Annotated in this window: 51 protein-coding genes and 1 tRNA gene (2 of these 52 only partly in view); 24 read left to right on the top strand and 28 right to left on the bottom strand. The window is 54.3% G+C overall.

The genetic code is table 11. The features are described from left to right. The 3 genes from NK214_RS02375 to NK214_RS02385 form a co-directional block, all read left to right on the top strand. Window positions 1–137 carry the end of an MBOAT family protein gene (locus NK214_RS02375; RefSeq protein ID WP_253313689.1) on the top strand. It extends 1,069 nt beyond the left edge of the window, so 137 of the gene's 1,206 nt are visible here — the last part of the coding sequence; its start codon lies off the left edge, out of view; it ends in the stop codon at window positions 135–137. Between the two features lie 79 nt (window positions 138–216). Then, a complete protein-coding gene (locus NK214_RS02380) occupies window positions 217–1,254 on the top strand; it encodes an SGNH family hydrolase (RefSeq protein ID WP_253313690.1) in 1,038 nt (345 codons plus the stop codon). Then, entirely contained in the window at window positions 1,251–2,405 is a 1,155-nt protein-coding gene (locus tag NK214_RS02385; RefSeq protein WP_253313691.1) for an SGNH/GDSL hydrolase family protein, read from the top strand. Before NK214_RS02380 ends, NK214_RS02385 begins: the two co-directional genes overlap by 4 nt. A gap of 74 nt (window positions 2,406–2,479) precedes the next feature. On the opposite strand, the gene NK214_RS02390 is transcribed toward NK214_RS02385, so the two are convergent. Together NK214_RS02390 and mutM are read right to left on the bottom strand one after the other, a co-directional pair. Continuing rightward, on the bottom strand, window positions 2,480–3,295 hold the full coding sequence (locus tag NK214_RS02390; RefSeq protein ID WP_107800633.1) for a 1-acyl-sn-glycerol-3-phosphate acyltransferase: 816 nt from the start codon (window positions 3,293–3,295) through the stop codon (window positions 2,480–2,482). A gap of 40 nt (window positions 3,296–3,335) precedes the next feature. Beyond that, complete coding sequence (gene mutM / locus NK214_RS02395) at window positions 3,336–4,151, bottom strand: bifunctional DNA-formamidopyrimidine glycosylase/DNA-(apurinic or apyrimidinic site) lyase (RefSeq protein ID WP_107801968.1); 816 nt, start codon at window positions 4,149–4,151, stop codon at window positions 3,336–3,338. A gap of 78 nt (window positions 4,152–4,229) precedes the next feature. On the opposite strand from mutM, the gene NK214_RS02400 reads away from it, so the two are divergent. From NK214_RS02400 to NK214_RS02450, 11 genes are all read left to right on the top strand, one after another. Next, window positions 4,230–5,987 (top strand): tetratricopeptide repeat protein, encoded by a 1,758-nt coding sequence (locus NK214_RS02400; protein ID WP_253313692.1) that lies wholly within the window; start codon window positions 4,230–4,232, stop codon window positions 5,985–5,987. Next, window positions 5,987–6,526 carry a lipoprotein insertase outer membrane protein LolB gene (gene lolB / locus NK214_RS02405; protein ID WP_253313693.1) on the top strand — a complete coding sequence of 180 codons (540 nt, stop codon included), beginning with the start codon at window positions 5,987–5,989 and terminating at the stop codon, window positions 6,524–6,526. Before NK214_RS02400 ends, lolB begins: the two co-directional genes overlap by 1 nt. 52 nt (window positions 6,527–6,578) lie before the next feature. Beyond that, complete coding sequence (ispE, locus tag NK214_RS02410; protein ID WP_253313694.1) at window positions 6,579–7,436, top strand: 4-(cytidine 5'-diphospho)-2-C-methyl-D-erythritol kinase; 858 nt, start codon at window positions 6,579–6,581, stop codon at window positions 7,434–7,436. A 7-nt stretch (window positions 7,437–7,443) separates the two neighbouring features. Further along, a tRNA-Gln gene (locus NK214_RS02415) sits at window positions 7,444–7,518 on the top strand. Window positions 7,519–7,606: 88 nt separating this feature from the next. Then, window positions 7,607–8,590 (top strand): ribose-phosphate pyrophosphokinase, encoded by a 984-nt coding sequence (locus NK214_RS02420; RefSeq protein ID WP_043589892.1) that lies wholly within the window; start codon window positions 7,607–7,609, stop codon window positions 8,588–8,590. A gap of 60 nt (window positions 8,591–8,650) precedes the next feature. After that, on the top strand, window positions 8,651–8,938 hold the full coding sequence (gene rplY / locus NK214_RS02425) for a 50S ribosomal protein L25 (RefSeq protein WP_043589895.1): 288 nt from the start codon (window positions 8,651–8,653) through the stop codon (window positions 8,936–8,938). Between the two features lie 90 nt (window positions 8,939–9,028). After that, a complete protein-coding gene (gene pth / locus NK214_RS02430) occupies window positions 9,029–9,610 on the top strand; it encodes an aminoacyl-tRNA hydrolase (protein ID WP_227105019.1) in 582 nt (193 codons plus the stop codon). A 76-nt stretch (window positions 9,611–9,686) separates the two neighbouring features. Further along, window positions 9,687–10,778, top strand: a complete 1,092-nt coding sequence (gene ychF, locus NK214_RS02435) for a redox-regulated ATPase YchF (protein WP_107800628.1) — start codon at window positions 9,687–9,689, stop codon at window positions 10,776–10,778. Between the two features lie 113 nt (window positions 10,779–10,891). After that, window positions 10,892–11,866, top strand: coding sequence for a hypothetical protein (locus NK214_RS02440; RefSeq protein ID WP_253313695.1), 975 nt, complete (start codon window positions 10,892–10,894; stop codon window positions 11,864–11,866). A gap of 139 nt (window positions 11,867–12,005) precedes the next feature. Continuing rightward, on the top strand, window positions 12,006–12,779 hold the full coding sequence (locus NK214_RS02445) for a transporter substrate-binding domain-containing protein (protein WP_231580992.1): 774 nt from the start codon (window positions 12,006–12,008) through the stop codon (window positions 12,777–12,779). Between the two features lie 79 nt (window positions 12,780–12,858). Next, window positions 12,859–13,521, top strand: a complete 663-nt coding sequence (locus NK214_RS02450) for an amino acid ABC transporter permease (RefSeq protein ID WP_118268338.1) — start codon at window positions 12,859–12,861, stop codon at window positions 13,519–13,521. 52 nt (window positions 13,522–13,573) lie between these two features. On the opposite strand, the gene NK214_RS02455 is transcribed toward NK214_RS02450, so the two are convergent. Next, window positions 13,574–15,328: a long-chain fatty acid--CoA ligase gene (locus NK214_RS02455; RefSeq protein ID WP_107800625.1), complete on the bottom strand. Its 1,755-nt coding sequence runs from the start codon at window positions 15,326–15,328 to the stop codon at window positions 13,574–13,576. Window positions 15,329–15,562: 234 nt separating this feature from the next. Here NK214_RS02455 and NK214_RS02460 point away from each other — a divergent pair, with 234 nt between their 5' ends. From NK214_RS02460 to NK214_RS02470, 3 genes are all read left to right on the top strand, one after another. After that, window positions 15,563–16,708 (top strand): aminotransferase class I/II-fold pyridoxal phosphate-dependent enzyme, encoded by a 1,146-nt coding sequence (locus NK214_RS02460; protein ID WP_253313696.1) that lies wholly within the window; start codon window positions 15,563–15,565, stop codon window positions 16,706–16,708. 55 nt (window positions 16,709–16,763) lie between these two features. Further along, entirely contained in the window at window positions 16,764–17,819 is a 1,056-nt protein-coding gene (locus tag NK214_RS02465) for a nitronate monooxygenase family protein (protein ID WP_235086395.1), read from the top strand. An 80-nt stretch (window positions 17,820–17,899) separates the two neighbouring features. Continuing rightward, window positions 17,900–18,682 (top strand): ferredoxin--NADP reductase, encoded by a 783-nt coding sequence (locus NK214_RS02470; protein WP_253313697.1) that lies wholly within the window; start codon window positions 17,900–17,902, stop codon window positions 18,680–18,682. A gap of 19 nt (window positions 18,683–18,701) precedes the next feature. Here NK214_RS02470 and NK214_RS02475 read toward each other — a convergent pair whose 3' ends face one another. Both NK214_RS02475 and NK214_RS02480 read right to left on the bottom strand, forming a co-directional pair. Next, the gene (locus tag NK214_RS02475) at window positions 18,702–19,151 is read right to left on the bottom strand and encodes a GNAT family N-acetyltransferase (RefSeq protein WP_253313698.1); all 450 of its coding nucleotides are present in this window, start codon (window positions 19,149–19,151) and stop codon (window positions 18,702–18,704) included. 5 nt (window positions 19,152–19,156) lie between these two features. Continuing rightward, window positions 19,157–19,768: a LysE family translocator gene (locus tag NK214_RS02480; protein WP_107800620.1), complete on the bottom strand. Its 612-nt coding sequence runs from the start codon at window positions 19,766–19,768 to the stop codon at window positions 19,157–19,159. A gap of 107 nt (window positions 19,769–19,875) precedes the next feature. Here NK214_RS02480 and NK214_RS02485 point away from each other — a divergent pair, with 107 nt between their 5' ends. Continuing rightward, complete coding sequence (locus tag NK214_RS02485) at window positions 19,876–20,265, top strand: DUF488 domain-containing protein (protein ID WP_253313699.1); 390 nt, start codon at window positions 19,876–19,878, stop codon at window positions 20,263–20,265. Window positions 20,266–20,327: 62 nt separating this feature from the next. Next, on the top strand, window positions 20,328–20,957 hold the full coding sequence (locus NK214_RS02490) for a LysE family translocator (RefSeq protein ID WP_235086407.1): 630 nt from the start codon (window positions 20,328–20,330) through the stop codon (window positions 20,955–20,957). Between the two features lie 156 nt (window positions 20,958–21,113). On the opposite strand, the gene NK214_RS02495 is transcribed toward NK214_RS02490, so the two are convergent. The 3 genes from NK214_RS02495 to NK214_RS02505 all read right to left on the bottom strand — a co-directional run bounded on the left by NK214_RS02495 (window position 21,114) and on the right by NK214_RS02505 (window position 26,862). Then, complete coding sequence (locus tag NK214_RS02495) at window positions 21,114–22,547, bottom strand: ATP-binding protein (RefSeq protein ID WP_253313700.1); 1,434 nt, start codon at window positions 22,545–22,547, stop codon at window positions 21,114–21,116. Between the two features lie 105 nt (window positions 22,548–22,652). Then, window positions 22,653–24,908, bottom strand: a complete 2,256-nt coding sequence (locus NK214_RS02500) for an arginine/lysine/ornithine decarboxylase (protein ID WP_107800617.1) — start codon at window positions 24,906–24,908, stop codon at window positions 22,653–22,655. Window positions 24,909–25,341: 433 nt separating this feature from the next. Then, a complete protein-coding gene (locus NK214_RS02505; RefSeq protein ID WP_107800616.1) occupies window positions 25,342–26,862 on the bottom strand; it encodes a phosphatidylserine/phosphatidylglycerophosphate/cardiolipin synthase family protein in 1,521 nt (506 codons plus the stop codon). A gap of 282 nt (window positions 26,863–27,144) precedes the next feature. Here NK214_RS02505 and gltB point away from each other — a divergent pair, with 282 nt between their 5' ends. Next, window positions 27,145–31,593, top strand: coding sequence for a glutamate synthase large subunit (gltB, locus tag NK214_RS02510; protein ID WP_253313701.1), 4,449 nt, complete (start codon window positions 27,145–27,147; stop codon window positions 31,591–31,593). A 97-nt stretch (window positions 31,594–31,690) separates the two neighbouring features. After that, the gene (locus tag NK214_RS02515) at window positions 31,691–33,103 is read left to right on the top strand and encodes an FAD-dependent oxidoreductase (RefSeq protein WP_305883539.1); all 1,413 of its coding nucleotides are present in this window, start codon (window positions 31,691–31,693) and stop codon (window positions 33,101–33,103) included. Between the two features lie 49 nt (window positions 33,104–33,152). Here the strand turns inward: NK214_RS02515 and NK214_RS02520 are convergent, their stop codons facing one another. The 20 genes from NK214_RS02520 to galE all read right to left on the bottom strand — a co-directional run bounded on the left by NK214_RS02520 (window position 33,153) and on the right by galE (window position 54,954). Continuing rightward, a complete protein-coding gene (locus tag NK214_RS02520; protein WP_253313702.1) occupies window positions 33,153–33,644 on the bottom strand; it encodes a GDP-mannose mannosyl hydrolase in 492 nt (163 codons plus the stop codon). Further along, the gene (locus tag NK214_RS02525; protein ID WP_253313703.1) at window positions 33,631–35,064 is read right to left on the bottom strand and encodes a mannose-1-phosphate guanylyltransferase/mannose-6-phosphate isomerase; all 1,434 of its coding nucleotides are present in this window, start codon (window positions 35,062–35,064) and stop codon (window positions 33,631–33,633) included. The genes NK214_RS02520 and NK214_RS02525 overlap by 14 nt, the downstream gene beginning before the upstream one ends. A 39-nt stretch (window positions 35,065–35,103) precedes the next feature. Continuing rightward, window positions 35,104–36,216 carry a glycosyltransferase family 4 protein gene (locus tag NK214_RS02530; protein WP_253313704.1) on the bottom strand — a complete coding sequence of 371 codons (1,113 nt, stop codon included), beginning with the start codon at window positions 36,214–36,216 and terminating at the stop codon, window positions 35,104–35,106. Window positions 36,217–36,300: 84 nt separating this feature from the next. Next, window positions 36,301–37,083: a glycosyltransferase family 2 protein gene (locus NK214_RS02535; protein ID WP_227104992.1), complete on the bottom strand. Its 783-nt coding sequence runs from the start codon at window positions 37,081–37,083 to the stop codon at window positions 36,301–36,303. Continuing rightward, window positions 37,080–38,075, bottom strand: coding sequence for an EpsG family protein (locus tag NK214_RS02540; RefSeq protein WP_227104990.1), 996 nt, complete (start codon window positions 38,073–38,075; stop codon window positions 37,080–37,082). The genes NK214_RS02535 and NK214_RS02540 overlap by 4 nt, the downstream gene beginning before the upstream one ends. Then, a complete protein-coding gene (locus NK214_RS02545; RefSeq protein ID WP_253313705.1) occupies window positions 38,065–39,516 on the bottom strand; it encodes a lipopolysaccharide biosynthesis protein in 1,452 nt (483 codons plus the stop codon). The genes NK214_RS02540 and NK214_RS02545 overlap by 11 nt, the downstream gene beginning before the upstream one ends. A gap of 4 nt (window positions 39,517–39,520) precedes the next feature. Continuing rightward, the gene (locus NK214_RS02550; RefSeq protein ID WP_253313706.1) at window positions 39,521–40,543 is read right to left on the bottom strand and encodes a glycosyltransferase family 10 domain-containing protein; all 1,023 of its coding nucleotides are present in this window, start codon (window positions 40,541–40,543) and stop codon (window positions 39,521–39,523) included. Continuing rightward, a complete protein-coding gene (locus NK214_RS02555; RefSeq protein WP_253313707.1) occupies window positions 40,540–41,703 on the bottom strand; it encodes a DegT/DnrJ/EryC1/StrS aminotransferase family protein in 1,164 nt (387 codons plus the stop codon). The genes NK214_RS02550 and NK214_RS02555 overlap by 4 nt, the downstream gene beginning before the upstream one ends. Beyond that, window positions 41,704–42,633 carry a GDP-L-fucose synthase gene (locus NK214_RS02560; RefSeq protein ID WP_227104982.1) on the bottom strand — a complete coding sequence of 310 codons (930 nt, stop codon included), beginning with the start codon at window positions 42,631–42,633 and terminating at the stop codon, window positions 41,704–41,706. It abuts the gene before it with no gap. Window positions 42,634–42,649: 16 nt separating this feature from the next. Further along, a complete protein-coding gene (gmd, locus tag NK214_RS02565) occupies window positions 42,650–43,774 on the bottom strand; it encodes a GDP-mannose 4,6-dehydratase (RefSeq protein ID WP_253313708.1) in 1,125 nt (374 codons plus the stop codon). After that, window positions 43,771–44,796: a glycosyltransferase gene (locus tag NK214_RS02570; RefSeq protein WP_253313709.1), complete on the bottom strand. Its 1,026-nt coding sequence runs from the start codon at window positions 44,794–44,796 to the stop codon at window positions 43,771–43,773. Before NK214_RS02570 ends, gmd begins: the two co-directional genes overlap by 4 nt. Continuing rightward, a complete protein-coding gene (locus tag NK214_RS02575; RefSeq protein ID WP_253313710.1) occupies window positions 44,793–45,770 on the bottom strand; it encodes a glycosyltransferase family 2 protein in 978 nt (325 codons plus the stop codon). The genes NK214_RS02570 and NK214_RS02575 overlap by 4 nt, the downstream gene beginning before the upstream one ends. 165 nt (window positions 45,771–45,935) lie before the next feature. Beyond that, entirely contained in the window at window positions 45,936–46,907 is a 972-nt protein-coding gene (locus tag NK214_RS02580) for an NAD(P)-dependent oxidoreductase (protein WP_227104974.1), read from the bottom strand. Beyond that, window positions 46,904–47,827, bottom strand: a complete 924-nt coding sequence (locus tag NK214_RS02585) for a transketolase family protein (protein WP_253313711.1) — start codon at window positions 47,825–47,827, stop codon at window positions 46,904–46,906. Before NK214_RS02585 ends, NK214_RS02580 begins: the two co-directional genes overlap by 4 nt. After that, complete coding sequence (locus tag NK214_RS02590; protein ID WP_227104971.1) at window positions 47,827–48,648, bottom strand: transketolase; 822 nt, start codon at window positions 48,646–48,648, stop codon at window positions 47,827–47,829. Before NK214_RS02590 ends, NK214_RS02585 begins: the two co-directional genes overlap by 1 nt. Before the next feature lie 9 nt (window positions 48,649–48,657). Further along, window positions 48,658–49,983 carry a lipopolysaccharide biosynthesis protein RfbH gene (gene rfbH, locus NK214_RS02595; RefSeq protein WP_227104969.1) on the bottom strand — a complete coding sequence of 442 codons (1,326 nt, stop codon included), beginning with the start codon at window positions 49,981–49,983 and terminating at the stop codon, window positions 48,658–48,660. A 5-nt stretch (window positions 49,984–49,988) separates the two neighbouring features. Beyond that, entirely contained in the window at window positions 49,989–51,056 is a 1,068-nt protein-coding gene (gene rfbG, locus NK214_RS02600) for a CDP-glucose 4,6-dehydratase (protein WP_227104967.1), read from the bottom strand. A 1-nt stretch (window position 51,057) separates the two neighbouring features. Beyond that, window positions 51,058–51,828, bottom strand: coding sequence for a glucose-1-phosphate cytidylyltransferase (gene rfbF / locus NK214_RS02605; protein ID WP_227104965.1), 771 nt, complete (start codon window positions 51,826–51,828; stop codon window positions 51,058–51,060). Between the two features lie 15 nt (window positions 51,829–51,843). Beyond that, on the bottom strand, window positions 51,844–52,839 hold the full coding sequence (locus NK214_RS02610; protein ID WP_227104962.1) for a 2Fe-2S iron-sulfur cluster-binding protein: 996 nt from the start codon (window positions 52,837–52,839) through the stop codon (window positions 51,844–51,846). 1,110 nt (window positions 52,840–53,949) lie between these two features. Continuing rightward, on the bottom strand, window positions 53,950–54,954 hold the full coding sequence (galE, locus tag NK214_RS02615; RefSeq protein ID WP_227104960.1) for a UDP-glucose 4-epimerase GalE: 1,005 nt from the start codon (window positions 54,952–54,954) through the stop codon (window positions 53,950–53,952). A gap of 186 nt (window positions 54,955–55,140) precedes the next feature. Here galE and NK214_RS02620 point away from each other — a divergent pair, with 186 nt between their 5' ends. From NK214_RS02620 to groL, 3 genes are all read left to right on the top strand, one after another. Beyond that, window positions 55,141–56,244, top strand: a complete 1,104-nt coding sequence (locus NK214_RS02620) for a glycosyltransferase (RefSeq protein ID WP_253313712.1) — start codon at window positions 55,141–55,143, stop codon at window positions 56,242–56,244. A 153-nt stretch (window positions 56,245–56,397) separates the two neighbouring features. Beyond that, window positions 56,398–56,685, top strand: a complete 288-nt coding sequence (groES, locus tag NK214_RS02625) for a co-chaperone GroES (RefSeq protein ID WP_048409518.1) — start codon at window positions 56,398–56,400, stop codon at window positions 56,683–56,685. Window positions 56,686–56,735: 50 nt separating this feature from the next. Next, window positions 56,736–57,671 carry the 5' portion of a chaperonin GroEL gene (groL, locus tag NK214_RS02630; protein ID WP_048414165.1) on the top strand. 705 nt of this gene lie beyond the right edge of the window, so the window shows 936 of its 1,641 coding nt (coding positions 1–936); the start codon lies at window positions 56,736–56,738; its stop codon lies beyond the right edge, outside the window.

The raw sequence follows: 57,671 nt of genomic DNA on the forward strand, positions 1-57,671 counted from the left end.
CGGTTTGCGAACGCGGGATCGCCCAACTGGGTCGCCTGCCGTGGTGGGGCAAGCCCAGCTTGCTGGCCGGCTGCGCCTTGCTGATCATCGTGGTGTCGCCGCCGGGCATTCCGGGTTTTATCTATTACCAGTTTTAACCGTGTTTTAGTCGTGCCGGCGCGGCTGCGCATCCGCCGCCGCGCGTTTCATTCCTTACCGCATTGAGGCAAGCGTCAAATGATCGCCCGTTCCGCCATCCGCCAGGCCCTGGCCATCCTAGGCAGCAGCATGCTGCTGCTGTGCTGGATCGAGCAGAGCTCGATCAACGCCTATTGGCGGCAGACCTTTCACCGTCCCAGCCAGCTGGAAGCCTTGTCCGAGCTGAGCGTCTGGCGTTTGGGCGCGGAACTGGGGCGGGAGTTTCGCGATCAGAGCCGAGGGCTGCTGAGCCGGCTGGATCGTTGGGACGACGAGATGATCGCCTATTTCAACGCCTGCTGCCTGAGGCCGGCATTGCCGCCGGCAAGCGCGCTGGCGGAGCCGGCGGCGGCGCAGACAACGGCAACGGCGGCCTTGCCGAACGCGGCCCCGATGCCGCGGCCGCCGTCGGCCCCGCCGCAGCAAGCGGCGCCCAAGGACGCCCGCATCTTGCTGCGTCCGGGACAGAAGGTGTTGCTGGCCGGGGACTCCATGATGCAGGGCGTGGCGCCGCATTTGCTGCGCCCCTTGTTCAAGCTGCACCAGATCAAGGCGCTGGATCTCAGCAAGCAGAGCACCGGTCTGACCTATCCGGATTTCTTCAACTGGCCGGACACGATAGAACGGCAGTTGGCGGCCAATCCCGACACCGGTCTGGTGGTGGTCTTCCTGGGCGCCAACGATACTTGGGACATGGTGGGCGGCAGCCGCTACATCCGTTTCGCCTCCGAGGAGTGGGAACAGCGCTACCGCGAACGCATCCGCGCCATCCTGGCTTCGGCCCGCAAGCATGGGACGCAATTGCTGTGGCTGGGCGCGCCGAATATGGGCAAGGACAAGCTCAATCGCGGCGTGCAGTACATTAACGGCGTCTTCCGCGAGGAAGTGGAAGGCGCGGGTCAGCGCTATCTGTCCACCCGCGAGGCCTTGGGCAGCGAGGACGAGACGTTCACCAAGTTCATGACCTTGCCCGATCAGGGCGAAGTGGCGGTGCGCACCGCCGATGGTATTCATTTCACCCGTCAGGGCCAGGTCTTGCTGGCGCGGCGCGTGTTGGCAGAATTGAGGTTTGAATGAAGTTGAGAATCAGCGGGGCATTGGCCTGCTGGCTGGTGGCGGCATCGGCGCTGGCCGCGCCGGTGCAGGATTTCGGCGAGATCAATCTGGCGAGGCTGGCGTCGCGGCTGAAGGCGATTTCCACCGCCGTGCAGCCGGTGCGCGTCACCCAGCTGGGGGATTCGCATACCGCGGCAGACTATCTGACCGGCACGCTGCGGGAGCGCTTCCAGGCCAAGTTCGGCGACGCCGGCATCGGCTGGACGCCGCCGATGGCGGTGCCGGGCCAGCGTCATGCGCTGGTGATGGCGCGCAGCGAGGGCTGGACGCTGATCAATAGCCGCAAAGACGGCGATCCGGACTTCCCGCTGGGCGGTTATATCGCTCAGGCGCAGCGGCCGGGCGCCGCCATCAGCGTACTGCCGCGCAATCCGCTGGATGGCCTGTGGCGCGCGCGCTTCCGTGTGCGGGCGGCTCAGGACGGCGCCGGCGCGCTGGAAGTGGATGACGGCCACGGCAGCCGCAAACTGAATCCGCCGGAGGCGGGCAGGGGCTGGCAGACGGTGGAGCAGAAGCTGTACTTCCCCTTTGTGGTGCGCGCCGGCGCGCTGCCGGCGGTGGAGCTGGGCGGCGTCGAGCTGGAGCGGCTGGCGCCCGGCGTGGTGCTGGACAGCATAGGCAGCAACGGCGCCCAGCTGTCGATCTGGCAGCGCTGGGGCAAGAGCTGGAGCGCTCAGCTGGCGGAGCGCAACAGCGACCTGGTGATCCTGGCCTACGGCGTCAACGAGGCCTTTGACGATAGGTTGGACCTGATCGAGTACCAGCTCAATCTGCAGGCGGCGATCAACACCGTGCGCCGCGATCTGCCGCAGGCGGCCATCCTGATGCTGGGCGCGCAGGACGCCGCGCGCAAGCGCGGCGCGGCCAGCAAGGAGTGCTCGCCGGGCCGTCCGCTGCAATTGGCGGCGGTCAAGCGCATCCAGCAGAAAGTCGCGCGCGACAGCCATGTGCTGTATTGGGATTGGGAGCAGGCGATGGGCGGGCCTTGCAGCATGAAGCGCTGGCAGGCTCAGCAGCTGGCGCGGCCGGACATGGTGCATTTCTCGCAGCAGGGCTATGCCAAGCTGGCCGACGATTTGTTCGATAATCTGATGGCGCGGCTCAGCCTGTGAGCGTAGTCGGCGCTGGATGAGAAAAGCCCCCGGTATCGGGGGCTTTTGCATTGGCGAGGCTTCGCAGCAGGTGCTCAGTGTTGCCGAGCCGGTTCCTGCGCCGCTTCCGCGGCCGGAGGCGGGCTCAGGCGCAGCGCGCGCGCCACTTCCTGCTGCGCCTGCTGCGCCAGCGCGAAGCGGGTATCCAGGCCGTTTTCCCAGGCTTTCAGCGGTTGGCCGTAGCTGACCTCCACCTCCATCGCCGGCATCGCCAGCACTTTGCGCACGCTTTGCAAAAAGGTCAGGTCGCCGATGAAGGCCGGCTCCAGCGTCTGTTCGCCGTCTGCGCCGTAATAGCGCAGGCCCACCGGCTGAACGGTGCCGCGCGAAAGCAGGGCGGCTTCGAACAGCGAGGCCTTGAACGGCAGCAGGGCCAGGCCGTCCGAGGTGGTGGACTCGGGGAAGACCGCCATGCAGGCTCCGTTTTCCATGGCGTGGGCCAGCGCCTTGTAAACGCGGCTGGCGTCCTTGCGTTTGCTGCGGTCGATGAACAGGGTGCCGCCCAGATGCGCCAGCCAGCCCAGCACCGGCCAGGAGCGGAGCTCGCGCTTGGCGACGAAGCGGGACACCGTGCAGCTATTGAGCACGAAGATGTCCAGCCAGGAAATGTGGTTGGCCACCAGCAGGGTGTTGGGCGGGTAAAAGCCGGGGTTGACGCCGTGGATCCGCACGCTGATGCCGAGGATCTTCAGCGCGTGAGCGGCCCAGCGCCGGGTGACGACGGCGCGCTCGGCGTGGGCCAGCCGAGAATAACGGGTGGCCAGGATGAAAACACCGACGGCCAGGTGGCCGAACAGGCGCGCGACGCGTCCTATCCGGGTGAGCAAAGAGGTTGTGGCGATTGACTTCAAGATGCTTTGAGGCTCGGTGCGCAAGGTTGAGGCCGTAACTCTAGCATGGCTGGCATAGCGGACAATAGTAGGAACTGCGCTGGCCCTGGCGCAAATGCCGGATCGGCGTGCCGCATTGGCGGCAGGGCTGGTCCTGACGGCCGTACACCATATAAGTCTGTTGGAAATAACCCGGCTTGCCGTCGCTGTGCACAAAGTCGCGCAAGGTGCTGCCGCCAGCCTGGATGGCGCGGTTCAGCACGCTGCGGATTTCCTCGGCCAGCCGGCGGTATTCTCCGTCGCGCACCGCGTTGGCGGCGCGGGCGGGATGGATGCCTGCGTGGAACAGCGCCTCGTTGGCGTAGATATTGCCGACGCCCACCACCACGTGATTGTCCATCAGCATCAGCTTGACCGCGCTGCCGCGGCGTTGCGCGGCCCGGATCAGGGTGTCGCCGTCGAAGCCGTCGGACAGCGGTTCGGGTCCCAGCGCTTGCAGCAGGGGGTGGTGCTCGATGGCGCCGACATGCCACAACACCGCGCCGAAGCGGCGGGGATCGCGGTAACGCAGCACATTGGGGCCCAGCAGCAGATCGATGTGGTCGTGCTTCTCCGGCGGGGTGTCGGCCGGCAAGAAACGCAGGCTGCCGGACATGCCCAGGTGGATGATCAGGGTGCCGGCGTCGGTGCCCAGCAGCAGATATTTGGCGCGGCGATCGACGGAACGTATCGTCAGGCCGCGCAAGGCAGCGTGCAGTTCCGGCGGCACCGGCCAGCGCAGGCCGGCGTGGCGGACCACGGCGCCCTCCAGCGTGGCGTTCAATAAATGGGGCAGAATCCCGCGACGGGTGGTTTCGACTTCTGGCAGTTCAGGCATGGGTAGAATGGCGCGAAGATAAAAACAGGTCATGCTATTCTACGCATTCAACAGGTTTATAAGCAGGTCTCTGACTCCATGCGAATGCAACGGCTGAAAAAAACACTCCCTTTGCTGATGGTCGCGCTGCTGTCGGCATGCGCCAATTTCAAGCACCCGGGCGCGGCGAAGTCGGTCGATGCCGGCAAACCGGCCGGCGACGAGGCCGCGATTACGCAGAAAGAAGACGAAACCCTACTGCCCAAGGCGGAGCTGACGCCGGAAATCCTCTATGGCGTGGTGGCCGGCGAAATCGCCGCCCAGCGCGGCTCGGTGGGCGCCTCCGCCGTGACCTATCTGGAACTGGCGCGTCAGACGCGGGATCCGCGGCTGGCGCAGCGCGCGGCCGAATTCTCCATGTTCGCCGGCCTGCTGAAGGAAACCTCGGAAGCCCTGACCCTGTGGATGGAGCTGGCGCCGGACTCGGTGCCGGCGAGAGAACAGCTGTTCATCACTCTGCTGCGCGCCGGCAAGCTGGCGGAAAGCAAGCCGCTGATCGAGGCGCTGCTGCAAAAAGAGCCGGAGCGGGCGCCGGCCATCTTCGTTCAACTGGCGCGGCTGACCTCGCGCCAGAGCGACAAACAAGCCGCTTACGAGCTGGTGAAGCAATTCGCCGTCCGCTATCCGGACCTGGCCGAGGCGCGTTTCGCGCTCCTGGCCGTGGCCGCCGAGGCCGGCGATCAGGCCACGATGAACCGCGAATTCGACAGGCTGGCGCAGATCGCGCCGGCCTGGGACTTGCCGGTGGCCTGGCAGGTGGACCGGCTTCGCCGCGAGCAGCCGGAGCAGGCTATCGATTTTCTGCAGCGTGAACTGGCGCGGCGGCCGAACGCCGGCCTGGAACTGAAGCTAGCCAAGCCGCGGCTGCTGGTGGGCGCCAAGCGCTTCGCCGAGGCGCGCCTGGCTTTCGACCAGCTGCTGCCTAGCAATCCCAATAACCCCGATTTGCTCTACGCGTCCGGTCTGATGGCTTATCAGATGCGCGACCTGCCGGCGGCGGAGCGGCATCTGCGCCAGGCGCTGGCGGCCGGCCATCCGGAGGCCAATTTCATTCGCTACACCCTGGGCCAGATCGCCGAGGAGCGTCAGGACGCCGCCGGGGCCAGGGGCTGGTACGAAATGGTGGGCGCCGGGCCGCAATTCCTGCCGGCGCAAGGCCGGCTGGCAATCATGGACGCCGGCGACGGCAAGCTGGATCTGGCTCTGACGCGTCTGGCGCCCTTGGGCGGTAACGACCAGGAGAAGATCACCCTGGTTTTGCTGCAGTCCCAGTTGGCGCGAGAGGGCAAGCAGCCCGGCAAGGCCCATGACTTGTTGAGCAAGGCGCTGCTGCGCATGCCCAAGGCGCCGGAGTTGTTGTACGAGCGGGCGCTGGTGTCGGACAGCCTGGGCAATGTCGGCAACGCCGAACGCGATCTCAAGCAAGTGCTGAAGGAAAAGCCCGGCGACGCTCAGGCGCTTAACGCGCTGGGCTACACCCTGACCAATCGCACCAGCCGCCATCAGGAAGCGCTCGGCTATATCGAAAAGGCGCTGAAGAGCGAGCCGGACAATCCCACCATTCTGGACAGCCTGGGCTGGGCGCAATACAAGCTGGGCCGCCTGGACGCCGCCTTGAAAACGCTGCAGAAGGCCTATGCGCTGTTGCCGGACGCGGAACTGGCCGCGCATCTGGGCGAGGTGTTGTGGAAGCTGGGCAAGAAGGACGAGGCGTTGGCGGTGTGGAACAAGGCGCTGGAGGCGAGTCCGGAACATGATGTGCTGCGCGAAACCATGCGCCGTCTGGGGGCCCATTGATGAAGTGGAGCGCTCTGATCCTGGCCCTGTCTCTTGCGCTCACCGGCTGCGCGACGCGCGAGGCGGTGTTCATGCCTGCCGCGACGCAGTCCGCGGACCAGCCCTTCGCGGTCAGCGGGCGTTTGTCGGTGAATCTGGACGGCAAGGGGCATGTCGCCAACTTCGATTGGCGGCACCAGCCTGAGCGCGATCAGTTGGCGATCAACTCGCCGCTGGGCAATACCGTGGCCGAAGTGATCCGCGACGCCGGCGGCGTCACCCTGCTGGCGGACGGCAAGGCCTGGCAGGCTGCGGACGTGGAAAGCCTGACCGAGAAAACCCTGGGCTGGCCGCTGCCGTTGTCCGGCCTGGCCTGGTGGATCCGCGGCATGCCCGTGCCGGGCGAGGCGAGCGAAGTCCGTCCCGACGGCGAATTGCTGCAGCAGGGTTGGCGCATCCGCTTCGTGCGCGAGGCCGAGTCCGGCGAGCGCTATCCCAAGCGCGTGGATCTGGCCCGAGACGGTTTGACGGTCAGAGTGGTGACCCGCGACTGGCGCTGACGCGCGTCGCGTCCTCCGTATTATTTCTAATGATTGCCATGGTGTTCTGTTGATGAGTTCCCCCGTATTCCAAGACTTTCCGGCCCCGGCCAAGCTCAATCTCTTATTGCACGTCGTCGGCAAGCGCCCGGACGGCTATCATTTGCTGGAGACGGTGTTCCGCTTCGTCGACTTCAGCGACACCGTGTCGCTGGCCTTGCGCGACGACGGCCGCATCGTGCTGGAGACGCCGATCGCCGGCGTGGACCCGGAGCAGGACCTGACGGTGCGCGCGGCGCGTCTATTGCAGGCCTATGCCCAGTCCGGGCTGGGCGTGGTCATTCGTCTGGACAAAAAGATACCGATGGGCGGCGGTTTGGGCGGCGGAAGCTCCGACGCCGCCACCGTTTTGCTGGCCTTGAACCGTATGTGGGGACTGAATCTGCCGCGGGCGACTTTGCAGGAACTGGGCTTGAAGCTGGGCGCGGACGTTCCGGTGTTTATTTTCGGGCGCAGCGCGCTGGCCACCGGCGTTGGCGAAAAACTGAATGAAATCAAATTGAAGCCGGCATGGTATGTGGTAATTCACCCTCAGGTGCAGGTGCCCACCGGCAAAGTATTTCAAAATTTTTCGCAAGAGGTGTTGACAGAGGTAGGGGTCGTCGGCATAATGCGAATCCTCGAAACAACGCAGCAGCGACGAAACGATCTGCAAAACGTTGTTTCGAATATGTACCCAGCGGTGAATGAAGTGCTGACCGAATTAAGAAAATATGGTTCGCCGCTGATGACTGGTTCCGGTTCCTGCGTGTTTCTGGAGTGCCAGTCTAAAGACGAAGCCGATAAAGTTTATCAGGCGGTGTCGATAAAATATAAGGGGTTTTTAGCAAAAGGACTCGATGTCCATCCCTTGATCGACAGCGCTGAATAAAGGTTACTGGGGAGTCGCCAAGTGGTAAGGCACCGGATTTTGATTCCGGCATTCGTAGGTTCGATCCCTACCTCCCCAGCCAAGACTTTCTCTCAATAAGAGAGAGCATGAAAAAAGCGTGTAAGAATCCCTTACACGCTTTTTCTTTATCTAGCTAAGGCACACGAATCATGGCGGCATACGACAGTTTGATGGTATTCACCGGGACCGCGAACCCGGAACTGGCCCAAAACGTAGTCAAACATCTGGATATCTCGTTGGGACGCGCCGACGTCGGCAAGTTCAGCGACGGCGAAGTGGCGGTGGAGCTGCTGGAAAACGTACGCGGACGCGACGTGTTCATTCTGCAGTCGACCTGTGCGCCGACCAATGACAATCTGATGGAAATCCTGACTATGGCCGACGCGCTCAAACGCGCTTCGGCCGGTCGTATTACCGCGGCGATTCCATACTTCGGCTATGCGCGCCAGGACCGCCGTCCGCGTTCCGCCCGCGTGCCGATCTCCGCCAAGCTGGTGGCCAATATGCTGACCAGCGCCGGCATCGACCGGGTGCTGACCGTCGATCTGCACGCCGACCAGATTCAGGGCTTCTTCGACATTCCGGTGGACAACGTCTACGCGACGCCGGTGCTGCTGAAGGACATCCGCTCGCAGCGCATCGAAGATCTGATCGTAGTCAGCCCCGACGTGGGCGGCGTGGTGCGCGCCCGCGCGATGGCCAAGGCCTTGAACACCGATCTGGCTATTATCGACAAGCGTCGTCCCAAGGCCAATGTGGCCGAGGTGATGAACATCATCGGCGACGTGTCCGGCCGTACCTGCCTGATCGTCGACGATATGATCGACACCGCCAACACCCTGTGCAAGGCGGCCAGCGCTCTGAAAGAGCGCGGCGCCCAGCGCGTGCTGGCCTATGCGACTCACCCGATCTTCTCCGGTCAGGCGATCGATCGCATCAAGAATTCCGACATCGATATGGTGGTGGTGACCGACACCATCCCGTTGACCGCCGAGGCCAAAGCCTGCCCGAACATCCGGGTGGCCTCCATCGCCGGCCTGCTGGCCGAGACGCTGCGCCGGATCAACAACGAAGAATCGGTGTCCTACCTCTTCAATGAGGAACTGGTTGCGGCGGGCGCCTGCCTGCCGTGAACATCGGGCCCGCTGGTCGCGGCGGGCCGGGTGCTTTTAATCTGAAACTGGAGTTTTGCCATGTCTTTTGAATATACCGCCAGCAAGCGTGAAGAGTCGGGTACGAGTGCGAGCCGCCGCCTGCGTCACGCCGGCCAGGTTCCGGCCGTTGTTTACGGCGCTTCCAAAGAAGCCGTATCCATCGTTCTGGACCACAACACCATGTACTACGCGCTGAAGAACGAAGCGTTCCACACTTCCGTTCTGGATCTGGTGATCGACGGCCAGAAAGAACAAGTTAAAGTGGCTGCGTTCCAAATGCACCCGTACAAACAGCAAGTAATGCACATCGACTTCGCTCGCGTGTAATCTAGCTGCCGTGCCGTCTGACGGTAACGGTTGAAAAGCTCGTTGCTAGCCGTCGGCCCGCAACGAGCTTTTTCATTTGGAACAGAGAATATGTCCGGCATTCGCCTGATAGTCGGCCTGGGCAACCCCGGCGCCGAATACGATAGAACGCGCCATAACGCCGGTTTCTGGCTGGTGGACGAGTTGTGCTGGCGCTATAAGGGCAGCTGGCGCACGGAAGGCAAGTTTCAAGGCGACGTCGCCCGCGTGGACATCGAGGGACAGGACGTCTGGCTGCTCAAGCCGATGACCTATATGAATCTGTCCGGACAGGCGGTGTTGGCGCTGGCCCATTTTTACAAGATTCTGCCGGACCAGATCCTCGTGGTGCACGATGAGCTGGACCTGCCGCCCGGCGCGGCCCGCTTCAAGCAGGGCGGCGGCCACGGCGGCCACAATGGTTTGAAGGACATCGCCGCGCGGCTGAGCTCGCCGGCCTTCTGGCGTTTGCGCCTGGGGATCGGCCATCCGGGAGACCGCAACGAAGTCGCCAATTTCGTGCTGAAGAAGCCGCGCGCCGAGGAGCAGCAGGCGCTGGACGAGGCGATCGAGCAGGCGTTGCGGCAATTGCCGGCGGCTATCGGCGGCAAGATGGCGGCGGCGATGAAGGAATTGCACACCGCGGCCAAATGAGCCGCTGGGCAAATCGCCGGCTTGCCGCTATGCTGCGGCAGAACAAGATTTTTCAAGAATTCGAAGGAATGCGGACATGAGTCTGAAATGCGGTATCGTCGGCCTGCCCAATGTGGGCAAGTCCACCCTGTTCAATGCGCTGACCAAGGCCGGCATCGAAGCCGCCAACTATCCCTTCTGCACCATCGAGCCCAATGTCGGCATCGTGGAAGTGCCGGATCAGCGCCTGGCCGAACTGGCCAAGATCATCAATCCGCAACGCATCCAGCCGGCCATCGTCGAATTCGTCGACATCGCCGGCCTGGTGGCGGGCGCCTCCAAGGGCGAGGGCCTGGGCAACCAGTTCCTGGCCAATATCCGGGAGACCGACGCCATCGTTAACGTGGTGCGTTGCTTCGAAGACGAGAACATCGTTCACGTCGCCGGCAAGGTAGATCCGATCGCCGACATCGAAACCATCGGTACCGAGCTGGCGCTGGCCGACCTGTCCGCGGTGGAAAAGGCGATGACGCGCGAAGGTAAGAAGGCCAAGTCCGGCGACAAGGACGCGCGTGCGCTGATCGCGGTGCTGGAGAAGCTGGTGCCGCATCTGGATCAGGGCCTGCCGGCGCGCTCGCTGGACTTGAGCCCGGAAGAAATGGTCTTGGTCAAGCCGCTGTGTCTGCTGACGATCAAGCCGGCGATGTATGTGGCCAACGTGGCTGAAGACGGCTTCAGCAACAACCCCTTGCTGGAGCGGGTGCAACAACTGGCCGACAAGGAAGGCGCGCCGGTGGTGGCCTTGTGCGCGGCGATCGAGTCCGAAATCGCTGAGCTGGACGACGCCGACAAGGCCGAATTCCTGGAGACGCTGGGTCTGGAAGAGCCTGGCCTGGATCGTCTGATCCGCGCGGGTTACAAGTTGCTGGGCTTGCAGACCTACTTCACCGCCGGCGTTAAGGAAGTGCGAGCCTGGACGATTCATATCGGCGACACCGCGCCGCAGGCGGCCGGCGTGATCCACACCGATTTCGAACGCGGCTTCATCCGCGCGCAGACCATCGCCTATACTGACTTCATCGCGCTGGGGGGCGAGTCCAAGGCCAAGGAGGCCGGCAAGATGCGGGCCGAGGGCAAGGACTACGTGGTCCAGGACGGCGATGTGATGAACTTCTTATTTAATGTGTGATCTTATCGGATCGAAATAAAGGCATGCAGCTCTGGCTCATGCCTTTATTTTTGTAAGTCTACTGAGATGCGGCAAAATAGTGCCGACTGGATGTAAATAAAAGGGAACACGTTTTGGAACGTCAAGCTGAAGTCGCTGATGAGATTAGTCTGATTGATATTATTCGTTTCTGTAAAGAACAATGGCGTTTGATGGTTTTCCTCCCCTTCATCGCCGCGCTGGCGGCGGTGGCTGTAGTGTTGAATATGGAAGACAGGTATGCGGCGACATCTCTGCTCCTCGTGCCCGCGCCGCTGGGTCCTCAGGGCGGCGCCAGCGTGTTGAAGGATAATGTGATGCTGGGCGAGGCGGCGGCTCATTTTGAGCTGGCCAAGCATTACGGCGTGACTGGCGCGGACAAGGCCAAGCTCAGCTTGTTGGACAATCTCAAAGTTTCTGCGGGCAAAGACGGTTTGCTTGAAGTCTCGGTCCAGGATGTGGACGCGGCATTTGCCGCCCGGCTCGCCAACTACCTGGTAGAGCAGACCCGGCAGCGGATTCTGGGCTTGCACGTGACGGAACAGAGCAAGAAATACCTGGTGTTGCAGGAGCGGATCAAGGTGGTGCAAGGTCAGGTGTCGGGGGCGAAGCGCGAGCAGAAGCAGCTGGGCGCGGTAGCCGAGACCTTCCTGAACAGCGAATCGGCGCGTGTGATCGAGAGTTTCGCGCGCTTGGAAGCGCAAATGAACGCTCAGCAAATGGAAGGGAATAGCCCGGTACAGTCGTCTTTATTGCAACTGCGCGCGGAATTGGAGCGCAGCAATCCGCAGGTCAAGTCCATCTCTCCGAGGCAGTTGGCTACGATGCGTGATTTGTTCTTCTATCAGGCCACGTTGGAGGAGCTGCAGAAGCAGGCTTCGGTGGCCAGAGCGTTGATGTCGCAGGATGTGCAGGTGGTGTTGCCGGCAAGCCCCCCTTTGGAAAAGGCGGGACCGAAACGGACTATGATCGTGTTGCTGGCCGGTCTGGGGGGCTTTGTCTTGGCGGTCTTGATTGGCTTGGGGCGTAAGTTGGGGGCAACGCTGCGCCAGCGCCTGCACGCCGAGTAGGGGTGAATTGACATCATGGCCGCTTTTCGCGGCCATTGTTCTATCTAGAACTTGGCAGCGCCAACGGCTAGTGATATTCTCGCTTTTGACTATTTTGTTTTTCAAAATTACCAAAGGTTATATTGATATGCGCAAGCTGATGACGCTTCTCGTAATGGCGGGCCTGGCTGGCCAGGTGTTCGCGGCGGACTTGCTGGATACGGTCAAGCAGCGCGGCAGCCTGAAAATCGCGTTGGAGGGCACTTACCCGCCGTTCAACTTCAAGGACGCCAAACAGCAGCTGACGGGTTTCGATGTCGAGATCGCCACTGAAATCGCCAAGCGTCTGAAAGTGAAGCCGGAATTCACCACGGCGGAGTGGAGCGGCCTGCTGGCGGGCTTGCAGGCCGGCAAGTTCGACATCGTGGTCAATCAGGTGGGCGTGACCGACAAACGCAAGGACGTGTTCGACTTTTCCCAGCCCTACACCTACTCCAGCGCGCAGTTGATCGTGCGCAAGAACGAGAGCCGCGTTTTCAAGAGCCTGGCGGACCTGAAAGGCAAGAAGCTGGGCGTGGGCCAGGGCAGCAATTACGCCGATATGGCCAAGGCCGTGGCCGGCATCGAGGTGAAAACCTATCCCGGCGCACCCGAATACCTACAGGATCTGGCCAGCGGCCGCGTGGACGCGGCGCTGAACGACAGCTTGCTTATTCCCTTCGCCATCAAGCAGGCCAAGTTGCCCTTGAAGGCCGGCGCACCGGTGGGCGAGGTGGCGACGATGGCTATCCCGTTCGCCAAGAACAATCCGCAGTTCAAGGCGGCGATAGACAAGGCGCTGGGTGATATGAAGGCCGACGGCAGCTTCAAGAAGATCTCGGTCAAATGGTTCGGCATCGACGTGTCGAAAGCGCCGGCGGCGGCCAAGAAATAAGCGGCAGTTGATTTCAGAGTGGATAGGGCTAGACGCCCCTGCTTGCGCGGGGGCGTCGGTTTTTTTTGGAAAAACGTGAATGACTGACTGGATCGTCCTGTTCGAATCGGCGCTGCCGGTGCTATTGCAAGGCGCGGGCTATACCTTGATGTTCGCGGTGGTTTCCATGATCCTGGGGCTGGCGCTGGGCTTCGTCGTGGCCTTGCTGCGAGTGGCGCAAGTGCCGGTCCTGGCGCAACTGGCCGCCTTCTATGTCAGCGCGATGCGCGGCACTCCGCTCTTGGTGCAGATTTTCGTCATCTATTACGGCTTGCCCGGCGCGGGCATCGAGTTGGGGCCGGTGACGGCGGGCATTCTGGCCTTGACGCTGAATGTGGCCGCCTATTTGTCGGAAAGCCTGCGCGGCGGCATCGCCGGCGTGCACCGCGGCCAGTGGGACGCCGGCCTGTCCTTGGGCTTGAGCTGGTGGCAGACCATGCGCCACATCATCGCTCCGCAGGCTTTGCGCTTGTCGGTGCCCAGCCTGTCCAATTCGCTGATCAGCCTGATCAAGGATACTTCGCTGGTATCGGTGATTACCGTGACCGAATTGATGCTGGCGACCAAGGAAGTGATCGCCCAGACCTTTCAGCCCTTGCCGCTCTATCTGGCGGCGGCGGCGATCTACTGGGTGCTGAGCGCCAGCTTCGAGCGGGTGCAGGGTTATGTGGAGCGGCGGCTGGAATTGGCCCACAAGCGTTGACCGCCGTCTTCAAGCAAAAAGCCCCGCGTTGCGGGGCTTTGTCGCATCCGGCTCAGGCCGGGGCGTAGAGGTTTTCTATCATTGCGCGGCAGCGTTCGGCGATCACCTTGCGACGCAGCTTCAGCGTGGGCGCCAATTCGCCGGCGTCGACGCACCAGGGCTTGTCGATCAGGGTGAATTTCTTGATGTGTTCCCAGTTGCCGAAGTAGCGGTTGAAGCGCTTGATCTCGCGGTCAATCAACTCGACGATCTTGGGGTGGCTGCTCATCTCGCTGTCGGTGGTGTAGGCGATGCCGTGTTCGGCGCACCATTCCTTCAGTTTCTCGAAGAGCGGGACAATCAGCGCCGCCGCGTACTTCTGACCGTCGCCCACCACCATGATCTGGTCGATGAAGGCGGATTCCTTCAGCTTGTTCTCCAGCGCTTGCGGCGCAATGTATTTGCCGTTGCTGGTCTTGAACATTTCCTTCTTGCGGTCGGTGATGCGCAGATAGCCGTGTTCCAGCACGCCGATGTCGCCGGTGTGCAGCCAGCCGTTGTTCAGCGCTTCGGCGGTGAGTCCCGGCTCCTTGTAATAGCCGAGCATCACATTGTCGCCGCGCACCAGGATTTCGCCGTCGTCGGCCAGGCGCACTTCCACGCCGGGCAAGGGCAGGCCCACGCTGCCGATCCGAGTGTCCCGGGCGTTGAACGGGTTGGCGGAGATCACCGGCGCGGATTCGGTCATGCCGTAGCCCTCCGCCACCGACACGCCGCAGGCCCAGAACAGGCGCGCCAGCCGCGGCTGCAGCGCGGCGGAACCGACATTGATCCATTTGAGCTCGCCGCCCATCGCGGCGCGCCACTTGCGGTAAACGAGCTTGTCGGCCAGCGCGTGCTTGGCGGCTTCCAGCGGCGAGCGGCGGGCGTTGGGGTCGAAGCGCTCGGCGCGCTCCACGGCCCACAGATAAAGACGGCGTTTGAAGCCGCTGAGTTCGCGCGCCTTGCCCACCAGTTTGTCGTGCACTTTCTCCAGCACGCGCGGCACCGCGCTGAAGGTGTGCGGACGGATGTCGGCGAGCGCGGAAGACAGGCATTCCACGCTGGAGAAGTAAACGCCGGCGCTGCTGTACATATAGTAGAAGACCCCGGCGCGCTCGAAGATGTGCGACAGCGGCAAAAAGCTCAGCGCGCGGCATTCTCCGTGCGGCAGGCGGGTGAATTCCGCGGTGGCGACCACGGTGCTGAGCACGTTGCGGTGCGACAGCATCACGCCTTTGGAGCGTCCGGTGGTGCCGGAGGTGTAAATGATGGTGTAGACATCGTCCGGCTGGATCGCGTCGCGGCGGCGTTCCAGCTCGGCCTGCCGCTCCGGTTTGGCCAGGGCCAGGATTTCGGTCCAGGACGGGCAGCCGTCGATCTGGCTCAGGCCGTAGATCGGGCAGCTGAATTTGCCCAGCGCCTCATGCAATTTGCGTTGCAATGCGGCATTGCCGACGAAAGCGAGCTTGACCTCGGCATGAGTCAGGATATAGCGTGCATCATCAAGGGTCATGGTGGGATAGAGCGGCACGCTGACGGCGCCGATTTGCTGCAGCGCCAGATCGGCCAGCACCCATTCTATGGAGTTGTCGGCGGCGAGGGCGACTTTGTCGCCGCTGGCGATGCCCAACTCCAGCAGACCCAGGCTGAAGCGGTTGACGCTGTCCGCGACTTCCTCGGTGGACAACCTGCGCCATTCCTTGCCGGTTTTGGCGGCGAGGCAGTCGGTGCGCGGGTGGCGTTCGAGTTGGCGGGGCAGGATGTCAAATACGCGTTCTAGCTTCATTCGTACAATTGTTTGAATGCGAAACGCTGCAAAATAGTCCTAAAGAGCGTGGATGTAAAGCCAAAGCTGCTAAAAATTTAGTCAAGATCAAGGGAGTAGTCGCCGTTTTAACGGCGGTTTCCTTGAAGTTTTCGAAAAATGATGAAAGAGTCATGGCTGCGGCGCGCTAGAAGCTTGATTGCGGTCGGTTTGTCCGACAAAGCGGACAAGTGAATGATTTTTTGAGGAAAAGTCGTGAAATTTGCAACCAGATCCATTCATGCCGGCTATGACAACGCAGAGCATGGCAAGGCGGTGATGCCGCCGGTGTACCAGACTTCGGTGTTCGAATACGGCCATGTCGGCGAATCCATGCCCTTTGTGTACGCCCGTACCGGCAATCCCACGCGGGCGGCGCTGGAGGCCTGCCTGGCCAGCCTGGAGAACGCTCACCACGGCCTGGCCTTCGCCAGCGGCATGGCGGCCATCGACGCGGTGCTGCGCGCCTGCCTGAAGCCGGGCGACGAGGTGATCGCGGTGGCGGACCTTTATGGCGGCGCTTACCGGCTGCTGAGCAAGGTGATGGAGCCGGCGGGCGTCAAGGTCACTTTCGCGGATTTGAGCGATAGCCGGAACCTGACGGCGCTGATCAGCGCGCGGACCAAGCTGCTGTGGCTGGAGTCGCCCACCAACCCCTTGCTGGGCATGGTGGACATCGCGGAACTGGCTCGGATCGCGCACGCGCACGGCGCCAGAGTGGCGGTGGACAGCACTTTCGCCACGCCTTATCTGCAGAACCCGCTGGACTTGGGGGCCGACGTCGTCGTGCATTCCGCCACCAAGTATCTGGCTGGCCACTCCGACGTGTTGCTGGGCCTGGCGGCTGTCAACGACGAGGCGCTGCACCGCGAGATCAAATTCATTCAGAACGCGGCGGGAGCGGTGCCGGGGCCTCAGGATTGCTTCCTGACCCTGCGCGGCATCAAGACCCTGCATCTGCGCATGGATCGCCATTGCGACAACGCGGAGCGGGTGGCGGATTATCTGCGATCTCATCCCAAGGTGGAGCGGGTGTTCTTTCCGGGGCTGCCGGAGCATCCGGGCCATGAACTGGCCCGCCGGCAGATGCGTCGCTTCGGGGGCATCGTCAGCATCTGGCTGAAGGACGACAGCCGTGCGGCGGCCAGCCGCTTGGCCGAGCGGTTGAGGCTGTTCGCGCTGGCCGAATCGCTGGGTGGGGTCGAATCGCTGATCAACCACAGCTACACCATGTCGCACGGCGGAATGCCGCCGGAGCAGAAGGCTCAATTGGGCATTCGCGAAGGCGGGGTGAGGCTGTCGATAGGCATAGAGGATATCGACGATATCCTGGCCGATCTGGAGCAGGCTCTGGCGGACTGAGCTGACTGCGCTATTCTTTCAACCGACGCCCGCGCGGGCGTAATCGAGGAAATATATGGCTTCCGCTTTGTGCCGTCGCTGGCAGTTGCGCACCCCTTTGATTCAGGCGCCGATGGCGGGCGGCGCCACCTCTCCGGCCTTGGTGGCCGCGGTCAGCCAGGCCGGCGGCCTGGGGTTTCTGGCGGCGGCGCTGCTGCCGCCCGAACGCCTGCTCAGCGAAGCCGCCGCGGTGCGGCGCCTCACCGACAAGCCCTTCGGCATCAATCTATTCGTGCAGGATGATCCCGCTCCCAGCGAGGAGGCCTTGCGGCAGGCGCTGGAATGGCTGGCGCCGCTGCACCGGGAGCTGGGGCTGCCGGCGCCGCAGGTCCCTGAGCGCTTCTGCGAGCCGTTCGCGCGCCAGTTCGAAGCGCTGCTGGAGGCCAAGCCGGCGGCGGCCAGCTTCACCTTCGGCATTCTCAATCGCCATCAGCTCAAGCTCTTGAAGCAGGCCAAGATAGACGTGATCGGCACCGCCACCAATATGGCGGAAGGGCTGGCCTGGGCCGAACTGGGCGCGGACGCGATCTGCGCCCAAGGTCGGGAAGCCGGCGGCCATCGCGGTACCTTCATCGGACGGCCCCAGGACAGCCTGCGGCCCACTTTGTCGCTGGTCTATGAGTTGGCGCAGAACCAGCCGCTGCCGGTGATCGCTGCCGGCGGCATCATGCATGGACGCGATATCGCCGCAGCGATGCGCCACGGCGCCCAAGCCTGCCAGTTGGGCACCGCGTTTTTGCGTTGCCCGGAGTCCGGCATTTCCGCCTTGTGGAAAAGCGAGCTGGCCAAGGCCGCGCCCGGCGGCACCCGTTTGACTCGAGCGTTTTCCGGCCGTTACGCGCGCGGCCTGAACAACCGTTATATGCAGTTGATGGCCGACAAGGAAGACCTGGTGCCGGCGTATCCGGTGATGAACGCCTTGACCGGGCCCTTGCGCGCCGCGGCGGCCAAGGCCGGGCTGAGTGATTTTCTGTCCTTGTGGGCCGGGGAAAACGTGGCGGCCGGCCGCGAGCTGGCGGCGGGGCAACTGGTCGCCACGCTGCACGAGGAATGGCTGGCCGCCTATCGTTGAGCGCCGCTGCGGCGCAGGCTTGAAGCCGGCGTCGATCTGGAGCACAATACTTGAGTAATTTACTTGGGTATTGGCGAGCAATGGATACAGCGATCGAAGAAAAGTACACGGTTCAACCCATCTTGTGGCTGCGGCGCTGGGCGGACAATCTGCTCAGCTTCCGCTTGCGGCGGCCGGACGCCTATCGTTTTGAGCCGGGGCAGTTCGCGAGGCTGGGCCTGCCGTTGGGCGAACACGGCGGTCAGGTGTGGCGGGCGTATTCGATGTGTTCGGCAGTGACCGACGAGTATCTGGAGTTCTATTCCATCGTGGTGCCGGACGGCCAGTTCAGTTCGCGTCTGGCGCAGCTGCAGGTGGGCGCGGAAGTGATGCTGGACAAGAAGGCGATGGGCTTCTTCCTGGCGGACCGCTTGCCGGCGGGCAAGGATTTGTGGTTGTTGGCCACCGGCACCGGTTTGGCGCCGTATTTGTCGATTCTGCAAGACCCCGCTCAGTGGCAACGTTTTGATCGCATCGTGCTGGCGCACTGCGTGCGGCACGCCGCTGAGCTCAGTTATCAGGATTTCATCGCCGAGCTGAGCGAACACCCCTTGTGGGACGAGCATGGCCACAAGTTGCAATACTTGCCCATCGTCACGCGCGACGCGCCGGAGGGCGTGTTGAACGAGCGCATACCGGCCTTGCTGGCCAATGGCGGTTTGGAGCGGGCGGCGGGGCTGGCGATGTCGCCGGAAAACTCGCGCTTCATGATTTGCGGCAACCCGGCCATGGTGGAGGATACCCACCGGCAATTGATGAAGATGGGCTACCGGATGAGCCGGCAGAGCGCGCCGGGTCATCTGGTGTTGGAAAACGGTTGGTAGCCGACGCGCCCAGGGCGGCCTATAAAACCTTGCTCATGAACAGGCTGAGCGGGTCGGGCTGGTAGGCGCCGAAGGGCGGGCAGGGCTTGAAACCGGCGCGCTGGTACAGGCCGATCGCCTCAGGCTGGGACACGCCGGTCTCCAGTTTCAGCGCGGACAGGCCGGCGGAGCGCGCTTCCCGCTCCAGGCGTGCCAGCAGCGCCTGGGCCACGCCCTTGCCGCGTTGGGACGGGGCCACGAACATGCGCTTGATCTCGCCGTAATCCTCATGAGGCACCAGCGCGGCGCAGCCGACCGCCGCGAGCTTCTCGTCGCGAGCGACGATGAAATGCGCCCGTGGCGGTTCCAGCGCCGCCGGGTCCATCAGATGATTGCTTTCCGCCGGATAGAGCGCGGCCTGGTATGCGTCCAGCTGGCTTATCAAGGCCAGCACATCGGCTTGTCGCGGCGACTCCAGCTGCAGACGCATGGCATTTACCTGTTGGAGTTGGCGAGCAGGGCGCCGAACAGCAGGAAGGTCGCGCCGCCGGCCTTGTTCACCCATTTGCCGCCGCGGTCGCTGGCCAGCCAACGGCGCGCGCGTTGCGCGGTGAGCGCGTACACGGTGTGGATCAGGATGATCAGGCCGCTGAAGGTGCCGACCAACAGCAGGAATTGCGGCGCGTAGGCCCCCTGAGTGTCGATGAACTGCGGAAAGATGGACAGAAAGAAGAAGATGGACTTGGGGTTGGTCAGCTGCACCGCCATGCCTTCTCCAAAGCGCCGGGCAAAGCCGCGCGGCTGGCTTGGGATTTCATCGAAGCGAAAAGCCGGCGCGCGCAGCAGTTTGACGCCCAGATAAAACAGGTAAGCGGCGCCTATCCATTTCATCACAGTGAAGGCCAGCGCCGACGCGGCCAGCAACAGGCCGAGGCTGGTGGCCGACACGCCGGCGACGATGAAGGAACCGCAGGCGGTGCCGAGAATGCCGCCAAGGGTGCCGCGCAGGCCGAAGCGCAGCGAATTGGTCAGGGTCATCAAAATGCCGGGGCCGGGGCTGAGCACGGTGGCCGCGGCCATCAGCAGATAAAGCGAATAGTGTTGCATGAGGATTGTTCGCGTAGGGGGCGGGCCCTTAGTCTACGCAGGCTTGGCCATCGATGACAATGTTGTTGCGCGCGGCGCATGGGCCGCGCCGTTTTGGAGAACGAGCGATGACGATACGCGTGGTGCAATTGGGCAGTTCGCGTCACCCGCAGGAGGGCACGCGCATCGGCACGGTGCGGCGGCCGCCGCGCGGCGTGCCCAAGGAGGCCTTCGCCAGCGGCGATTGGTACGATGTGTGGTTTCCCAACCTGGCGCCCAGCGCGGAACTGGTGAAACAGGCGCAGGCGGCGCAGAGCGCAGCCGAATGGCAGACGTTCGAGCGGGCGTATCGCGCGGAGATGAAGGCGCCGGAGCAAAGCCGCGAGCTGGACTTGCTGGCGGCTTTGTCGCACGGCAGCCACTTTTCTATAGGCTGTTACTGCCAGGACGAGGCGCGCTGTCACCGCTCGGTGTTGCGGGCCTTGTTGCGGGAGCGCGGCGCGGCGCTGGTGGAGTGAGGCTTTGATTCCGTCGGGCCGGCTTGTATCATATCGCTTTGTATTCGTCCGGAATGTCCGCCATGCCTGATTTGTCCACGCTTTTACTGTTCAGTCTCGCCTGCGTCGCGCTGGCGGCGACGCCGGGGCCGGATATGTTGCTGATCGCCAGCCGCAGCGCCAGCCAGGGACGCAAGGCCGGCTTCGCCACCCTGGCGGGCATTCAACTGGGCACGTATTGCCACGCGCTGGCGGCGGCCTTCGGTTTGGCGCAGTTGTTCGTGCACGCGCCGCTGGCCTACGACGCGGTCCGCATCGCCGGCGCCGCCTATCTGTTCTATCTGGCCTGGACGACGCTGCGCAGCCGCAGCGTGTTGAGCGTGCCGGGCGCCGCGGGAGCGCAGTCTATGCCGCGCATCGTGGCCCAGGGCCTGCTCACCAATCTGCTCAATCCCAAGATGGCGCTCTTCGTGCTGGCTTTGTTTCCCCAGTTCGTGCATCCGTCCGCGGGGCCGGTCTCGCTGCAGATCATGGTGTTGGCGACCTTGTTGAACGCGATTGGCCTGCTGATCAATGGGGCGATCATCCTGGCGGCCAGCCGTTTCGGACGCGCGCTTGGCGACAGGCTGGGGAACAGCCGGCTGCCGCAATGGCTGCTGGCTTCGGTGTTCGGCGGACTGGCTTTGCGGCTGGCGCTGGCGAGCAAGAGCTGAGAGTCTGTTCAAAACCTTGCGGGCAGGGGCGAGGCGAAGAGAACACAAGCGAAATGTGTGAGTGCTCGTGAGCATTGTGAGCTTGTTTTTAACGGCCTGCTCCATCCATCTCGCCGAAGCGCAGCAGATTTTTGAACGGGTTTGACGCGCGCCGCCTCAGGCGCCGCGCTTGGCCCAGGGCAGTATCAGTTGGGCGATGACGCCGCCGTTGGCGGCGTTTTGTACATGCAGCTTGCCGCCTTGGGCCCGCGCCAAGGTCTCGCAGAGCGGCAGCCCCAGGCCCATGCCGCGCGAGCGGGTGGTGAAGAAGGGCAGGAAGATCTTGGGCAGGATGGCTTCGGGAATGCCCGGACCGTTGTCTATGACCTTGAAACGGTAGTTGTGGCCGTCGCTTTCGCCGCTGATCACAATGCGGCCGCCTTGTTCCTGCAGCGCGTCGCAGGCGTTCTGCACCAGGTTGTGCAGAATCTGTTCCAGCGCGGTGCGTTCCGCGCGCGGCCACTCGTCTGGGCTTAAATTATTCCATTCCAGGGTGATGTTCTGGTTCGCCAATTCCGCCTGGCGCAGAAACAGCAATGAGTTCACCAGCGCGTCGGGATCCAGCGGCGTGGTGTCCGTCGCTTTGGGATGGGCCAGCAGGCGGCTGAGCCGGCTGATCAGGGCCGCGGCGCGGCGCGCTTGCGCGCCGGTGGCGAGCAGGGTGTCGCGCGCGGCTTCGCGTTGCGAGGGCTCGTCCAGCGTCCGTTCCAGCTGGCGGGTATTGGCGATGATGGCGGTCAGCGGCGGATTCAATTCCTGCGCCAGCCCGGCCATCATTTCATTCAGGGTATTGAGCCGGGCTTGAGCGGCCAGACGGTCCTGCTGTTGCTGGCGCTGTTGAGAGGCGCGTTGCCTATGCCTGGCGTAGAGGGCGACGGCGACGGCGGCGAGCAGCGCGTTCCACAGCAGGATTTCCATCCAGGGCAAGCTGTCCCAACTCAAGGCGGTGCGGCTGGACAGGCGGAAGGGTTGGCTGGCGCTGGGCAGCTTGCGGTCCAGGCTCAGATCCCAATCATTGGCAGACGCGCCGGCCTTGCGTTGCAGCAGTTCGATGCGGTGGCCGCGCAATTGCAGCGAGATGTTTTCCAGCGGCTCGGGCAGTTCGGCCTGGACCAGCATGCGCAACGGGTCGATCAACAGCGCCCAGCCGTCCGGGCTTTGCAGCCAGTAGCGTTGTTGCGCGTCGAAGCCGAGCAGGGTCTGGCCTTGTTGCTGGGCTTGCCACAGCAAGGCCAGCGGCGGACGCAGGCCGCTGGGATCGCCATGCCATTGCTGTTGTCGCCAAAAACCGATGGCGCTCAGCTGAGGCATGGCGGTTTGCAGGCGCTTGAGCATGTCGGCGGGCAAACGGTTTTGTTCCGAGGCGGCCAGGGTGGCCAGCACCGCATCGTGTTGCGAAGCTTTCTGGCTCAGCAGGCGCAGGGTAATGAAGGATTCCTGGCGGAAGCGCTGTTCCAATGCGCCAAACTGGCGCCAGCCCAGCCATAGGCAACCCGCCAGGCTGAGCAAGAGCCAGGCGGTGAGGGCGTAGCGGCGGTCCAATGACATCATGGCGGCGATTATCGCACGCCGCCGCGAGCGCGCCAGCCTGGTGTGTTAAGGATTATTGTGTAGAAATTGTGCGGCGGCGCGCCGGCGGAGCGCCGCCGCCCTTTCTCATTTCACGCAGTCGACGCAGTAGACCCTGCGGCCGTCCAGTTCCGTCGCCACCAGCCCGTGCACATCGGTTTCGAAGCCGGGCAGCTCGCGGTTGAAGTCTTGGGCGAAGCGCAGGTAGTCGACGATGGTCTTGTTGAAGCGCTCGCCGGGAATCAGCAGTGGGATGCCCGGCGGGTAGGGCGTCAACAGCACCGCGGTGACGCGGCCTTCCAGTTGCTCCACCGGCACGCGTTCGATCTCGCGGTGGGCCATCTTGGCGAAGGCGTCGGCCGGACGCATCGCCGGCTCCATTTCCGACAGATAGATCTCGGTGGTGATGCGGGCCACATCGTGTTTGCTGTAGAGCTGATGGATGCGCTGGCACAGATCGCGCAGGCCGACGCGCTCGTATTGCGGGTGCTGGGCGATGAATTCCGGCATCACCCGCCACATCGGCTGGTTTTTGTCGAAGTCGTCCTTGAATTGCTGCAGCAGGGAGATCAGCGTGTTCCAGCGGCCCTTGGTGATGCCGATGGTGAACATGATGAAGAAGCTGTACAGCCCGGTCTTTTCCACCACCACGCCGTGTTCGGTCAGATACTTGGTGACGATGGCGGCGGGAATGCCCATCTCTTCGAAACTGCCGTCCACATCCAGGCCCGGAGTCAGCACCGTGGCCTTGATCGGGTCCAGCATATTGAAGCCGTCCTCAATGCCGACGAAGCCGTGCCAGCGCTCGTTCGGGCGCAGTTGCCACTCGGCCGGGTCGCAGATGCCGTCGTCGGACAGATCGTCCGGTCCCCAGACGCTGAACCACCAGTCGCGGCCGTATTCCTCGTCCACTTTGCGCATGGCGCGGCGGAAGTCCAGCGCCTCCACCAGCGATTCTTCCACCAGCGCCTGTCCGCCCGGCTGTTCCATCATCGCCGCCGCCACATCGCAGCTGGCGATGATGGAGTACTGCGGGCTGGTGGACGTGTGCATCAGATAGGCTTCGTTGAACCAAGCGGTGTCCAACTGGCGTTGCTCCGGGTCCTGCACCAGGATCTGCGAGGCCTGGCTGATGCCGGCCAGCAGTTTGTGGGTGGACTGGGTGGAGAAGATCAGGCTGTCCTTGCAGCGCGGCCGGCCTTCGCCGATGGCGTGGAAGTCGCCGTAGAAGTCATGGAAGCCGGCGTGCGGCAGCCAGGCTTCGTCGAAGTGCAGGGTATCGACCTCGCCGTCCAGCAGATGCTTGATGTCCTCCACGTTGTAGATAATGCCGTCGTAGGTGGACTGGGTCAGGGTCAGGATGCGCGGCTTGGCTTGCGGGTTTTTGGCCAGCGCTTCGCGGGCGAAGGGGTTGGCCTGAATTTTCTTCTTGATGTTGTCGAGCTGGAATTCGGACTTAGGAATCGGGCCGATGATGCCGTAATGGTTGCGCGTCGGCATCAGGAACACCGGGATGGCGCCGGTCATCATGATGGCGTGCAGATTGGATTTGTGGCAGTTGCGGTCCACCAGCACGATGTCGCCGGCCGCCACGCAGCTGTGCCAGACGATTTTGTTGGAAGTGGAGGTGCCGTTGGTGACGAAGAACAGGTGGTCGGCGTTGAAGATGCGCGCGGCATTGCGTTCCGAAGCGGCGATGGGGCCGGTGTGGTCCAGCAGCTGGCCCAGTTCGTCCACCGCGTTGCAGACGTCGGCGCGCAGCATGTTTTCGCCGAAGAACTGGTGGAACATCTGGCCCACCGGGCTCTTCAGGAAGGCGACGCCGCCGGAATGGCCGGGGCAGTGCCAGGAGTAGGAACCGTCGTGGGCGTAATCCACCAGCGCGCGGAAAAACGGCGGCGCCAGGCTGTCCAGATAGCTCTTGGCCTCGCGGATGATGTGGCGGGCGACGAACTCCGGCGTGTCCTCGTGCATGTGAATGAAGCCGTGCAACTCGCGCAGGATGTCGTTGGGAATGTGGCGCGCGGTGCGGGTTTCGCCGTATAGATAGACCGGGATGTCCGGATTGCGGCGGCGGATTTCCGCGACGAAGCCGTAGAGCTTGCCCAGCGCTTCCTGCGCCGCGTCCTCGGTGTGGAATTCCTCGTCGTCTATCGACAGGATGAAGCCGGCGGCGCGGCTTTGCTGCTGGGCGAAGGAAGTCAGGTCGCCGTAGCTGGTGTAGCCGATCACGCTCATGCCTTCCGCCTCCATGGCGGCGGCGAGTTCGCGGATGCCGGAGCCGCTGGTGTTTTCCGAGCGGAAGTCCTCGTCGATGATCACGATGGGGAAATGAAAACGCATACCTGAGTCCTTGTTGCTGTTAACTCGGACACGCGCGGGGGCGGGACGCGGATGGGCCGTCGGCTCGCCGTGGGCGAGGGCCGAAGCCGCGGGCACCTGTAACCCTTTGCGGTGTCACTCGGTGCGCGTTGGGGCGCAGTTCTGTACGCACGGGCAGACCGGGGTCCGCCGCCGCCATGGAGGCTGGCCTTGAGGCGCGAATAAAAACAGGGCGCTTTGCGCCGCGGTCCGTCGTCGGCTCGCGCTGTGCTGTCTGCGCGGGCGGCACGTCTGCCGGCCTGGAGAACATCCCAAGAAAGCGCGCATTTTAGACCTTTTGCTTGTCATGTTGTTGCGCAGCAAAATTTTTTCCGCGAAAAAAACGCCTGACGGCGGCCAGGCGCGATGCGGCGGCGATGTCTTGGGGACATCAGCCCAAGTCAACGGATTGTTTTTAATCGCATTTGTCCTGGGGCGAGCCATCTTGCTCGCCAGCCGGCGCGGCCGGCGGCGGCTGTTGTTTTTTGCCACGCCTGGCCCAGTACAAGCCCAGAGCCTTGGCGACGATGGCGCCGCCGCTGAGCAGCAGCAAAAAGAGCAAGGGCGCGGCCACCAGCCAGGGGAAGAAGGCGATCAGTCCGGCGAAGATCAGCAGCGCCATGCCTATGGTCAGGAAGGCGGACGCCTCGCTGGCGTCGACATTGCGGGTGCCGCGCACCACCACGCCCAGCGCGTCGCCGATCCGCGCCGCTTGCCGCGCGGCGGCGCTGGCGCCGCTGAGGGCGGCGGTATGCGGCGGCAGCAGCAGGCCGTGATAGTCCTTGGGCCGCGGCTTGGTCAGCGTCGGGCGGCGGCGCTGGCCGGCCAGGATCACTTCGGTGGCGTGGTCCAGATCCTGAAGGAACCGCTCGGCCAGCTTTTCCGCCAAGGCCTGGTCCTCCACCGCCACGTCCAGTTCGCGGTTGGCCAGCCAGCTGGACAGATTGAGGTTGGTGGAGCCTATGCGCGCCCAGCGGCCGTCCGCCACCGCGGTTTTGGCGTGGATCATCGGGCCGTCCCATTCGAAGACGCGCACGCCGGCCTCCAGCAGCGGGCGGTACTGGGTGCGCGACACCGTGGCGATCCAGCCGATGTCGCTGGAGCGCGGCACCAGCAAGCGGACGTCGACGCCGTCTCGCGCGGCCTGTTTCAGCGCGGTCAGATACATGCTGGTGCCCATGAAGTAGGCGTCGGTCAGCCACAGGGTGCGTCGGGCGAAGCAGGCGATCAGCAAGTCCAGCCGCATCATTTGCGCGGTGGCGGGCGTGGTGGCGATCAGGCGCGCCGCCACCGCGCCGCAGTTTTCCAATGGCGGCGGCGTCAGCCATTCCGCGGACAGCGGGCCGCCGCAGCTGGCCCAGCTATCGGCGAAGGCCGCCAGCGCGTCGGCCGCCAGCGGTCCGCTGAATTTGACGCCGGTATCGCGCCAGGGCTCTTGGCCGCGCTCCGGACGGCCTTCCCAGCTGGAGCTGATGCACAGGCCGGACACGAAGACGGTCCGGCGGTCGATCACGATCAGCTTGCGATGATTGCGCCCCAGCATGCTGAGGCCGGCGGTCAGAGACGGCGGGTTGTAGGCGCGCAATTCCGCTCCCGCGGCTTGCAAGGGCTTGAAGAAACTGCCCAGATGCGTTTTCCAGCTGCCCAGCCAATCGTAAAGCAGGCAGACCTTCACTCCGGCGCGTGCGCGTTCAATCAGCAGATCCCGTATGCGCAGGCCAAACGCGTCCTTGGCGAAGATATACATCTCGATGAAGATCGATTCCCGGCTGTCGGCGATGGCCTGTTCCCAAGCCGGGAAGTTCTCCACGCTGTCGTAGAGCAGTTCCAGCTGATTGCCGCCCACCAGCGGGGCGCCGGCGGAGCGGGAAAACGCCTGCTCGGCCAGGTGACGGATCAGCTCCTGATTGGCGGGGTGGGGGGACAGAATGGGCATTATATTTGGCTATTGTTTGACAATATACTGAATTTGGTTGAAATCGCCATTTTGGATGTCCTTGACAAGGCGGCTTGACAGTCGTTTTATTGAACGTTCGCGTCACAAAATCACAATTAATCCGCCGTGAAAACACGATTTTTCGACATCGAAAAATCAAAAAAATCACTGTAACATGATGATTTTTATCGTCTAATGCGGTGCACAAAAACCGGTTGCAGGGTCAAGCTCCTTGCCCTTAGAATCGAAACATTCGTTTCACATTATAAGCAGGACAAAGCTATGGACAGACAACGCTGGCTACAGGGCACCCTGTACCATCCGGACTTCGAGCAGGATAGCTGCGGTTTTGGCTTGATCGCCCAGCTTGACGACAAACCCAGTCACTGGCTGGTGGAAACCGCCATCTCCTCGCTGGCCAAATTGACCCACCGCGGCGCGGTGGCCGCCGACGGCAAATCCGGCGACGGCTGCGGCCTGTTGTTTCGCAAGCCGGACGGTTTTTTGCGCGAAGTCGCCGCTGAGGCCGGCTTGACGCTGAAGCCAGTGTACGCCTCCGGGCTGGTGTTCCACCATCCCGATCCGGAACAGGGAGAGCGCAGCTTGCGCCGCCTGCGCGAGTTTCTGGAGTCCCAGGGTTTGGAGGTGTCCGGTTTCCGACAGGTTCCCACCGACGACAGCGCCTGTGGGGAGGCGGCCTTGGCCTCGCTTCCCGCCATGGTCCAGGTCTTTGTTAACTGTCCATTCGGCATGGATGAATTAATGTTCCAGCGCCGTTTGTACATGGGTCGTCGCCAGGCTGAGAAAGCCAATAAGGCGGACGACCCGTTTTTTTATCTGCCGACCTTGTCGCCGCATACTCTGTCCTACAAAGGCCTGGTGACGCCGGAGAACCTGTCCAAGTTCTTCCTGGATTTGAACGATCCCCGCTTCGAGTCCAGCCTGGCCGTATTCCACCAGCGCTTCTCCACCAATACCTGGCCGCAATGGAAGCTGGCGCAGCCTTTCCGTTTCCTTGCCCACAACGGCGAAATCAACACCGTGCAGGGCAACCGCCATTGGGCGCGCGCGCGCGAGCGCATCATGGCGTCACCGCATCTGGACATGGACGCGGTGCGTCCCATCGTGCAGACCGACGGCTCCGACTCGATGTCGCTGGACAATATGCTGGAAGGCCTGCTGATGGGCGGTATTCCGCTGTTCCGCGCCCTGCGTCTGCTGGTGCCGCCGGCCTGGCAGAACGTCGACTCCACCGACAAGGACTTGCGCGCCTTTTATGAATTCAACTCCATGCATATGGAGCCGTGGGACGGCCCGGCCGGCATCGTGCTCACCGACGGCCGCTACGCCGCCTGCATGTTGGACCGCAACGGCCTGCGGCCGGCCCGCTGGGTGCTGACCCGGGATAATGTGCTGACCATCGCCTCCGAGGTGGGGGTGTGGGACTACCAGCCCGAAAACGTGGTGCGCAAGGGTCGGGTCAAGCCGGGTCAGTTGTTCGCCGCGGATTTGGCCACCGGCGAGCTCTTGTTGCCGGAGGAAATCGACGCCCAATTGAAGAGCGCCAAGCCGTATCGGCAATGGATCAAGGACAGCGCCAAATACCTGGAGCTGTCGATCGAGGACGACGCCGGTGTCGAGCCTTTGTCCAAGGACGAACTGGCGCGTTTGCAGAAGCTGTTCAATATCAGCTTTGAAGAGCGAGACCAAATCCTGCGCGTGCTGGCCGAGGACGGCCAGGAGGCGGTGGGTTCGATGGGGGACGATACGCCGATGGCGGTGCTGAGCCGGAAAGTGCGCTCGCCCTTCGACTATCTGCGCCAGCAATTCGCCCAGGTGACCAACCCGCCTATCGACCCGATCCGCGAAGCGGTGGTGATGTCGCTGAACACGGTGTTCGGGCCGGAACGCAATATGTTTGAAGAGAGCGCCGAGCACGCCAAGCGGCTGGAAGTGCGCTCCCCGGTGCTGTCGCACGAGAAATTCACCCGCGTCACCACGCGGCCGGAGCCTTATCTGAAGGCGACGACTTTCGACCTGTGCTACGACCCCAGCGAAACCGACTTGCGCCAGGCGCTGGAGACGCTGACCCGGCATGTCGTGGACGCGGTCAAGGAGGGCACGGTCATCGTGGTGCTGTCCGATCGCCATGTGACGCCTCAGCGCCTGCCCATCCCGGCGCTGTTTGCCACCGGCGCGGTGCACCACGCGCTGATCGACAGCGGCTTGCGCTGCAAGACCAATATCCTAGTGGAAACCGGCACGGTGCGCGACGCGCACCAGATGGCCTGCATCATCGGCTACGGCGCCACCGCGGTATACCCCTATCTGGCTTATCAAAGCATCATCGAGCTGGTGCAGAGCGGCGAGGTCAAACTCAAGCTCAACGAAGCCTTGCAGCACTATCGCAAGGGCATCAACAAGGGTTTGCTCAAAGTGTTGTCCAAGATGGGCATTTCCACCATCGCCTCCTATCGCGGTGCGCAGCTGTTCGAAGCGGTGGGCATCCACGAGGAAGTGGTGGAGTTGTGCCTGAAGGGCACGGTGTCGCGGGTGTCCGGCGCGGGTTTCGCCGACTTCGAGGACGATCAGCGCAAGCTGGCGCGTTTCGCTTTCAACCCGATGCGGCCGATCTCCCAGGGCGGCTTGCTCAAGTACGTGCACGGCGAGGAATACCACGCCTATAACCCCGATGTGGTGACCCTGCTGCAAAAAGCGGTGCAGAACGACGATTACCAGGCCTATCAGCAATACGCCGAGGCGGTGAACCAGCGCCCGGTGGCGATGTTGCGCGACCTGATGCAGGTGCAGCCGCTGGGCGAGCCTATCTCCATCGACGAAGTGGAGCCGGTGGAAGCCATCCTCAAGCGCTTCGACTCCGCGGGGATGTCGCTCGGCGCCTTGTCGCCTGAGGCGCATGAAGCGCTGGCGATCGCGATGAACCGCCTGGGCGGCCGTTCCAATTCCGGCGAGGGCGGCGAAGACGCCGCACGCTACGGCACTGAGAAAATGTCCAAGATCAAGCAGGTGGCCTCGGGACGCTTCGGCGTCACGCCGCATTACCTGGTCAATGCCGAAGTGCTGCAGATCAAGGTGGCGCAAGGCGCCAAGCCGGGCGAGGGCGGCCAGCTGCCCGGGGACAAGGTGTCCGGCCTGATTGCGCGGCTGCGCCACGCCAAGGAAGGCATCAGCCTGATCTCGCCGCCGCCGCACCATGACATTTACTCGATCGAAGACCTGGCGCAGCTGATTTTCGACCTCAAGCAGGTCAACCCGTCCGCGCTGGTGTCCGTCAAGCTGGTGGCCGAACCCGGCGTCGGCACCATCGCCGCCGGCGTGGCCAAGGCCTACGCCGACCTGATCACCATCTCCGGCTACGATGGAGGCACCGGCGCTTCGCCGCTGACCTCGGTCAAATACGCCGGCTCCCCATGGGAGCTGGGTCTGTCCGAAGCCCAGCAAGTGTTGCGGGCCAATGGTCTGCGCGGCAGGGTGCGGGTACAGACCGACGGCGGCTTGAAGACCGGCCTGGACGTGATCAAGGCGGCGATGATGGGCGCGGAAAGCTTTGGTTTCGGCACTGGCCCCATGGTGGCGCTGGGCTGCAAATACCTGCGCATCTGCCATCTGAACAACTGCGCTACCGGCGTCGCTACCCAGGAAATCAAGCTGCGCTCCAAATACTTCACTGGCTTGCCGGAAATGGTGATGAACTATTTCCTGTTCATCGCGCGCGAAACCCGCGAGTGGATGGCCAAGCTGGGCGTGCGCAATATGGAGCAATTGATCGGCAGGATGGACCTGCTGAGCCTGGAGGCCGGAGACACCGACAAGCAGCAGAAGCTGGACCTGTCGCCGCTGCTGTCGCAAGGCCGGGTGCCGGACAGCGAGCCGCGTTTCTGCGTCAGCGTCAGCAATCCCTCCTTCGACAAGGGCGAATTGGCGGAAGCCATTCTGCAGGACGCCTTGTCCGCCATCCACAATAAACAGATGTTGGAGCTGAGCTATCCGATCGAGAATACCCACCGCTCCATCGGCGCGCGCCTGTCCGGCGAGATCGCCCGCGTGCACGGCGCGGCGGGCCTGCCGTTCGGCTGTCTCAAGATCAAGTTCAGCGGCAGCGCCGGGCAAAGTTTCGGCGTATGGAACGCGTCCGGTCTGCATCTGGAACTGGAAGGCGACGCCAACGACTATGTGGGCAAGGGCATGGCCGGCGGCCGGGTGACCATCTATCCGCCCAAGAACGCGGGATACCGGGCGGGCGAGTCCATCATCATCGGCAATACCTGTCTGTACGGGGCTACCGGCGGCCAGTTGTTCGCCGCGGGCGTGGCGGGCGAGCGTTTCGGCGTGCGCAACTCCGGCGCGCTGGCCGTCATCGAAGGCGCCGGCGACCATTGCTGCGAATACATGACCGGCGGCAGCGTTATCGTGCTGGGCGAAACCGGCTACAACTTCGGCGCCGGCATGACCGGCGGCTTCGCCTTCGTCTACGACCCGAATGAGAAATTCGCTTATCGCTATAACAACGAGCTGATCGACATCCACCTGATCAACGGCGAAGCCATGGGCATGTATCGCGCCTATCTATTGGAAAAGATCGCCAAGCACGTTGAGTTGACCGGTTCCGAGACGGCCAAAGCGATGCTGGAGAACTTCGACGATTACGTCGATTACTTCTGGCTGGTCAAACCCAAGGCGGCCAAGCTCGACAGCCTGCTCAAGGACTAAGACGCGCAAGGCGGGCGGCCCTGGCGCCGTTCCGCCGATACCTCATTCAAAACCCGGGCGCCAGCGGGCGACGGGCCCAGCAAGACAGGAAACAACCATGAGCGATGTTTTCCAATTCATGAAGCTTTCGCGCAACCCCGGCGACAAGGTGGACGCCTCGGTGCGTAAGATCGAATTCAAAGAAATCTATCAGCCGTTGCACAGCGTGGACGCGGCCGACCAGGCCGGCCGCTGCTTGTCCTGTGGCAACCCGTACTGCGAATGGGAGTGCCCGGTGCACAACTACATTCCCAACTGGCTGAAGTTGGTGGAAGAGGGGCGTCTGTTCGAGGCGGCGGAAATGTCGCACAAAACCAATAGCCTGCCGGAAATCTGCGGCCGGGTCTGCCCGCAGGACCGTCTGTGCGAAGGCGCGTGCACCCTGAACCAGGGCGGCTTCGGCGCGGTTTCCATCGGAAGCATCGAGAAATACATTACCGACGAGGCCTTCAAAGCCGGCTGGCGGCCGGATATGTCCAAGGTGGTGTGGACGGACAAGAAAGTCGCGGTAATCGGCGCGGGCCCGGCCGGCCTGGCCTGTGCCGACGTATTGGTACGCAATGGCGTCAAGGCGGTGGTGTTTGACCGCTACGAGGAAATCGGCGGCCTGCTGACCTTTGGTATTCCGGAGTTCAAGCTGGAAAAATCCGTGATCAAGCGCCGCCGCGAGATCATGGAGGGCATGGGGGTGGAGTTTGTGCTCAACACCGAGATCGGCAAGGATGTCCAGATAGAAGAGTTGCTGGAACAATACGACGCCATCTTCATGGGCATGGGCGCGTACAAGTATATGAAGGGCGGCTTTCCTGGAGAGGATTTGCCCGGAGTGTTGGAAGCCCTGCCTTACTTGATCAATAATGTGCGCCAAGGACTGGGCACGCTGCCGGATGGCGAAGAGCCGATCACGATGCAAGGCAAACGCGTCGTGGTGTTGGGTGGGGGGGATACCGCGATGGACTGCAACCGTACCGCGATACGTCAAGGTGCCAAGAGCGTGATCTGCGCCTACCGTCGAGATGAGGCGAATATGCCGGGCTCCAAGCGTGAGGTGGCGAATGCGAAGGAAGAGGGCGTTGAGTTCAGTTGGAATCGGCAACCTACTGCCATTTTACAGTGCTCGACGGATGCTCTAGTCGTGAATTTAATGGCCACTCGTTTAGGAGAGCCAGATAGTAAGGGGCGCCGGACAGTGGAGCTCATTCCAGGAAGTGAAGAGAGTTTGGAGTGTGATTGCGTGATTATAGCTTTTGGCTTTCAGGTAGAGGCTGCGGCTTGGTTTACCGCTCAGGGGATTGGGGTTACTAGCAACAACCGAGTCATAGTTTCAGAACAGGATAGATATCCATATCAGACTAGCAACCCTAAGGTCTTCTCTGGGGGGGATATGGTACGTGGGGCTGACTTAGTGGTGAGAGCGGTATTTGAAGGAAGGCAGGCAGCCGACAGTATTCTAAATTATCTCAGCCTTTGAAGAATTAGAAGCAACAACCGCAGATATTATTATCTGCGGTTGGCTGAAATTAGGAAAAGTAAGCTTGGGTGTTTTTATGTACGCTAGGGTCTGTGCAAATATCTGATGCAGTTGCCCATTTATATTGAGTGTGTTGACTATAAGGCAAACGCTCTAAGCCAAAACTAGTTGAAAATTTTATTTTGTAAGCCAAAACAATATAGTGTGTGCTGAATTCATCTCCGCAGTATGCATTAGTGCCGTAGAAGTGTTCCCAAACTCCAAAGGCTTCTGCGTCACTTCGATTAAAGGAAAAACCTAGTTCTTCTTGAAATAATCGATAAAAGGCATTGTCAAGAGACTCATTTTTTCGAACACGCCCTCCAGGCACAAACCAAAATCCAGCTGCAGGTTGGTTCTTCCTTAAGCCTAAAAGTAAGTTGCCATTATTATTCTCAATAATAAAATCAATTGAAATTAAGGGGGCAAATTTCACAATCTGCATAAAATCGCAGACAGGAAGAAAACTGCTTTCATGTGAAGTAAGGTTAGCAGCGACCATACCTATCCTCAAAACGGACGATATCATCTTCCCCAAGATAGCTACCAGATTGGACTTCAATCAATTCAAGAGGAACTTTTCCTGGGTTCTCAAGAGCATGTACAACTCCAACGGGAATATAAACAGATTGATTTTCTGTTAGCAGAGTCTCTTTATCACCATTCAACACTCTAGCTGTCCCTGACACGACAACCCAGTGTTCTGCACGATGGTGATGCATTTGGACAGACAACTTTGCTCCTGGATTTACGGTAATACGCTTCACCTGATAACGATGGCCAGAGTCGATACTGTCATAATGCCCCCATGGTCGATAAATCATACGATGCTGATGCGCTTCTGGCCGCTGCTCAGATTTTAGTTTTTCTACAATATCTTTTACATTCTGTACTTGATCTTTTTTTGCCACGAGAACCGCATCTGCGGTATCGATTACAATCAAGTCATCAATACCTACTGTAGCAATCAGGCGGTTGGCGGCACTATTCAAATAGCAGTTCTTACTATCAACTGTGATGGTGTCACCGATGTTTACATTGTTTGAGTCATCTTGCTCTGAAACCTCCCACAGAGCACTCCATGATCCAACGTCGCTCCAGCCAGCATCCAAAGGTACGACAACTGCCAACTCTGTTTTTTCCATAACGGCATAATCAATAGAGTTTGGCGGGCAGTTTGAAAAGGCAACTGGGTCAGGTCGTAAAAAATCAAAATCCTGTTGTGGATTTTTCATTGACAATCGGCAAGCTGCGAGAATATCGTCAGAGTATTTATTCAGCTCATCAATAAAAACAGATGCGCGGAACATAAACATTCCGCTATTCCATAGGTAATTTCCATTATCAATATATTGCTGAGCCCTTTCTTTGTTAGGCTTTTCAACGAACTCTTCAATTGGAAAAATGGAAGTTACGGTGTGGTCGTTAGATGGGCGGCGATATGTTTTCGAAAATTTAATATAACCATAGCCAATTTCCGGCTTATTAGGAACAATACCGAAGGTAACAAGTTTCCCTGCTTCGACGGCTGGCTGGGCAATTGAAATAGCATGGTGAAAAGCCGCAGTGTCGGCGATGACATGATCAGCGGGTAAAACTAGTAAAATGGGGTCATCATATAGCTGCAGGGCATTTAAAGCAGCAATAGCAATCGCTGGGGCTGTATTACGACCAACAGGCTCTAATATTATAGAACTTGGCTCAACATTTATCTGTCTCAATTGCTCCGCAACAATAAAGCGATGTTCTTCATTACAAACAACAATAGGCTTCATACATTGCGAAACGCCTGACAGACGAGAATGGGTTGCTTGAAGCATCGATTGCGAGCTGGTCAGGGAAAGGAACTGTTTCGGAAAGCTAGCACGAGAAAGTGGCCACAAGCGTGTTCCATAACCACCAGCAAGAATAACGGGTATCATGATAAAGATTTCCTAAAATCGGGCATCAAGACATTATGCTTACGTTGTATATTTCTTTAAAAGAGCTATATACTGATTTATAATATGCACTTCGCTAAACGAAGCTGCCATAAAGTCTCTTCCTGCTTGGCCCATTGCCGACCTCTCCCCATCACTCAGCTCTAGCATGTTAACACAACACTTTACAAGCGAGTCAACGTCTTTGATTTTGCAAAGAAACCCAGTTTTTCCTTCAATTACTAGATCACGACAGCCTACGTTGTCTGTTGTGATCAAAGGCTTTCCCATTGCGGCTGCTTCCATCAGAGTTCTTGGAATCCCTTCTCGATAAAAGGACGGCAGCACAATGCAATCAGCTTGCGAAATAAATGGTCGCACATCGTCAGTTATGCCTAGATATTCGATAGAGCCCTCTTGTGCCCATTCAGAAATAAGTGACTTTGGGATAGCACTTGGGTTTTGTACATCGCAAGGGCCTAAAAGCTGAAATTGTGCATGCGGATATAATTTAGTTAGCGCTTTAGCCGTTTGAACAAATTCACCCACTCCTTTGTCCCAAAGCATGCGAGAGATTAATAAAAACCGAATTTTTTTGTCAGTTGCAGTTTTCGGTTGGGGGGCAAAAAAATTCATATTAACCCCCTCGCCATGAAGCAATACAGCCTGTTCTTTCTTAACTAAATCATGTGACAAAAAAACGCGCTTGTCATCCTCGTTTAAAAACCACACTTCTTTGGGCCAGCGAAATGCTATTTTATATAAATACTTGGCAATATAAGCGATCCAGTTTTTTTCGACGAAAGTGTAACCAAGACCCGTAGTAATTGCAATACAAGGCTTTTGGGAAAAAAATGATGCAATGGACCCATATATATTGGGCTTGATTGTGTAATGAATAATAAAATCAGGAGCAATATTTTTGTAAAGACGGTAAAGAGAGTAAATCAGTTTTCCATCTGAAATCGGATTGACACCCTTTGCCGATAAGGTGACATCAATCATGGTGCAACCCATCATTTTCAATTTTTCAGAGTAATTGTCGTGGGGGGCAATAATAAAAATGCTATGGCCGTCAAGAATTAGCCGTTGGATAAGACCATGACGGAAATTAAAAAGGGACCATGAGGTATTGGAAACTAAGCAGATTTTCATTTTAAGAAATAATCCTTCAAAAGAAGGGGTGCTAGGTTAGAATAATATTCCCTCAACGCTAGAATGAGATAGTTCTGGCAATAGCTATGAGGTTTTAAAAAGTCTACTAAAATAAACAATAACTATTCGTCTAGTAAACTTCAAAAGAGAAAAAAACTGGAAAAAAATAGATGTGATATTTTTTGTACCGAGCGCTTTTCTTAGTGCGAGTAGTTCGCCCTTTTGCATCAACAGTAAATTGGCGCTAAGTCCAGAGTGACCATATGATGGCTTATTTAAAAATATCAAGGGGGTTGATATATAGCCCATTTTGACACCTTGTTTTGCTAGTTCAAGCCATGCGGAATAGTCCTCCGCATAACGCATGGTAGGGTCAAAAGTCAGAGAGATATCTTTAGATAAGACAACAGAGGGGGTTGGAAAGTAATTTTTATAAAGTAAATTTCCTAAGAATATTTGTTTGACATGGCAAGAGTGTATGGGGGCAGTATGTTTATTATAGCTGAATGACCCGCCAATAAAATCTAGTGAATGCTTAGTTAAAGCGGAGATTTGTATTTCCAGCTTTTGTGGGTGCCATTCGTCATCTGCATCGATAAATGCAATCCACTTGCCATGGGCCTCGGAAATTCCGATATTTCTTGAAATAGATGGACCTAAATTTGTTTTGTTCTCGTGCAGTTTTATTTTTATTTTAAGAGAGCACATTTGCAATGCACTAATAATAGAAGAGGTTTTATCATTGGAACAATCATTAATGCAGATGATCTCTTCTGGTGGAAGTGTCTGATTAAGAACTGACTTTATTGTATTTTCAATTGTTTTTTCAGAGTTAAAACAAGGGATGATGACGCTAATTTTATTCATTCAAAATGCCCAGTAAATAATAAAAACATTAACCTAAAAGTAGGTATGGTAGATAATGCCAGTAAGAGAATGGAGTTTCTATTACTTCTTTGTGTTGCTAAAACTAAGCAAGGAGCAATTATTTCGACAGGGGCATGAATGCGCCATGAAAGTTGGTAGTTTGAAGATGCAAAGACTGATAATATAGATAAAATAGCGCAAAATTTAAATAAATGAATATGCTTGAAGTTGCTACTATTCCAATCACAAAGCAAAATAACAAATAAAAGATAAAGTCCTATGAATATTCTTTTCCATTGGTCATTATTGGCCTCAGTGTAAATTTCTGCGCTTTGCGCACTCATTACAAAATCAAAACTTTGAAGGATAGACTCAGTGAAAAAGAAAGAGAGCGAAAGAAAAATGGCAAATAAAACGGTAAGAGTTTTTTTGTTAGGTAGAAAAGTGGATAGTAGATAAATAGAGACAAAAATAATTGCTGAGTAATGGAAGGAAAAGGCAATAGCCAAAAAAAGTATGCTTAATAATTTTGAATTACTTTTAATCGATAGGACTAAAAAATAAACGGATATTATAGTCCTCCATACATACATGGCATTGCTGAAGGAGAAATAGCAAAAAAATAGAATAAAAGCTTTTTTGAATGTAATACTAGATGTTTCAGAGAGTTTTATATAAAGTTGAAAAAATAATATATTAGATATAAGGCAATTAATAAAAATAAATATAAATTCAGAATTGGCAATGTATTGTTCTAAATATAGTACGATTAGAAAGCCAATTTCGACTTTACCGGTTCGGAAAAATATATACTCAATGCCATCGCGAAGGCCCATAGTCCACAATAGCTGAGATTGAGAGTAATATATATCGGAGTCAGCAAAAACTCCATTGAATGCCATTGGAAGTGAAACGATGGCAACAAGAAAAATAACTAAAAGAAAGTTGCTTTGGTGTAAGCGGTTAGGATCAATAACGAAGTTATTTTTCATAGGGTAATGGGCTAGAAATTAATGAATGGAATGGCATGCTGTGACGAAGAAATAAAATTATATAAAATAAACTAATAAGACCACACAAGACAATATTTAATACATGTGCAAATGATGAGGTAGGACTTAAAATGTAGTTAATGATGATAGGTGTCAAGCCAAGTAAAGCAGATACTAACCATGTGATATATTTAGGTGAAGGAGGGGATATTTGATAAAGGGAGTATGTTGAAAACATGCATGCAACTGAAAAAGATAACATTATAATGACGGGGGCAAATTTGAAGTCTGCTTGTGTTATTTTTAATATGTAAAAGCAAACTAATAAAACGATGGAAGCAGTAAAAAACGAAATTAAATTACGTGCAGGTTTCTTGTCAATTTGAGAGGATTGATTTAATAAACTACCTATAACTCTGAAAAATTCGCTTAGCATGCCAACTTGGCAAAAAAACAATGCGGAGTGATAACGGTTATCTATGAGTAAGCTGATGAGACTTGCGCAAGTACCTAAGCCTAAACCTAGCATAATAAGGTAAATAGGAATAACCGAGTTAAGCATGTCATTAAATAATGATATGCTGTGAGATTTGTTATCCAAACTTAGATGGCTATAGAATTTTGGTAGTATTACTTGTGAAGAGATCGCTTCAACAATGGACCAAAATTGATTGGCAATGCCAAACCCAAGAATCAATATCCCTAAATTGTGTGGACCCCAGAAAGTATCAATTAAAAATCGATACCCCCCTGTAAGTATCCAAAGTAGTCCTGCGCTAATAGAAAGTGGCAGGCAGTACGTTAGCACCATTTGTGTGTCAATAAATCGTGCATAGATAGCTTGGGTATTAGGTTTACAAGCTTTATAAATAATTTTGAGTGCAAGTAAGCCTCCAACTAAAAAACCTATTGCTTGTCCAATAAACCATAGGAGAGATTCATTTTTTAACTGCACCAATGCCATTGAGCAAAGCAAGCCAATAGCAGTGGTCACGAATGCTAAACCGATTGAGGAGAGTCGTAGGCCTAGCATATTCAGCAATGGAATTAATGTATTATTCCAAGTACCCAACCACAAGCTAATGCAGAGTGCTATAGAATAGGGAACAATATTGTATAAAGGATAAGGGCTGTCATTAAATGTTGAGGATAGCCATAGCAAAGCTATTAAAAATGAAAGCAAAGAAAGACTAGAAATATAAATGTTATATTTTTTTAGATAGCCTACAAGAAGTCCTAAAGAGTACCATTCGTGAGTATGCCGGTTAATGTATTGACCAACGGGATTGATTAAAAACAAACCGAAAAAACTTGTAAAAGCGGTCATTAGACCCAAGCGAGCAAACTGCTCAACAGAAAGCCAATGAGTAACTAACTTAAGCGCCAACAAACCAATTAAGGCTTGGCTAAGCCGTGCAAGTGATATCCACAGTATATTCATAGGGCTAAAATTGAGCTGCTAATTCTAGGTCATGTGCAATTTCTTCTGAAATGGTGTTTGCAAAACACTCAGAAGAAAATGAATACGCCAAATCACTTGATAAGAATGAAGCAATGTTCGTCTGGTAGTCCAAAAATTCACGCTCTGGCATATTTTTAATATACTGATAGAGCTCAGGGTAACTATTGAATTGGGTTCGATCTATGTAACAGGTTGAGGGAATAAAGCTCGCTATATCAGGAGCTCCATGATAAATAGGAACGCAGCCAGAAAAAAAACTATCAAATATTTTTTCAGTAATATACCCATTAAAGCCAGTGACGTTTTCATAGCATATACTGAATTTAGAATTCAGTAGCACAGTTGACTTGCTTTCAATGCGCCCTTTATATGCTGGAAAATATACAGCATTAAAATAGCTGCCAAGCATGCCCTGTAGCTTAGTGTAAATACGGCCTAGTTTTCCATGACGCATTGCTGGTAAGTTCCAACCAGTGCCATAGAGTCTAAAATCTAAAGGAGCATTACATTGAAACCATCTAATTGCTTTGATTCTTTCAGGGTATAGACTTCTAGCATCTGGCCTTTGTGTTGTTTTATTACCAGCTATCATACAGCATAAGTTGTTGCGATTTTTGAAACCATTTATATCAGGTAGTTGTAAGTTCTGGCTATAATTTATTTTTTTAAAATTTCTGGCATGAGTATGATTTTGCCAGCAAAAGACGATATTAAACTGATTTATAAGTTCGATTGAGCTGTTGTTCCTGTCAATCAAAGGTGTTTCCATGTTAAGTAAATAGTGTCTTGCATTTTTACTCCGGGATATTTTTCTTGCATTTATGTGAATTTCTATGAAAAATTCATATTTTTGAGGAGTGTCCCAGGTGTTTAAATCAATGCCAAATTTTAAAAGCTTTTCTTTTAACAAAAAGAAAGGGTGGTTGCAATTGTCTCTATTAAGGTGGGACGAAGGGGAAAATACATCATTATTTTCCCCGGCACCATAAAGGAGTGCTGAAATCATGAGCTAATAACACTCTTTAGATAATCAATTTTTTCATGCAAGCTGAAATGATGATTGCCAACAAAAAAGCCATTTTTATCAATGTAGTCAGCGTTTTCTAGCGAGCCGTGGATTTCATAGTTAAACCAATTGAGCACTTCATTTTTTGCAAAATTGCCGGCGACGATTGGACGTACATCAATGTTTGCAACGGATAACTTGTTCACAATGGCTTCACGAGATATTGGGGCGTTTTCTTTTAGAACTAGGGAAAATCCAAACCAACTACTATCACCGATTTCCTTTTGAATTGAAATCCAAGGATGATTGGAGAAAGCTTTTTGAAAATAATTGGCATTCTTACGACGTTCACTAATAAGTGCAGGGAGTTTTTTCACCTGCTCTTGCCCAATTGCCCCACTCATTTCAAGTGGCCTTAGATTGTAGCCTGGAAGGACAAATCTGAAAGACTCTTCAAAAGGATTGCTACTTTTTTCTCCGCAGACATGATTGAATTTCGGTAGATTCCTGGTCCAACCATGAGCTCGGAGACATAGCAGAATATGATACAACTCCTCATCATTAGTCATGATACCGCCACCTTCCATGGTAGCAATATGATGGCTAAAAAAGGTGCTAAAGGTTCCCATTAAGCCAAATGTGCCAGCCTGTTTGCCATTAATCTTGGCACCCATAGACTCACAATTATCTTCTAGTAAGATAATATTACGGTTAGCTATCATTTTTTGAATGTGCTGGAAGTCATTAGGATTTCCAAGCAAATTGACTGCCAAAATTACTTTGGTTTTATCTGTAATAGCAAGTTCTAACTGATTTAAATCGAAATTCAGACTATCTATATCGATATCTACAAATTTTAATTTGAGACCATATTGCTGCAATGGATAATAGGTTGTGCTCCAAGAAACGGCAGGTACAATTACTTCGTCACCGGCTTTTAATGGCCTCTCCTTCCTGAAAAATAAAGCACCAATCATTGCTAAATTAGCGGAAGAACCAGAGTTGACCATTACGACGTGCTTGCAGCCTACCCACTCTGCAAAATCTTTTTCAAATGCAGCAACTTCTTTGCCCATAGAGAACATGCCAGAATCAATGACTCTTTGAATAGCTGCATATTCATCTTGGTCCCAGGTGGTGCTAGCTAGTGGGTAGTGCATTTAATGACTCACTTTCAATGTACGTAGATAGTACTCATATGTTTTCATTAGACCATTGGTTAGGCTCGTTTCCGCGTGCCATCCCCATTGATTGGCTAGACCGGTATCTGTTAGTTTTCTACTCATCCCGACAGGCTTGCTGAGGTCGTGAGTGAAAGATCCTGAGTAACCGATTACTTCTGCCGCAGCCTGATAGTATTCATTCACAGAATAATCATGTCCAAGACCAATATTCATGCAGTTAGGGATCCCTGCGATGTCATCCACTGCCATTAATAGAGCTTGTGCCAAATCTTCTGCAAATAAAAATTCACGCCGTGCTTCACCAGACCCCCAAATGTCTACTTCACTTTGCTTCAAGATCTTCGCTTGATGTAATTTATGAATGATGGCAGGTATAAGATGAGACCATCTCGGGTCAAACTTATCATGTTTTCCATAAAGATTGCAGGGTATTATTGTTTTATAATTATACTCAGGATTTTCTCGACAGATATATTCGGCTAGTTTTGCGACCGTAATTTTTGCTAGAGCATAACCCTCATTGGTAGGCTCCAAACCACCAGATAGAACGTCGCTTTCCTTTAATGCTATCTGTCGATCTCGCGGGTACATGCAGGAACTGCCAATATTTATTAATTTTGAGATGCCAGAGACAGAGGCGGCTAAAAGCACATTGCGACCCATATCGAGATTATCGATTAGGAATTTGACGGGTTCTCGTATATTAGCTTGAATGCCGCCTACTTTTCCCGCTGCGTGTATGATGCAATCAGGTTTTGCTTTCTCGATATACTGTAACGTTGCAGAAAAATTGGAAAGATCTAACTCTGCATGTGAGGGCGTTATCCACTGAAATTTATCTGCAGCTGGGTGTTCCAGCAGATTTCGGCCAAGCATGCCTGAAGCGCCGGTTAAAAGTACTCTCATGCAAGACTCCTTGTCCTTATCGTTCAACGCTTACAGAAACATAGTGCCCATGCCTTTTCAGCAATGCATGCTGTTTAGCTTGCTCCAGATCATTTTGTACCATTTCAGCGCACATCTGTTGAACTGTAATCTCTGGGGTCCAACCAAGTAAGTTTTTGGCTTTACTAGGATCCCCTAAAAGGGTTTCTACTTCAGCAGGCCGAAAATAGCGGGGGTCAATTCTGACAATAATATCTCCAACTTTTAGTGCAGGAGCATCCGCACCTGAAATTTTTGTCACAACGGCATATTCATTGATCCCAGAGCCAATAAAATCTAGTTCAATTCCTAGATGTGCAGCGGACCAGATAATAAATTGACGGACACTATATTGCACGCCTGTCGCAATTACAAAATCAGCAGCTTGGCTTTGCTGCAACATTAACCATTGCATCTTAACATAGTCTTTAGCATGTCCCCAATCACGTAGAGCATCCATGTTACCCATGTACAAGCAAGACTCAAGGCCTTGGGCTATATTGGCAAGGCCCCGGGTAATTTTCCGTGTAACAAAAGTTTCCCCACGCCGCGGTGATTCATGATTGAACAAAATACCATTACATGCGTACATGCCATATGACTCCCTGTAGTTTACTGTTATCCAGTAAGCGTAGAGTTTGGCTGCTGCATAAGGACTTCTAGGATAAAAAGGTGTTGTTTCTTTTTGAGGTGTTTCTTGTACCAAACCATATAATTCTGAGGTGGAGGCTTGATAAAATCTGCACTTATTTTCAAGCTTCAAAAAACGAATTGCTTCAAGTAAACGCAAAGTGCCTAACGCATCGACATCGGCCGTATATTCAGGTGATTCAAAGCTGACCGCAACATGTGATTGTGCACCTAAATTGTATACTTCATCAGGCTGCACTTCGGCGATAATTCTTGTCAGATTTGAAGAGTCACTTAAGTCCCCATAGTGTAATTTTATTTTTGCATTTTCAGTATGGGGATCTTGAAAAATGTGATCTATGCGCTGAGTATTAAAAGATGAAGCTCTACGCTTAATGCCATGAACCTCATAGCCCTTTTCTAACAAAAACTCTGCAAGGTAAGAGCCATCTTGGCCAGTGATGCCGGTAATTAAAGCTTTTTTCATTTTCATTCCGATGCAATAGAATGGGGGTTTATCGAAGCCATGTATGAAAAGAGTGATTGAAAACGCTGGGCAAAGCTGTGCGAATTATTTGTTCGCATATACCCGTTATGAGCAATTTCATTGCGAAGCGGTTCATCCTCAAGGTACATTTGTATTTTTTCAACAAAATCATCAGGATCCGAATAAATAGCAATTTCTTTGCCAATCTCGTAATAGTGTTCAAGCCCTTCCACATAGTATGAAAGTTGAAAACTACCCGTTGAGTTAATTTCGAAATGTCGTGCTTTAAGCTGTTCTATGGTTTTGGGTGACCGAAAACGAGATACTAAAGCTCTAGGCGAAGAACACAGGTATCTGGCATCCCAATTGCTAGAGTTAGACAGATTTAAATTTATTTTACTTGTGTTGAAAATATCGATCATTCTTTCAAGTGATACCATGCCATTTGGCCAGCCTGAACCATACGCCTGTACATTGATGCCTACCTTTTTGAGACGATTAATTAGCCAAGAGCGATAAGGGTGAAAGGCTCCAACAAAAGAAACGTCTAAAATTTTATCTGAATCTTTCTTTTTATACAAATCAAGATTAGCTCCAAAAGGAAAGTGGAAGGCATGCTGCAGGCCAAGCTTTTGATATTTTCTTATGCCATAAATATCTGGAGTAGTAAACACATTAAAATGTTTTGCCCAGTAGCGGGAAAAATCTTTACGCCAAGTATCATCATGGAAAAAACAGATGGTTCGAGTATGGTTCTGCAATGACAAAATAATGTTTGGATCAAATTGATCAGTGTATAACGAAAATAAAATAATGTTTGGGCTTTGTGATTTTGCTTTTTCTAACAATAGCTGATTCATGCCAGCTTTGCCATGCTTTTGTAATAGAGACATATAGTCAAATATCTCTACATCAACTCCCATTTCTTTTAGGGATGCATAGAAGTTGTAATACTCATATGACCGCCCTCTTTTCGGATCTCCGTAGTCATATTCCATGATCGCTAAAATTATTTTCATATTGCTCATCTTGGTTGATTGTAAAACTTTCTTGCCAATTGGGAAATCTTGGAGGCGAGAATGTGTGGGCGACATAGATATGCTGAAATTAGTCTGAGAGTGATTGCCTTTAAAATGATTCGTTTGGCAAAAACCTTATTCTTGGAATTCTTGTTGCATCGCCACCAATGAAGCAAATACTTTAGCTTATAAATTTTAATGGCATGATCTTTTTTTTGGATTTTTGTGTTTTGATATACAAATCCAAGTAAGCTTGCTTGCTGCTTTATATGGATAGTTGAGCTATCATTGCTGCCATGAATACGATATTGAATCAACGGTGCGTATGACCAGATGATCTTACCTCTTTGTGCAACTTGCATTAAAAAAGAAACATCAGAGTGCTTTCCTCCGTATTCCGAATTTAAATATAGTCCTTTAATTTTTGAGGATCTATACATGTAGCCAGGAAATGGCGCAACATGGTCGATAGGACTACAGTATTGTAAAAATAATTCGCCCCCACTATTTATAATCTTTATGCCGTCTGTCTTTTGTAGGAGAATGGTTTTTGTTAATCTGCTGTTTTGTAAAATCCGCCCATTACACCCGACTGCAGCAATGTCATTGTCTGAGGTGATGATGCCCAATAATGTTTCAAGGTAGCGTGGCATCATGACGTCATCGTCGTGAAACATGACTAAGAATTCGGCGGTGCTTTCTTCAATAATGGTTTTGAAATGGGCTAATGCACTTAACGAGTTTGACCTACGGATATATATAACGTCCCCATACTGTTGCCGTATGATGCGCTCTACATCATCGGTTGTAGAGTTATCTGAAATGTATAAATTGTATTCTTGCAGGGTTTGTTTTTTGACGGAGTCAATGGCTTCGGCGATAAAATTTGGCCTATTATGGCTGAGTATATAAATATCGACTGTTTTTAAGTTTTTTGTTTTGTCAATAATATTTTCGGAACTGTCAAGCGAAAATGGCTGCATATTTTATCGGGTGGATATATTGTGGACTTTTAACTGACGCTGTTATAAAAACTAGGCGTCTTGCCAAACCTCAAGTCTTAATTGATTTAATTAAATCTATGTATTTTGAAAAAAAGCCATGCTAACAAAGCATTATTTGCAATGAATAACAAGGGCTGATTGGGCTTATTTTTGATAAATATGTCGATTGGCTGTTCTTTCAATAATAGATGAAATGCTAAAGTGATTTTCTACACCAAGAGCTTGGATTTTTTTTGTTGATGGTATGTAGGTGGATTCTATTGCAGAAGAATTGGACTGCACAATAATCTTTTTGCCAGGAGATATGGTTTTAGCTACAAGCTGAGCTAAGGTTTTTATTCGAACTCTATCTTCAGATCCAACGTTGTAGGCTTCACCAGGTGTGCCTATAGCGAGTAAGTTTAGTAACCAGTTTGCCATATCATCACCATCTAAATAGCTTCTCACGGCAGTCCCATTGCCCTTGATTAAAATGGCGTCTCCAAATAACGCATCCCTTATAAAGTTACCAATTGCATATGGTCCATCTAGTGGGATATGTTCCCCTGCAAAGGCAAAACATCGAGCAATAACAGTTTCCAGGCCATGCATTTGGAGGTAAGCTGTACATAACTGCTCAGCAATTCGTTTGCCTTGGCCATAAATACTGCTAATCAATGTGGTTGGAGGTGCCCCTAGATAGTTTTCTGAGATGTGGCTTAGCTCTCTGGGTTGTGGGCCATATACCGCTCCCGAGCTTATAAAGAGAAATCTTGTGGCCTCTGCCTTTAGGCTGAAATCAAGAACGGCTTGAGTCCCTATGATAAGCTGTTTTAACCATTCATCAGGGGGGCCTTCTTTGTGAGTGTCTGCCGCCGCATGAATGATATCAGTAAATTTTAAATGGTTGTATTTGGTGAGATCGAAAAGATCGCCTTTAATAAAGCCAAGCCATTTATAACTAGCGTAACCGGGGTGGTTTTTTAAAAAAACTTCCGGAGATCGGCTTAGTATGGTGACTGTGATATTGCAGTCAGTGGTTTTTTTTGTTTTGATCAAATGATCAAGAATATGTCTGCCAACAAATCCTGTTCCTCCGGTAATAAGGATTTTCTTATTGTTTAATTGTGGAGTCATTGGGGGGGGCTTTTTAGAAAAGTAGTAATTTTTTCCTGTATAGATGTAATGTCTAAGCCTTGCTCTTGTAGCAAATAACTATAGCTACCACATAACTTTGTAAAGCAGTCCTCAACACCAACTCGTAGTATTTTTATTGGGGCATAAGTTGTAGATATCTCTGCGATCATTGACCCCAGCCCCCCTTGAGTTGAATGCTCTTCAAACGTCACAATAATATTGCTGGATTTGCAAATGGTAACTAATTGATCAACGTCTAGCGGTTTGATTTTGGGCGCGCTCCAGACGGTTGCATTTGGAAAAAATGACTCTGCAATTTTTATAGCCGTTTTTGTCATTGCTCCTGTTGCGATAAAAGATATTTCACCGGGTGTGCCATTTCGAACGGCGAAGAAGCTAGCTAGGGTACCTGATAGAGGGGCGTGGTGCACGTCACCTAAATCTGATTTTCCAATTCTTAAATAGGTCGTGGCTTTTGATCTATAAGCGTGCTCCATGCACAAAGTTAATTCATGGCGGTCTGAGGGAGAGTAAATATTTAAATTTGGAATCGCTCGAGTTGCGGCAATATCTTCTGTTGACTGATGGCTGGTTCCTAGGTGGCTGTAAACAAACCCGGCACCATCGCCAATAATAATCGCATGTAAATTATCGTGAGATAAGTCTAACTTAATTTGCTCTAAAACTCGAATTGGAACAAATGAGCTAAGCCCATAAACAACAGGGATATAACCGGCTTTAGATAGGCCTGCGGCCATGCCGATCATATTCTGCTCAGCAATGCCTGCATTAATATATTGCTGAGGGCATCTGTTTCTGAAATCATCAAAAAGTGCGTAGCCATGGTCGCCCGTTAAGAGTAAGACCCGTTTGTCACTCTCGGCTAATTGGAGCAATGAGCTAGAGAATGCATTTCTCATTAAGCACCATCCTCTATCTCGGATATGGCTTTTTTGTAAGTGTTTTCATCTAGGCGTGTATAGTGCCAAATATTATTGTTTTCCATAAATGAAACCCCTTTCCCTTTTGTTGTTTTTGCAATAATTGCTTTTGGTGTGGGCGATGTACTCATCCATAGTTTTTCAATCGTGTCATGAATGGCGGACTCGTCATGGCCATCGATCGTGATGGTTTCAAAGCCAAAGCTGGAAAATTTATTTTCTAAGTTTCCTAGATTCAAAACTTCATCAGTAGATCCCATCGCTTGAAATTTATTTTCATCAACAATGACCATGAAATTATCTAATTTATGATGGGCTGCGAATAAGGCACCTTCCCAGATCGGTCCCTCATTTAGCTCGCCATCTCCAACGATAACATAAACTTTCTGTGAACTATTTTTGAGGCTAGAGGCTAAAGCCAAACCTACTCCTATGGAAAAACCATGGCCTAATGAGCCTGACGTAACTTCTAAACCTGGAACGCTAGAGTCAGAAAGTCCTTTTAATCTGCTCCCATCAGCAAAGTAATTTTTGAGATCGTTACTATTGATCCAGCCTTTCTCGTAGATGCAGGCATATTGGGCCATTACGCCATGCCCTTTGCTGAGTACTAAATAGTCTCTGTTGAGGGAGGCTGGATCATTGTCTGGGTAGCGAAGGCAGTTTCGATAAAGTACTGCGAGAACTTCAATAATTGAAAAGGCGCAGCCGATATGCACTGTATTACCGGCGTAGGCCATATCCAGTACCCGCTTGCGGAGTACTTTTGAATTAAAGTTGCTAGATATTTTATCGTTCATTTTATTTCTTCAAAAATTAATTCCGAAAAATTCTTCTAACTTCTCCACGACGAAATCAAGGTGTTTGATGCTTAGACCAGGGTATACCCCAAGCCAAAAAGTTTGATTCATGACAATGTCGGTATTTGTCAAGTCACCACTGATACGATAGTTTTTGCCTATCATATAGGGTTGGCGTGTCAAATTGCCCGCAAATAATAACCGTGTTCCAATTTTCTGTTGATCTAGGTAATTGAGAAGATCAACTCGTTTGAAGCCTGTATTTTCTTTCAGAATAACTGGAAAGCCGAACCAAGAAGGGTCCGAGTTGGGGGTGGCTTCGGGCAAGTGGAGAAATTCTAGGCAATTTTGTAGACGATCTTTCAGGTAAGAAAAATTTCGCCTTCTAGCGGCGATGAAGTCGTCAAGTTTATCCATCTGTGCAAGTGCGCAAGCGGCCTGCATATCAGAAATCTTGAGGTTGTAACCTAGGTGACTATATGTATATTTGTGATCGTAGCCATATGGAAGGCTACCTTGTTGACAGCAGAAGCGTTGTCCACATGTGTTGTCTTTTCCTGGCTTGCAATAGCAATCTCGGCCCCAATCTCGGAAGGATTCGGCTATTAGTTTGAGTTCCGCATCGTTTGTAAAAACAGCGCCACCTTCTCCCATTGTTATATGATGAGCAGGGTAGAAGCTTAGCGTGGCGATATCTCCAAATGTGCCAACCATTTGACCATTGTATGTGGCGCCAAGCGCATCACAACAATCCTCTACCAGCCAGAGGCCATATTTTTTGCAGATGCCAGTTACCGCTTCTAGATTGAATGGGTTTCCCAAAGAGTGTGCAAGCATAATGGCTTTAGTCTTTGGACTAATGGCGGCTTCGATTTTACTTGCATCGATATTATGACTTGCAAGATCGACATCTACAAAGACAGGAACCGCGCCAAATTGTAGTATTGGATTGACTGTGGTTGGAAAACCTGCTGCAACGCCAATTACCTCATCACCAGGTCTGATTGCTCGTTCCCCTAACCTTGGAGAAGTCAGGGTGGAGAAAGCTACCAAGTTGGCGGATGAACCGGAATTGACGGTGATTAGGTACTTAACACCTAGGTAGTCAGCCAAGCGTTGCTCAAATTGGTCATTAAAGCGACCAGTCGTGAGCCATCCATCAAGGCTGGCGTCTACCATGTTTTTCAGCTCGCTGGCATCTATGACTTTTCCAGAAACCGGGACACTGCTTATGCCGGGTTGGAAGGGCTTGGGAGCATGTACAATGTCTGCGTACTGTTGAACTAGTTCGGCAATCTGTGCGCGCAAATTTTCAGGGGTAGCTGCTTGAGTCATGGTGACTATTCTTTCAATGCTTCAATGTATTGGGTGATCTGTTGTTGGCAGAGGTTGTGTGCGTTCACTCCATTCAGCCACTCGCTATGCCAATGGATTATTTTCTGAAGGGCTTGTGTCAAATCCCAGCGGGGGCGCCAGCCTAGTTTTGCTTTGGCCTTTGCAATATCAAGCTTTAGATAATTGGCTTCGTGGGGGTGATGTCCTAAATTATGTTCCCAGCGTGCTTTTCTGCCCCATTCTTGCACCATTTTCTCGACAATCCATTGTACAGGCTGGGCTCCATCATCATCTGGGCCAAAGTTCCACCCTTCTGCGTAGCTTTGGCCCTCATCATACAGATGCTGAGCAAGGGTGAGGTAGCCAGCTAGTGGTTCTAGCACATGCTGCCACGGGCGGGTGGCATGTGGGTTGCGAATTATAACAGGACGATCATTTTCAAAAGCTTGCAGTGTATCGGGTATGAGCCGGTCACTGGACCAATCCCCCCCTCCGATGACATTGCCGGCGCGGACTGAGGCCAGTGCGGTAGATGTCTGTTGAAAATAGGAGAGTCGATAGGCACTTGTTGCCAACTCAGCACAAGCTTTACTGCTGCTGTAAGGGTCATGGCCCCCCATCGGTTCAGATTCGCGGTATCCCCAAAGCCATTCTTTGTTTTCGTAGCATTTATCGGTGGTTACATTGATGATGGCCTTGATGCCCGCTAATTGACGTGCTGCCTCAAGAACATGAATGGTGCCCATTACGTTTGTAGAGTAGGTTGTAACTGGGTCTGAGTAGGAGAGGCGAACGAGCGGTTGTGCCGCCATGTGGATGACGATTTCTGGCTGGGCGGCTTGCATCGCCTCAAGCACGGCTTGATAGTCCCGGACATCACCAAGAACGCTTACCATGTTGGCGGCGACTTGGGCTTCGCTAAACAGGTTGGGAGTTGTCGCCGGGGCTAGGGCGAAGCCATATACCTTGGCCCCCATCATTTGCAGCCATAGGCTGAGCCAAGAACCCTTGAAACCAGTGTGGCCTGTTAAGAAAACTTTCTTCCCATGCCAAAAATCGGTATTAACTGTCATTTTACCAGCTCTTCCATGGAGCGTTGCCAGAATTCCAAAGGCTTTCTAGATAGTGCTTGTCTCGTAAAGTGTCCATCGGCTGCCAGAAACCATTATGAGTATAAGCCATGAGCTCCCCGTCTTGCGCCAGCTGCATCAATGGCTCCTGCTCCCATATGGTACTGTCATCCTTGAGGTAGCTAAGTACCTTTGGCGAGAGCACAAAGAAGCCGCCATTGATCATGGCGCCATCTCCTTTAGGCTTTTCCATAAAACTCTGGACCTGTCCTTCTTTAATATCCAGTGCTCCAAAGCGGCCTGGAGGATAGGTGGCTGTCAGCGTAGCGGCTTTGCCATGGCTTTTATGGAAGGCGATAACGGATTCAAGATTGACATCGCTGACTCCATCACCGTAGGTGAGGCAGAAAGTTTCGTCTTTTTCAACATAATTAGCAATGCGCTTTAGCCGTCCGCCGGTCATTGAGCTATCGCCAGTGTCAACTAATGTTACGGTCCAAGGCTCGGCCCGTTTGCTATGTACTTCCATCTTATTGCTTCGCATGTCGAATGTCACATCCGACATGTGTAGGAAGTAATTGGCAAAATATTCTTTTATTAAATAGCCCTTGTAGCCGCAGCAAATAATAAAGTCATTAATCCCATGCTGAGAGTACATTTTCATTATATGCCAAAGAATGGGCTTGCCGCCCACCTCTACCATCGGCTTAGGCTTGATTGTGGTTTCTTCGCTAATTCTAGTCCCAAGCCCGCCTGCAAGAATAACTGCTTTCACTATGTTTCCTTTGCATTACTCTGTTGTGGCTGAGCAAACAAATGCATCAGCCATAAAATTGTGCTTTTCTAAGCCGGATGACAATAAAAGCTTTTCTGCGGCGTGAATCATTGCCTCAGAGCCACATGCGTATAATTGTGTTGTTTTCAAATTGGGGGAGGATAAAAGATATACGTCCTGAATGTGGCCTTTTGCCCCATCCCAATTAGGATTGTTTTTCGAAAGAACTGGGGTGTATTTGATATTGAGAGGCAGCTCTTTGGGGTTCCAATAAAAATCAGAAACGTCCCTGTTTCCCCAGTATAGTGATACTGATCTGGGTTTTTCTATACCTGTTCTAGTTGCAAGATCTTCTAGCATGGACTTAATAGGGGCAATGCCTGTCCCTGTGGCAAAGAAGACCAAGTCCATATCTATATATTCTCGTAAAAAGAAAGTGCCGAGAGGGCCGTTTATCCTTATTAGATCGTTCTCGGACGCTAGATTAAACCAGTATTGACTCATTTCGCCATCGGGGAAGTTTTTAATATGTAACTCAATGAGTTTGCTGGTTTTGAATGTGTTCGCTATTGAATAGCTTCTCTTGACGCCTTGATTATTGGTGATGTCTATGTATTGACCCGGAAGGTACTCAAAACTGGCCGTTGGAGGTAGTCTAAGCAAAACTTGTGCAATGTCAGTCGTAAGTTTTTTTATGGTTTGAATGCGGCTCGGAAGTGTTTTCTTTGTGGGAAGTTTGACATGAAGATCTTCTATGTCGAGCTCAATGGTCTCAAGCGGTGTGCGAATGCAAGTGAGAACCCAACCGTCATCTTTCTCTTGTTGCGTTAAGCCAGATTCGTCGTGGAGGGCGAAAGTTTCTCCGCTGATGACTTTTCCTTTGCAAGTGCTGCAGCGGCCTGTTTTGCAACTGTGTGGCAGAAAAATATCTGCCTGAAGAGCAGCATCAAGTATGCTGACCCCTGATGGGGCAGTAAAACATTTGGTATTTTTAAGTTTGATTTCAAACATTTTGTTTTTGCACTGAAAATTTTAATTTTCGATTGGCCATGATTGTTTAATTTCTCAATATGCTTTTTGCTAAAGATAGCTTGTGTTGACGCTTCAATTTTACACCTTTGTGAGTGGCTAGGGTATTAATGCCGGAACGATGTCTTGTGTGGGCTTCTTGTGCTGTAGTTGTAGGGTTGCAATAGTCGTGGACTCCTGGGGCTGTAGCGTTTTGGCCTTTGCTAGGTGCTCATCGGATGGGTAACGCTAACAGGGAACCTGTCATCTGTGCAATGTACAGGCGCTGTAGTCTTGGCTCTGCCAGGATCAGATGTCTTGCCGTGAGCATGGTCGGGCCAGCTGGTTATGGTCTGGATGCAATATCCTTTTGGCATGGATGGGCTCGACGACCCTAAAGTTTGAAGCCCCAGATTCGACAAATATGCTTTTGTCATCAAACTAGTCATTCTATGAGATTAAAACATGAAGGGTGGCTTTGTCAGACGCAATATGTGGAGAGGTGCTCATGGAGAGCTTTCAAGCGACTTTTGGAATATATCAAAGTGTGGAGGCGGGGAGCAAAGGCCGTGCTTGCCATGATGGGCGATTGCCTCAATCAAGGCTAGAATTCGGCACAAAATTTGGGGATGTGTCCACAAGGATCAAACGAACAAAAAATGTCATGATTGAGTCTCGGGCATGCTCTGGCCTAGAGTGGCTGCCATTATAGCTAGTGTTCACTAGTATTCAAGGAGGCAAGCAGCTTAATCATTGCTTATGGATAAGAGTGTTGAACTGGTAATGCTGGGTGGGATTGTGATGGGCAATCGTTGCTGTAGGTGGGGCCACACAGATTGTACTTCAATTCTTCGGGAGGTCATCGGCTACTTCGAGAGCTAAGTTTCCGGGCTCCATATGAGGGGGCGTTTCACGAGCTCAGGACTCTGCGGAAGGTGTCTGCCTACTCTTCCTGTCCTGGGCTATGGAAGAGGTGGGTTTGGGTTGGATTTGTGCGAAAATGCCCTGAAGTGTGTGGTGTTGCAGTTGGGCCTATTTATGTGTCTGCTTGCTTGAGCGGTCACGCCAACCCGCTCATTCTTGGATTCGTCCCATTTGTGTAGATGGTGCAAATCAGTAGCCGTTAGGATTTTGCTCCTGCCAGCGCCAGCTGTCTTTGCACATAGCGTCCAGTCCTTTTTCTGCTTTCCAGTTCAATAAGCGCTGGGCTTCGGTTGGATCTGCCCAGCAAGCAGCGATGTCGCCGGGGCGGCGAGAGACTATTTCATAAGGGATGGGACGACAACTGTGCGTTTCGAAGGCTTGCACCATTTCCAGTACGGAATAGCCGTGCCCAGTTCCAAGGTTGACGGTGATTAGGCCGCCTTTGGTCCGAAGTGTGTCCAGCGCTTTGAGGTGGCCATTTGCGAGATCTTCAATGTGGATATAGTCACGGACCCCAGTGCCATCTTGGGTGGGATAGTCGTTTCCGAAAATTTGTAGGGTCTTGCGCTTGCCAACAGCAACCTGGCTGATGTACGGCATTAAGTTGTTAGGGGGACCATTCGGATCTTCGCCAATTTGCCCGCTTTCATGGGCACCGACTGGATTGAAGTAGCGGAGTAGCCCAATATTCCAATTTGGCTCTGCTTTACTCAGATCACGAAGTATGTCCTCAATCATTAGCTTGCTGCGGCCATAGGGGTTGGTGGTGGACAAGGGGAAGTCTTCACGGATTGGTACCGTGGCGGGATTGCCGTAGACTGTGGCTGATGAGCTGAAAACGAGAGTGTGGACTTGGTGCTGTTGCATGGCATGCAATAGCTGGAGTGTGCCATTAACATTGTTGTCATAATACTCAATTGGCTTTTCAGTGGATTCGCCAACGGCTTTGAGACCCGCAAAGTGTACAACGGCTTCGATTGAGTGAGTAAAAGCGGTCGACAGCGCTGCTGTGTCGCGAACGTCCCCTTGGATGAAGGTAAGTGATTTGCCGGTTAGGGCTTGTACCCGTTTGAGAGACTCGACCTTGCTGTTGCATAGGTTGTCTAGCACGACAACTTGATTGCCGGCTTCGAGCAGTTGCAAGCATGTGTGGGAGCCTATGTAGCCTGCGCCGCCGGTAACTAAAATAGTCATTTTAAATTAAAACCTAAAATCAATTGCATGCTTTGCAAGGTGGAGGGATGCGAAACGTCTAGTCGATCATTGTTGCATGAAAACGGTAGCTTGAGAATGGTGAGCCGCTTACAATGATAAGCTCAATTTTGGTACTGTTGGGGTGATGCTAAGTGGTGTCATCTCCACGTTTTAAAGAGGCGTGTAATGCTGCAAATCTTATTGTTGGCTACGTTTTTGTCGCTAGTAGTAGGGATGTGCTTGATCCATTTCGCCCACCTGCATGAGAGTTTCTCGGCTGATCATGATTTGGGGGGAGTGCAGAAATTTCATGCTAGGCCAGTTCCACGCATTGGTGGGGTACCGATAGCGCTAGGCTTGACTGCCGGAAGCTGTTTGTTGGCTTGGCTTCTAGGTGATGTACAGGTGTTACTAGTGCTGCTGGTCGCCTTGCCTGCATTTGTGGCTGGTCTCCTTGAGGATATCACTAAGCGAGTGGGGCCAATGCCTCGTTTACTGGCCACGTTCGTTTCGGCGGGGCTAGGGTATTTTTTGTTAAGGGCAGGGCTCCAGAGGCTGGACATCCCTTGGCTGGATAGTCTTTTGGTGCACTTCTGGGTGCTTTCGTTGTTGCTTACTGTTGTTGCTGTTGGTGGTGTTGCGCATGCTGTTAACATTATTGATGGCTACAATGGTCTCTCCGGTATGGTGTCTATTTTTATTTTCTTGGCCATAGCCTATGTGTCTTTCAAGGTGCAGGATGCAATGTTGATGGGGATTTGTTTTGCGATGGTTGGCGCAATTGCGGGATTTCTGTTTTGGAACTTTCCCCGTGGGCTGATCTTTGCCGGAGATGGTGGGGCCTATTTGGTGGGGTTCATGATTGCGGAGGTGGCGGTCTTGTTGGTGGCAAGGCATCAACAGGTGTCTCCTTGGTTTCCCTTGTTGTGTGTTATCTATCCTGTGTTTGAAACCTTGTACTCCATATACAGGAAGAAGTTCTTGCGCGGGATGTCGCCAGGAATGCCGGATGGGCTGCATTTGCATATGCTGATATATAAACGGCTGGTGCGGTGGATGGTAGGTTCTCGGGATGCGGTTCATCTGACCCAGCGCAATAGTTTGACCTCCCCATATCTGTGGGCGCTATCGTCGTTCTCAGTGGTGCCTGCAATGCTTTTCTGGAGCAACACCCCTGTACTGATTGGCTTTGTGTTGGTCTTCATCGCTAGTTACATCTATCTGTATCGTATGATTGTCCGTTTCCGCACTCCTCGCTGGATGTTGCTGCGTAAGTCGACTCGTCTCTGACGCTATCTTGGGCCTGCCGAAAATTGCTACGGCAGGCTCTTGAAAACCCTCCCGCTCGTCCCTATCATTAGCACTCGCAGCAGGTGAGTGCTAACGCTCGCCTCAACTCAAACAGGTTTCAACTCTCAACAGCCACTGTAACAGGAGAGATCCATGGCAATTCGTCCTTTGCACGACCGTGTTGTTATCAAGCGCCTCGAGGCTGAAGAAAAAACCGCTTCCGGCATCGTTCTGCCGGGCGCAGCCGCAGAGAAGCCGGACATGGGCCAGGTGCTGGCCGTAGGCAACGGCAAGATCTTGGAAAACGGCGAGCGTCGTGCGCTGGAGCTGAAGGTTGGCGACAAAGTCATCTTCGGCAAGTACTCCGGTCAGACCGTCAAGGTTGACGGCGATGAAGTCCTCGTGATGCGCGAGGAAGATGTAATGGGCATCGTTGAGTAATCCGACCCACATCTGAACTTCCCCAACTCAGAATTCTGGAGATTTAAAGAATGGCTGCTAAAGACGTAAAGTTTGGTGATTCCGCTCGCGCCAAGATGGTAACCGGCGTCAACATTCTGGCTGATGCCGTTAAAGTGACCCTGGGCCCGAAAGGCCGCAACGTGGTGCTGGACCGCTCCTTCGGCGCGCCGACCATCACCAAGGACGGCGTATCCGTCGCCAAGGAAATCGAACTGAAGGACAAGTTCGAGAACATGGGCGCGCAGATGGTGAAAGAAGTCGCTTCCAAGACTTCCGACGTGGCTGGCGACGGCACCACCACCGCCACCGTGCTGGCTCAAGCCATCGTGTTGGAAGGCATGAAGTACGTTGCCGCCGGGATGAACCCGATGGACCTGAAGCGCGGCATCGACAAGGCCGTTGCCTCGCTGGTGGGTGAGATCGCCAAGATCGCCAAGCCGTGCGCCACCACCAAGGAAATCGCTCAGGTTGGCTCCATCTCCGCCAACTCCGATTCCGACATCGGCGACATCATCGCCAATGCCATGGAAAAAGTGGGCAAGGAAGGCGTGATCACCGTTGAAGACGGCAAGAGCCTGAACAACGAACTGGACGTGGTGGAAGGCATGCAGTTCGACCGCGGCTACCTGTCCCCGTACTTCATCAACAACCAGGACAAGCAGATTGCCGCTCTGGACAATCCCTTCATCCTGCTGTTCGACAAGAAAATCTCCAATATCCGCGACCTGCTCCCGGTTCTGGAGCAAGTGGCCAAGTCCGGCCGCCCGCTGCTGATCATCGCAGAAGACGTGGAAGGCGAAGCGCTGGCCACTCTGGTGGTCAACACCATCCGCGGCATCCTGAAAGTGGTGGCCGTTAAAGCCCCGGGCTTTGGCGATCGTCGCAAAGCCATGTTGCAGGATATCGCCTTCCTGACCGGCGGCACCGTGATTGCCGAAGAAGTGGGCCTGACCCTGGAAAAAGCT

Origin of the sequence: Chromobacterium sp. S0633 (genome assembly GCF_024158805.1) — a bacterium.
In the GTDB taxonomy this organism is placed as follows: Bacteria; Pseudomonadota; Gammaproteobacteria; order Burkholderiales; family Chromobacteriaceae; genus Chromobacterium.

Coding starts and splice junctions, on each gene's coding strand:
- NK214_RS02380 (WP_253313690.1), top strand. CDS start 217: ATGATCGCCCGTTCCGCCATCCGCCAGGCCCTGGCCATCCTAGGCAGC.
- NK214_RS02385 (WP_253313691.1), top strand. CDS start 1,251: ATGAAGTTGAGAATCAGCGGGGCATTGGCCTGCTGGCTGGTGGCGGCA.
- mutM (WP_107801968.1), bottom strand. CDS start 4,151: ATGCCTGAACTGCCAGAAGTCGAAACCACCCGTCGCGGGATTCTGCCC.
- NK214_RS02400 (WP_253313692.1), top strand. CDS start 4,230: ATGCGAATGCAACGGCTGAAAAAAACACTCCCTTTGCTGATGGTCGCG.
- lolB (WP_253313693.1), top strand. CDS start 5,987: ATGAAGTGGAGCGCTCTGATCCTGGCCCTGTCTCTTGCGCTCACCGGC.
- ispE (WP_253313694.1), top strand. CDS start 6,579: ATGAGTTCCCCCGTATTCCAAGACTTTCCGGCCCCGGCCAAGCTCAAT.
- NK214_RS02420 (WP_043589892.1), top strand. CDS start 7,607: ATGGCGGCATACGACAGTTTGATGGTATTCACCGGGACCGCGAACCCG.
- rplY (WP_043589895.1), top strand. CDS start 8,651: ATGTCTTTTGAATATACCGCCAGCAAGCGTGAAGAGTCGGGTACGAGT.
- pth (WP_227105019.1), top strand. CDS start 9,029: ATGTCCGGCATTCGCCTGATAGTCGGCCTGGGCAACCCCGGCGCCGAA.
- ychF (WP_107800628.1), top strand. CDS start 9,687: ATGAGTCTGAAATGCGGTATCGTCGGCCTGCCCAATGTGGGCAAGTCC.
- NK214_RS02445 (WP_231580992.1), top strand. CDS start 12,006: ATGACGCTTCTCGTAATGGCGGGCCTGGCTGGCCAGGTGTTCGCGGCG.
- NK214_RS02450 (WP_118268338.1), top strand. CDS start 12,859: ATGACTGACTGGATCGTCCTGTTCGAATCGGCGCTGCCGGTGCTATTG.
- NK214_RS02455 (WP_107800625.1), bottom strand. CDS start 15,328: ATGAAGCTAGAACGCGTATTTGACATCCTGCCCCGCCAACTCGAACGC.
- NK214_RS02465 (WP_235086395.1), top strand. CDS start 16,764: ATGGCTTCCGCTTTGTGCCGTCGCTGGCAGTTGCGCACCCCTTTGATT.
- NK214_RS02470 (WP_253313697.1), top strand. CDS start 17,900: ATGGATACAGCGATCGAAGAAAAGTACACGGTTCAACCCATCTTGTGG.
- NK214_RS02475 (WP_253313698.1), bottom strand. CDS start 19,151: ATGCGTCTGCAGCTGGAGTCGCCGCGACAAGCCGATGTGCTGGCCTTG.
- NK214_RS02480 (WP_107800620.1), bottom strand. CDS start 19,768: ATGCAACACTATTCGCTTTATCTGCTGATGGCCGCGGCCACCGTGCTC.
- NK214_RS02485 (WP_253313699.1), top strand. CDS start 19,876: ATGACGATACGCGTGGTGCAATTGGGCAGTTCGCGTCACCCGCAGGAG.
- NK214_RS02490 (WP_235086407.1), top strand. CDS start 20,328: ATGCCTGATTTGTCCACGCTTTTACTGTTCAGTCTCGCCTGCGTCGCG.
- NK214_RS02495 (WP_253313700.1), bottom strand. CDS start 22,547: ATGATGTCATTGGACCGCCGCTACGCCCTCACCGCCTGGCTCTTGCTC.
- NK214_RS02500 (WP_107800617.1), bottom strand. CDS start 24,908: ATGCGTTTTCATTTCCCCATCGTGATCATCGACGAGGACTTCCGCTCG.
- NK214_RS02505 (WP_107800616.1), bottom strand. CDS start 26,862: ATGCCCATTCTGTCCCCCCACCCCGCCAATCAGGAGCTGATCCGTCAC.
- gltB (WP_253313701.1), top strand. CDS start 27,145: ATGGACAGACAACGCTGGCTACAGGGCACCCTGTACCATCCGGACTTC.
- NK214_RS02515 (WP_305883539.1), top strand. CDS start 31,691: ATGAGCGATGTTTTCCAATTCATGAAGCTTTCGCGCAACCCCGGCGAC.
- NK214_RS02520 (WP_253313702.1), bottom strand. CDS start 33,644: ATGGTCGCTGCTAACCTTACTTCACATGAAAGCAGTTTTCTTCCTGTC.
- NK214_RS02525 (WP_253313703.1), bottom strand. CDS start 35,064: ATGATACCCGTTATTCTTGCTGGTGGTTATGGAACACGCTTGTGGCCA.
- NK214_RS02530 (WP_253313704.1), bottom strand. CDS start 36,216: ATGAAAATCTGCTTAGTTTCCAATACCTCATGGTCCCTTTTTAATTTC.
- NK214_RS02535 (WP_227104992.1), bottom strand. CDS start 37,083: ATGAATAAAATTAGCGTCATCATCCCTTGTTTTAACTCTGAAAAAACA.
- NK214_RS02540 (WP_227104990.1), bottom strand. CDS start 38,075: ATGAAAAATAACTTCGTTATTGATCCTAACCGCTTACACCAAAGCAAC.
- NK214_RS02545 (WP_253313705.1), bottom strand. CDS start 39,516: ATGAATATACTGTGGATATCACTTGCACGGCTTAGCCAAGCCTTAATT.
- NK214_RS02550 (WP_253313706.1), bottom strand. CDS start 40,543: ATGATTTCAGCACTCCTTTATGGTGCCGGGGAAAATAATGATGTATTT.
- NK214_RS02555 (WP_253313707.1), bottom strand. CDS start 41,703: ATGCACTACCCACTAGCTAGCACCACCTGGGACCAAGATGAATATGCA.
- NK214_RS02560 (WP_227104982.1), bottom strand. CDS start 42,633: ATGAGAGTACTTTTAACCGGCGCTTCAGGCATGCTTGGCCGAAATCTG.
- gmd (WP_253313708.1), bottom strand. CDS start 43,774: ATGAAAATGAAAAAAGCTTTAATTACCGGCATCACTGGCCAAGATGGC.
- NK214_RS02570 (WP_253313709.1), bottom strand. CDS start 44,796: ATGAGCAATATGAAAATAATTTTAGCGATCATGGAATATGACTACGGA.
- NK214_RS02575 (WP_253313710.1), bottom strand. CDS start 45,770: ATGCAGCCATTTTCGCTTGACAGTTCCGAAAATATTATTGACAAAACA.
- NK214_RS02580 (WP_227104974.1), bottom strand. CDS start 46,907: ATGACTCCACAATTAAACAATAAGAAAATCCTTATTACCGGAGGAACA.
- NK214_RS02585 (WP_253313711.1), bottom strand. CDS start 47,827: ATGAGAAATGCATTCTCTAGCTCATTGCTCCAATTAGCCGAGAGTGAC.
- NK214_RS02590 (WP_227104971.1), bottom strand. CDS start 48,648: ATGAACGATAAAATATCTAGCAACTTTAATTCAAAAGTACTCCGCAAG.
- rfbH (WP_227104969.1), bottom strand. CDS start 49,983: ATGACTCAAGCAGCTACCCCTGAAAATTTGCGCGCACAGATTGCCGAA.
- rfbG (WP_227104967.1), bottom strand. CDS start 51,056: ATGACAGTTAATACCGATTTTTGGCATGGGAAGAAAGTTTTCTTAACA.
- NK214_RS02610 (WP_227104962.1), bottom strand. CDS start 52,839: ATGTTTGAAATCAAACTTAAAAATACCAAATGTTTTACTGCCCCATCA.
- galE (WP_227104960.1), bottom strand. CDS start 54,954: ATGACTATTTTAGTTACCGGCGGCGCAGGCTACATAGGCTCCCACACA.
- NK214_RS02620 (WP_253313712.1), top strand. CDS start 55,141: ATGCTGCAAATCTTATTGTTGGCTACGTTTTTGTCGCTAGTAGTAGGG.
- groES (WP_048409518.1), top strand. CDS start 56,398: ATGGCAATTCGTCCTTTGCACGACCGTGTTGTTATCAAGCGCCTCGAG.